The sequence below is a fragment of the Apilactobacillus waqarii genome (assembly GCF_019061205.1).
GTDB classification, from domain to species: domain Bacteria; phylum Bacillota; class Bacilli; order Lactobacillales; family Lactobacillaceae; genus Apilactobacillus; species Apilactobacillus waqarii.
On record NZ_JAHQYH010000001.1, the window covers coordinates 230,685 to 273,391 of the forward strand.

The window sequence follows — 42,707 nt, forward strand, 5'->3', positions numbered from 1 at the left end:
ACAAACACCAATACTAGTGTGTCCTTTAATCATTTCACCTAGAAACTCATGGTATCTAAATACTGGTAGTCCCATTTCTCTTGCTTTTTTGATTTCAGGTTGATCATCTGTAAATGAGTTACCTGCAATTACAGTTAAACCTTCTTTAATGTTATCTACGTTAAAAGGAAGTACTTTAATTCCTGCTTGTTCTAGACCAACTTGAGTAAATGTGTATTTATCAATGTCTGAACCTTGTACTTCGTATCCTCTATCTTTAAGGATTCTTGCCATTGCCGACATTCCTGTACCTTTAACACCGACAAAGTGATATATTTTCTTTGCATCCATAATTAAATGCTCCTTTTATCTCTCATTAATCTTATAATATCAGATTTGAGCTGATATGGCGCCCCTTTTTTAAATATTTAACTTTTTGTAATCACTTTCTGTTAAATATACATCTCTCGGTTTAGAACCATGTTGACCTGATACATAATTATGCTTCTCTAACTCATCAATCAAACTGGCAGCTCGATTGTATCCAATTGAGAAGACTCTTTGTAGTTTTGATGTCGATACTGTTTCTTCATTGGAAATATATTCCAAAACATCTGGCATCAATTCGTCTTGTTGTTCGACTTGGTTTACGCTCTTCAACAATGAATCAGGTTGGAAAGCATACTTAGGTTCACCTTGTTTTCTAACTTCATCGGTTACTCGTTCGATTTCATCGTTAGTAACAAATGTACCTTGTAAACGAGCAGATTGACTTGCCCCATTTCCTAAGTACAACATATCACCTTTTCCAAGTAATCTTTCGGCACCAGCAGTATCGATAATCGTTCTCGAATCAACTTGACTGGATACCATAAAGGCAACACGAGTTGGAATATTATTCTTGATTGTACCAGTAATAATATCAACACTAGGTCTTTGAGTGGCAACAATCAAATGAATACCTGCCGCTCTGGCCTTTTGTGTAATTCTTACGATGTAGTCTTGCACTTCGTTAGAAGCGACCATCATCAAGTCGGCCAACTCATCGATTACAATCAAAATGTAAGGCATCTTCTTGGTATATTCACCAGCTTGTTCAGCCATTTGATTGAATTGTTCGATGTTTCTTGCCCCTGCTGCAGCAAGTTTTTCATATCTTTCATCCATTTCCTTAACAGACCATTTCAAAGCTGCAGAGGCTTGTTTTGGATCTGATATAACTGGTGAAAGCAAGTGTGGCAATTTATCATAAGGAGCCATTTCCACGGCCTTTGGATCAATTAAAATCATCTTTAATTGTGCAGGAGTTGCCTTGTATAGTAGTGAAATTAATAAACTATTTAAGAACACACTCTTCCCTGAACCAGTTGCCCCGGCAATTAGACCATGAGGCATCTTACTCAAGTCTGTCATTTGAGGTTTACCTGTTAGGTCGACCCCTAAAGCAACAGTAAGTGGTTTGTCTGTCTTTTCAAACTGTGGTGTATCCAATACTTCGGATAATCTAACTGGTCTTGGCTTTGGATTTGGAATTTCAATACCTACAGTTGTCTTTCCAGGAATTGGTGCTTCGATTCTGATGTCCTTAGCAGCTAATGCTAGTTTCAAGTCATCCGTTAGGTTAGTAATCTTACTTACTTTAACCCCAAGTTGAAGCTTAATTTGGAATTGTGTAACTGTTGGTCCATTGGTCCAATCAACAACGTTTGCATCCACATTAAAAGCACGGAGTGTTTCATCCAAGATTTCAGCTTGATTTTCAATCCAATCATCCATTGAATCATCTTCAAATTCATCTGATGGTTCCAATAAATTCATAGATGGGAATTGGTAACCCTTATCATCGTAATCAGCAGAAACACTTTCATCATGATGATATTCTTCCTCAGAAGTGTCATCTTCTTCTGACTCGTTAGATTGCGCTACTGGACGATCATTAAAGATGGATAAGTCTTTTTGCACGTTTTGCTCTTGGTTCAAGATTGATGCTAAAGAATGTCCTAATCCATGATTTTCGATATTTCTCTTTTGTTCTTGTGGTTCTTCAACATGTTCATTATCATCATTACCACTTGTTTCAGTTGTCGTTTCATCAATTTCGGCACGTTCTTCTTCGTTGCTTGAAGCATCATAATCAGATGAAACATATTGAGTAGTATCTCCATCAACCGATGAATTATTTACATCATCATGTGAAGAGACGATGTCGTCACTATCCAAATTAGCGTAACTATCACTAATAGTTTCATCATCGTAATAATCATGAGTTTGAGTATCATCTTCAGCATCGTTTTCTGATTCTGACTCTAGGTTATCAGGGTGACCGTAAACATCATGATTTACCATCCCCATGAACTTATCAAACGAAGAGTGATTGGATGAACTGCTTTGTTCAGCACTTTGTGGAACTTCGTTACTTGAAGTTTCAGCTCCATCAGCAACAGTGTTGCTTACAGAAACGGATTCACTGTCAGCCACAACTGCTTCTTGAGCTTCCGCTTCACTTTCAGCAGCCTTACTTCTATCAATGTATGGTGTTGAGTATGGTTCTGCTTCTATGTCATTAAATTGTTCGATTGATTGTTTATCAACTGCATCAGCTTGACTAGTTGCGATTGATTCGTCTTCAGAAGTGTTAATTTCTTCTCGATCTAAATCAATAGCTCCAGTATCATCACTTGTCATTCCAATTAATTCTTCATTGTGACGATCAAGTTGATTCATGATTTTTCTGAATTTGCTAGAAGTTTCATTTTGGTAGAATTGAACTTTTGAGCCACTAGTTGAATTATGACTAGGTTTAAAGGCTGCTGCTCTTTTAGCAATTGGATTATCTCTGTTAAGTAGAAGATAATCTTCAGAATCATCATTTTGTCTTACAGTTGCATCTCTATTAGTTCGGGATTCACTTTTATTAGACTTATTATTATGTTTTAATTCATTGTTTTTACCTAAAACGTTATATTTACGGTAAAAAGCAGGTCCGTCATAGTGTTCCATTCAAGCGTCATCCTTAATCTAAAAATTTATGTATAGCGGGGATTTTAAATCCCCTATCACTTACTTATTTTGAAAATAATGTGTCAGCTTTATCAAAGTCAAAAGCTTCTCCAACTTCTTGGTAATCGTTAGGTAAAATCAAAGCACCTGGTCTTTGTGGTGCATTTGGAATTAATAGTTCACGACCTGAACAAATCATCCCGTTACTTTCTTCACCCTTCAATTCACCAGGCCAAATAATTAGACCATCAGGCATCATTGCACCAACTTTAGCTACAACAACCTTAATGTCTTCTTGCATGTTTGGAGAACCACTAACGATTTGTAGTGTCTTACCATCATTAATTTCAGTTTCAGTAATCTTTAGGTGGTCAGACTTAGGATGTTCTTTAACAGATTTTACATATCCCACAACAAACTTTGGATCAGTATCCATTTCAATAGTGTCCTTAATTCCATTATCTGATAATGATTTATTTAAGGCGTCTAAATCTTCTTGAGTTAAGGTAACTTCACCGTTTATGTCTTCTAGACGTGGTAGTACTTCAGAAGCGTTAGTAAAGTTAAAACCAGTAACGTGGTCATTTTCTGAATCGGAAATTCTGACAACATTACCAATTTGTTCTACCTTTTGTTCTTTAGCGTCTTCATCCAAGATGACAACTAAAATGTCACCAGTTTGTTTTGGGTTATAACTTGCAATTAACATTAAATCTTACCTTCCACATATTAATTATTATAGAGAATCGATAAATTCTTCTACTTGTTTCTTTGTTTTTCTGTCTTTGTTTACGTAACGGCCAATTTCTTCACCGTTTTCGAATGCAACAAAGCTTGGAATACCAAAGATTGCTAAGTCAGCAGCTAAATCAATGTTTTGGTCACGATCAACTGCGATAAATTTGTAATCTGGGTATTCTGCTTCAATTTCTGGCATTGCTGGCTTGATAAATGAGCAATCTGGGCACCAGTCAGCTGAGAAGAATAGCATGTACTTGCCATCGCTAACAGTCTTCTTTAATTCATCTAAGTTCATTGTTGGTAATTGTTCCATGGTTTATTCACTCCAATTATTTTTTCTTTATTATAACTTATTTCTTGCTATTTTCGATGCAGTTTGATTATAAATTTGAATGTAATATAATGTATCCTATACAAAAAGGATGTGATATATCATTAAGTCTAAAGATGCAATCGTTTCAACCCTTGCCATTGGAGTTATCGGCACTAGTGTTTTATTTGCTAAAAAGATTAAGCAAGAAAAACATATTAAAAAAATTAACCTACAAATAACTCATGCAAAAAATACTTTAAACAAAAGCAAAGTTTACGGTAGCTGGGTTATGAAAAAGAATAACAATAAAGATTACGTTGGTGCTATCAACGTTTTAGAAAACGATGAAATAATTGAACGATACTTTGAAATTAATTCTAACTATCAATTCAAATGGATTAACGAACTTCAAGAAGACTATTAATTAGTCTTCTTTTTTGTTGAAGTAAGCAACAATCTTGTAGATTGGACCTTTGCTACTAAACTTGTGTTCATATTCAGTTTCAACATTATCTTCCATGTATTCACTATTGTGTAAATCAAGTGATAATAAGTCGAAGTACATTCCGTAATTATTGAAAGTAATTACAGAGTATTCAAATAAGCCACGGTTATCAGTCTTGAAAACGACAGGAGCGTCTTCCTTTAGAATTGTCTTGTAACTATCCAAGAATGTTGGTGAAGTAAGTCTTCTTTTAGCATGACGCTTCTTTGGCCATGGATCTGAGAAGTTTAAATAAACTGTATCAATTTCATGTTTACCAAAGAATGTATCTACACCTGCACCATCGGTATGAACCAATTGTAGGTTTGGTAAATCAGCTTCAACAACCTTCTTCAAGGCAATTGCGATAACTGTCTTTTGGATTTCGATACCTAAGAAGTTAACTTCAGGATGCTTTTTGGCCATTTCAACGATGAATTGACCCTTTCCTGTTCCAATTTCAATATGAATTGGTTGTTCTTTTTCAAAACGTTGTGACCATTTGCCAATCCAGTTTTCAGGATCAGTCACAATATATTTTTGGTTATCTTTGATATAACCGTCTGCCCATGGCTTATTTCTAACTCTCACGAATTATCCTCCTCATAAAAAATAGCCAAAACCAAGGTTTTGACTAATTAAATCTGCCAAATGTTCTATTTTTATTCTGTTAACTATTTTACTGGCTTTTTAATAGCTACGTCAAGCAACATCAGTAATTTGAACTGGCTTTTTTTATTTTCTTCGGTACATATATTTTAATCAATAAAATCCACTCAATAACTAACGCCAAGAATAACATTAATGACCCTAATAAATTAAACATGAAGATTGAACCAATCATCAATACGATAATAACTAAAATCATTATCTTGCCAATCACGTTGGTAAACGACTTTACTTGTAGATCAAAGTTAATTGGATACAAGGATGTAAAGACATTATCCTCGAAGTTAGTAAAGTATGGAATCAGTTGAAACACAATCAAATACATAAATAGCATTGCAATTAAAATTGCCATCCAGTCTAGTTTAATTGCTCCAATGATGATTGCGCCAAGAATAGAAACTCGTGTCAATAAACCACTAATTTCCTTATCTCTAACTATTCCTCTTGAATATAGGACTGAATAAACGTCATTATTGAATATTTTAAACATTGAATCAAGATAGCTGCGTCTCTTAACCGCTCCTTGCATGTTTTCAACATCGGTAAACATGTTAAAGAATCGATTAAGGCTATTTTCATGACTTTCCGTCTTTTCAATCACCACTTGCCAATTAATGCTTTGTTGTTTGAGTTTAGCAACTAATAAATGAGACAAAATCAACACCACAATGCCAATTATCACACCCACATAAACATTAAAATAAGTAGCTAAAGCAACAACCACCAATGGAATAATCACACGGTAGAATATTTTATTATTCAAAAAATTGCCGTTGTGATGGTAGTTATCAGTCATTTGAAAGTTTAAAAGCATCATCTTTAAAACGACCAAGATTACTAAAAACATCAAAGTCAAAGCAATGTTAATAGTCACCATTGTCTTTTCAATAAATGGAATCATGATAAACCATGCCACAATTTGGACAATGACTGCTATGGACTTCGAGTATCTTAAGCCACTGCGTAGAAAGGCAAAGAATTCTTTTTCCTTTGGTAACCAGAACACGAAGTCGGCTCTTTTTACAAAAGTAACCAAATTATTTAATTGAATAACAACTAATAAAAGAACCACTAAGACTAGTTTTTCCCACCATTGTCCGGCTTGAAGATGTTTAATAAACATCGCGTATTGATATCCAATCCCACCAATGATAAACATTAACGCAATCACAAAGAAATCATTAAATACATATCTTAAATACTTGGACATTTGCGTGAAATGGGCTTGCAAACGCTGATTAAAAAGACTATTCATTAGCTTCTTCCTTTGCAAGTTTCAAGTAAATATCATTTAAGGAACTATCTTTGCTACCAAATTCGTCTTGTAGTTTTTCAATATTTCCTTCTGTTCTGATTTGCCCATTGTGAATCAAAACAAAACGATCACAAAATCTTTCAGCTGTATCTAGTACATGGGTAGACATTAAAATGCTGCTACCCTTTTTCTTTTGTTCTTCAATTAGGTTAAGCAAGTCATTTACTGCGACCGGGTCCAAACCTAAGAATGGTTCATCAATAACAAATAATTTGGCATTTGTGATAAACGCACAAAGAATCATCACCTTTTGACGCATTCCCTTTGAGAAATTGATTGGGAACCATTCAAGTTTATTTTCTAGTCGAAACATCTTTAGCATCTTATTAGCATCTTTCCATGCAGCTTGTTCGTCTAGGTCATAAGCCTTAATGGTAGTTTCAATATGTTCTTTTAAGGTTAGTTCTTTATATAAAACCGGAAATTCCGGGATATATGCAATTTGTTTCTTATATTCTTCGATATCATCTTGCATTGCGATTCCATTAATCTTAATTGATCCAGAAAATGGTCTTAACAATCCAATGACATGATTAATTGTGGTTGACTTCCCTGCACCATTTAAACCGATTAATCCGACTAATTCGCCGTCTTTTACGTCAAATGATACATCTTTTAGTACTGGAATTCGTGAGTATCCACCCACTAAATTATCCACTTTTAATGACACGGAATATCACCCCTATGAAATTTATTAACGTCAATTATATCACAAGTTCCTTTAAGCTTAATTTATGTTAATATGTATATAATCACAGTAATATCAAAGAAAGGAAGAATAATATGAGTGATTGTGTATTCTGCAAAATAATTGATGGTGAAATTCCTAGCTACACTATTTACGAAGATGAATATGTGAAAGCATTCTTGGACATTTCACAAGCTACACCTGGTCACACTTTAGTTGTGCCAAAAAAACATGTTGCTAATATCTACGAATATGATGAAAAGCTTGCTGAAAAAGTATTTTCAAGAATTCCTAAGATTGCTAGAGCGATTCAAAAATCAGCTCCAGACATTTTAGGAATGAACATCGTAAATAACAATGGTGAATTGGCATATCAATCTGTGTTCCATTCACATTTCCACCTTATTCCTAGATATAGTGAAAACGATGGCTTCTCTATGAGCTTTCAAGACAACTCAGATAAGTACAATGAAGAAGCTTTTGAACAAATTAAAGCAAATATTATTAGTTCATTGGAGGAATAAGCATGATTAAATCAATGCTAAAGCTACTAGGATTATCTGCAGCTGGTTTGGCCGCTTATCTAGTTGTTACTAAACGCGATCCAAAAGAATTTGCCAACAGTGTTTATTCATCTACTAAGGATAAAATCAATGGCGTTTCAAACGTTTTAGATCAAAAAAATAAGCTAACTGCTAACATCTCAAAGTTACAGGATGAAGTTAGTAAGTCAAAGCCTACTATTGCAGCTATGCAAAGAGATATTGATGAATATCAATTCAAAATCAATCCGCACGTAGATTTAATTAACCAAAGAATTAATAATATCACCAAATAAATTTAAAAATTTCTTAAGTTTTTTTGTGATAAAATTTACTATGTGTTAACGTAAAACTATCAGTTAATGATAGATAAAATAAAGAAATGGATGTGTATTACATTATGAATAAAAAAGTTCTAGTTGGACTTGCCGGTGCATTACTAAGTGTTTCATTAGTTGCCTGTGGTGATAAGACTGTTGCCGTTACTAACGGTGGTAAGATTACCCAAAGCGAATACTACAGCAGCATGAAGAACACTTCAAACGGTAAACAAGTTCTACAACAAATGATTTTAGACAAGGTATTGAACAAAGAATATGGTAGCAAAGTTTCTTCATCAGAAGTAAACGCTCAATACAACCAATACAAGAGTCAATACGGTTCAGAATTTGAAACTTTACTTGAACAACAAGGTTTAACTACTACTAGTTTCAAGAACCAACTAAAATCTAACCTACTTCTAAAGGCAGCCGTTAGAGCTAACATTTCATACTCAACTGCTGACCTAAAGAAACAATTCAAGAGCTACCAACCAAAGGTTACTGTTAACGAAATTTTAGTATCTGACAAGAAGACTGCTGAAAAAGTTATTTCAGAACTTAAGGATGGTAAGAAGTTCTCAGATCTTGCTAAGAAGTACTCAAAAGACACTTCAAACAAAAACAAGTCAGGTCGTGTAACTCCATTTGATAACACTGACTCAAGCATCGATTCAGCATTTAGAAAAGCTGCTTACAAGCTATCAAACGGTGAATACACTAAGACACCTGTTAAGACTCAATACGGATACCAAATCATCCAAATGGTTAACCACCCTAAGAAGGGATCATACAGTGACCACATCAATGATTTAAAGGATCAAATTGCTACTTCTAAGTTAAGCGACAGCACTACTCTAAAGAGCGTTGTAACTAAGGTTCTTAAGAATGGTGGAGTTGAAATTAAGGATAAGGACTTACAAAACATCCTATCATCATACTTAACTAGCTCATCAAGCAGTAAATAATAGTTAAATAAAAAAGACTCCGGAATTTCCGGAGTCTTTTTTAGTATTCATTTAAATTTAGTACTGCCTTGTCATCTACTAGTTTTAAGATATCAGAATCACAAGTAACATAAATTACCTGCATTGATTCGCTGATATTATCTAATAGCTTAATTGCATTACCTGTTCGTTGTTGATCGAACTCAGTTAGTCCATCATCAATGATTAATGGCAAACGATAGTCTCTACCGAATACCACAGAAAGTGACAGAATCAACGCAAGATATAGTTGTTCAATTGTCCCTCTGGATAGTTCTCCAGCATCAAATTGAACCTTATCATCCCTAGTCACCTTTAACTTACTCTTGTAGTAAGTAATTCCCGTGTATCTATTATCGGTCAGAATTGCAAAGAATTCCTTTGCCTTGGATTCGAATAACGGAATTCTATCAGCAGTCGCAATGTTCAATGATTCATCAATCCAGGAATTAGCCAATTTCATGCTCATCCATTGATCAACCATTTCATTAATTTCTGCTTCTAAATTACTTTGTTTTTGCACTAGTTCATTGTAGGTTCCATCAGCAATCACATGTTTCAACTGAATGTTTAAGCTTTCTAATTGTTGGGATGCATCTAGTAATGATTGTTTTTCAGTAGTCATTTCTGCATCCGCTGCATTCAATTGATTCTCCAATTCAGTTACGTCATTAAAAGTATCTAAAGCCTTTATATCATCATCGGTAATTTGATCCTTAACATTTTGTAACTGGGCTGCTTTAATTGAATGATTTCTTTGTTGTTCCACAATCTCTTTAAATTCATCACCGTTATCAACTTTTCTAGTATTTAAGAATTCAGAGTAGTCCTTCTTATACTGGATTTGTTTATCGATTAATGATGATTTTTGTTGGAGATAGTTTTGCAATTGATTATTGTTTCGTAAATTAATCGCATTTTCTTCATTCATCTTATTTAGATAAGTACGAATTTGTGAAAGCTGATTATCAAATGAATCATTAATGTTAAGGCCACTATATACTCGTTGCCATTCAGCAAAGTATGCTTTTAGACCCTCATTTAGTTGATTCATTTCTTCTTCATACTTATCCTTTTGATTATTATCTTGAGTCTTACGAACTAAGTACTTTTGTTCTGATAACCAATCATCAACGTTTTCAGCATTAAAGGAATACTTATTACCATAATCTACTAATTGACTATTTAATGCGTCAAGTTTTTGATTAGAATGACTATCTTCATTTTTCTTAAACTTAACGGATCCGGTATAAATACCACTCAAGAGTAGCACAATAATCCCAACGAGTTTTAATGCTCCCGGTAGTACAGTAAGCATTGCGATTCCAATAACTACACCAATTAAACCAATGATAGAAAAACTATTAGATGGCTTTTGCTTTCTTGTTTGAATTTCAGCAAGTTGTTGTTTAATGCTTTCAATTTCAACGATATCATCCCTGCTAGCAACAACCTGTTGACTATCTTGGCGATCAATCTCGTTAATCATTGATTGGTTAACGCTTAACTGATTGATTTGTTCATTCACCTTGGAGAATGATTGAACCAGTTTATCAATTTCAGTCTTGTAATCATTGAACTTCTTCAAATCATCATCGTTGTTCATTGAGGCATTTAATTGGTTAATGGATTTTTCGATACTATCGATTTGTTGATTGATTAAAAATAGGTGATTGGTTAATTCATTAAATTTTTTAACATCGTCATCAGCAAATCCATCTTTGAATTCAAATTTATCTTGTTTTAAAGATGAAAGTTGTTGATAGACTGGCCAAACCTGTTTGAAATGATTTAACTGAGTTAGTTTCTTTTCTAACTCACTAACCTTTTGCTTAGATTGATTCATGGATGCTTCTAAAGAATTATTTTGACTAATTAATTGGTTGTAGTCATTTAAACTATTCTTGCTTTCAGCAATCTTGTCCAATAAATCATCGTATTCTTTAAGCTTTTGATTCAAAGGTGGCTTACGACCTGTTGGCGCGTATAAGTCCTTTGCTTCTTTATCAAACTTATCTCTTAGCTCTAACCATTGGTCACTTCCAACAAACCCAACCTTTTGAATGCGACTAACTAATTCATTTTTACTCAACTTAGAAATTTGTTTAATATCTAAATCACCAAAATAAAATAGTTGTTCGAAGGTATCTCGATCAATGGGACCTAAAATCTTTTCTAAAATTTCATTTGAGGTTTGCATATCATTATCAATATCGTAAACTGATAATTCTCCACCATGAGTTCCGGCAATTCTAGTTAGAATAAAGTGACGATTGTCATCGGTGGTGATTGTTAGTTTACCACCATATGATTTAGTGTCTCGTGGAATATATTGTTCATATGCACTTCCACGTCCATCGACATAACCAAACAAAATTCCTTCAATCAGGCTAAGCAAAGTTGTTTTCCCTGCTTCATTGTTACCAAATATGATTTGTAGGTTGTCATCATTAAAATCAAAGGATACGTCGTGCCATTTTCCATAACCTAGCACTTCTAACTTATTAATCTTCATACGTATCCTCCTTTCCACCTAGCAGTTTCATTTTTGTTTGTTCCATCAAATCTTCTTTGGATTCATCCAAATGTTGAGCAATAAAATCATACTTACGTAATGATTTAGAAACGGAACTGATTTCATCTTCAGAGAACACCTTTTCCTGTGCCTCATCCCAAATGTCTTGGTCAATTGATGACATCTTTTGATCATCGCTCAATCTGACGTTAATTTCATAAATCCATGCATTTAATTGTTCATAGTCCTTACTCAACGCATTGGTAACTCGATATTCTAAGTCCTGTCTTTGACCATCAGAAATTGGGTTATTCAAGATGAGGTTCAAACTAATTAATTGCATATTTTCATACTTATGACCCATTAAAACTTGTAGGATATGATTTTTGGCACTTTCAACGTCAACAAAATCCATGCTTAAATCAAGTGTTAACCAATCGATTAATGATGTGGCGTGGAATTGTGCTTCCAACTTTCCACTTTCATCATCAACTAATAGGTATCCCTTATCGCCTGGTTCGTTTTTATGTCTTCCCTGAATGTTACCAGAATAAAATACCAGTGGGTTTTCATTTAGTTGTTGGCGTTTGTGAATATGACCTAATGCCCAATAGTCATATTTCTTGCTTATAAGGTCTTCTAACGAGAATGGAGCATAATGATCCCCTGTTTGTTCCAAACCACCGTGTAGCATCCCTATTTGCACGTCTACATCATTTTTCACTGGATATTCGTCAATTTTCTTGTCTGTAATCCATTTATTGGCATAACTAAAACCGGTAATGGCTATTTTTTTACCATCTAAAGTAAATGTTTTGGTTTCAACTTCGTTACCAAAGACATGAACGTTGTCAGGGAATGATACTGATTCTTTTTGCATATCAAAATAATCATGATTTCCATAAATCATGTATACGTCAATATTGTGTTCATTTAGCTTTTGCATTTGCGACTGAAAGAAATCATAAGTCTTAGGGGTTTGATTGTCTCGATCAAACAAGTCACCGGCCAACAATACGAAATCAACATCGTATTCAATGGCATCATTTACAATTCTTTCAAATGATTTAAAGGTAGAATCATATATTTGTTTCCATAATCCATTTGGAGTTTCATCATTCTTCAAACCCTTAAACGGACTCTCCAAATGTAAATCAGCGGCATGAATAAATTTCAATTTAACTACTCCTTTAACTAAAAACGTCGTATCACTTAATAACAATGATACGACGTTTTATATTAATTGGTCAATTTAGTCTCCAACAAATTTCTTGGCATCATTCCACCAATTACTTGCGTTCTTCTTTAAATTGTCCCAACCTTTTCCAAGACTCTTTGATACTTGGTTGGCACCGTCAGAAACACTATCCCAGAAACTAGAATCAGAAGAGCTGTTAGCCTTCTTTTCTTGTGAATCCATATAAGCGGCATCTTTAACACTAAAGTTATTGTTACCAGTAGTTGGTAAAATTTGTTGCAACTCGGTCTTAAACAATGGTCCTACCCCAGTTCCACTTAGGTTTTCCAAGTGATGCCCGGCGTTGGTATTATCAAAACCTTCCCAGGTAGCAACAACCACTTTTGGTGTGTATCCAATAATCCATTTATCTCTTGTAGCATCTGAGTCACCGGTGTTATCGGCTTCAGTACTACCAGTTTTTCCGGCAATTGAGTATCCACTTGGTTTAGCGGATGCCCCAGTACCGTTATCGAAGACACCTAGCATCATACTAGTCATCTTATTAGCGACATCTTTTGACATTACCTTCTTAGAAGTTACTGATTCATTATTAACAATTACATTTCCTGAAGAATCAACAATCTTTCTAATGTAATGAGGTGTAGTCATGTTACCTTCATTTGCAAACGCGGTATAAGCTCCTGCCATTTGTTGTGGTGATACACCCGTAGATAGACCACCTAAGGCTAATGCAAGGTTCTTGTCCTTCTTTTGAACAGGTAGACCAAATGACTTAACCGATTCATAACCCTTGTCGACACCAATCTTATGAAGCAACCATACAGCTGGTGCATTCATACTTTGCGCTAACGCGGTGTACATAGGAACAGTTCCTGTATATACGTTGTTGTAGTTTTCTGGTGTGTACTTGTTAGAACCATATGATGTCTTCTTATTTTGAAGCATGTCATTGTAGTTATAACCGTTTTCCAAAGCCGGTGTGTAAACAGCTAGTGGTTTAATGGTTGAACCTGGTTGACGTTTAATTTGAGTCGCACGGTTGTACCCACGGAATACGTGTTGACCACGTCCACCAACCACAGCAGTAACTCCACCGGTACTTGGATTCAACGCAATGGAAGCCGCTTGGACCTTAGTACCATCAGAAGCGTTGCTTGGGAAGTTACTATCGTTATCAAAATCATCTTGCATACTGTTTTGTTGATCTTGATTTAGCGTTGTATAAATCTTGTATCCTCTGTTCATGATGTCTGATTCGGACAATCCATACTTATTAATCGCTTCGTCAATCACAGCATCGAAGTAGTATGGGTACTTATAACCATCCTTGTATTGGTAGGTATTCTTTACTTGGATTGGTGTCTTCTTTAGCTTGTTTGCTTCTGATTGACTAATCTTATTGTTATCAGCCATCAATTGTAAAACAACGTTTCTTCTATCCAATGCTAACTTGGGGTGATCAACAGGATTGTATGCACTTGGATTAGTTAGCATTCCTGCAATCACAGCAGCATCTTGGACGGGTAAATCCTTAGCATCCATTCCAAAATAACGTCTTGATGCATCTTCAACACCATAGACACCATTTCCGAAGTATGAGTTATTCATGTACATAGTTAAAATTTGATTCTTGCTGTATACATTTTCAACTTGAATGGATAAGAATAGTTCTTTTAACTTTCTGCTGAAAGTTTGTTGTTGGGTTAAGTATGCATTCTTTACCAATTGTTGAGTAAGAGTACTTCCACCACCACTAATGTAGTCACGACGCATAATCTTGTTCTTGACCATTAATAGCATCGCACGGCCAAATCCCTTAACAGAAAAACCGTGTTCATTGTAGAAGTTTCTATCTTCAGTTGATAGGATTGCGTTTGGAATATTCGGTGAAATATCCTTAAATCCAACGTATGTTCCTTTTTGTGAATAGATTTTACCGGCTTTTTTATTATTACCATCGTAAATTACGGTAGATTGTTCCAAAGATGATTGCAGGTCTTGAACATGCGTGGTCTTTGCAACAAATGTGCAATAAGCACTCATTACAAAAAATAGTAATAAAAACATGACGATAATCCAACGAGTTAGTTGGTATCGGTGCCAAATCTTTTTAAAAGCACTTTTTGGTTTTTTATCATTTTTCATCTAGTATGATTACTCCTTCACTGATGATGATATTAATACTATTTTAACCCAAATCAACTCTAATTGGTAAAATAAAAAACAGATTTAACTAATTGTTAAACCTGTTTTCTTTAATTACATTTCGTCTGGAGCCTTAACACCAAGTAATCTTAGTGATTCTTTAAGAACGATTGATACTGATTTAACTAATGCTAAACGAGCATCTCTTTGTTCATCATCATCCAAAATCTTAGTGTGAGCGTAGTACTTGTTAAATGACTTAGCAAGTCTTAATGAGTACTTAGCGATAACTGAAGGTTCAAATTCATCACAAGCCATCTTAACTCTTGCTGGGAAGTCATTTAGTAACTTAATAACGTTCCATGATTCTGCATCGTTAAGCTTCTTGTCAACGTTTGAGAAGTCAATGTCACCGGCTTTACGTAAAATACTTTCGGCACGTGCACGAGCGTATTGTACGTATGGTCCAGTTTCACCTTCAAAACGTAGTTGATCTTCTAAGTTAAAGTCAATGTTGTTAATCTTTTCATTCTTCAAATCACCAAATACAATGGCACCAACACCAACTTCTTTAGCAACTTCTTCCTTGTTAGGAAGATCTGGGTTCTTTTCAGCAATTTGCTTCTTAGCAATTGCGATTGATTCGTTCAATACTTCGTCCAATAGGATGATACGACCTGAACGAGTTGATAGTTTCTTACCATTTACAGTAATTAGACCAAATGGGATGTGGTGTAAGTTCTTAGCTGAAGGAACACCCATTTCCATTAATACAGCCTTCAATTGCTTGAAGTAGTATGTTTGTTCTGAACCAACAACGTATAGGTTCATAGCTGGATGATAAGTTTGGTCACGGTAAATTGCAGTCGCAATATCTCTGGTGATGTATAGTGAAGCACCATCACTCTTCAAGATTAATGCAGGGTTTAAATCATATTTTTGTAAATCAACGATTGTAGCACCTTGTGACTTACTTAATAGACCCTTTTCTTGTAGTGAATCAACAACATCTTGTAGCTTGTCATTGTAGAAAGCTTCACCATTGTAAGTATCAAAAGTAATACCTAACTTGTCGTAGATTTCACCAAAGGCTTCAAGTGATACTTCTCTAAACCATTTCCATAGTTTAGTTGCTTGTTCATCACCATTTTCAAGTTTTCTGAACCAATCTCTAGCAACATCGTCTAGTTCAGGTTGTTCCTTATCAATTTTGTGGAACTTAACGTAGTATTTAACTAAGTTATTGATAGGATCTTTTTTAACGTCTTCTTCGTTACCCCACATTAGGTATGCAGTGATTAACTTACCAAATTGAGTTCCCCAGTCACCCAAGTGGTTATCCTTAATTGGGTTGTAACCATTTTTACGTAGGATTTCGGCAACAGAATTACCAATAACAGTAGATCTTAAGTGACCCATTGAAATAGGCTTTGCAATATTTGGTGAAGACATATCAATGGTTACGTTACCACCCTTACCATCTTCGTTTTGACCATAGTTTTCCTTTTGGTCTAATACAGCTGATAGTACGTCTTCACTAAAGTTAGATTTGTCTAGGAAAAAGTTAACGTATGGTCCAGCAGCTTCAACATGGTCAAATGAACTTTGATCAATCTTTTCTACTACATCAGCAGCGATTTGTTGAGGTGCCTTTCTAAACTTTTTAGCTAAAATAAATGTAGGGAAAGCTAAATCACCCATTTTTGAATCTTTAGGTCTTTCAATTTTTGGTAGAATGTCTTCTACAGATAGTTCGTTGTCCAATGCTTGAGAAAGAGCATTAGCAACTAATTCTTTGTTTTCCATTATCCAAAACCTCCATAAATATATAAAAAGTCTCTTACAATATTAATAATTGTAAGAGACGGAATAACCCGCGGTACCACTCTATTTGATATAAAATATCCGCTTTATTATTTAATTAATCATAATTCTAAAAAGTGCGAATTCAACATACCCTAATCATCGGCTCTCACCAAATCCGATGTCGCTTGTTAATGGAATATGTCTACTAGTCTTTTATTATCGAACAGTATCTGTCGGTTTACGCGACAAAGCGGGTAACGGGAATCGGACCCGCGACCTGAGCTTGGGAAGCTCATATTTTACCACTAAACTATACCCGCAGATACAAAAATTATTATATCACACGTTACAATTTTTGGTAAGTTTGTTAAGCTGTTTTTTTCTTTGATGGTTTAGCAACTTTCTTGCTAACAACCGCACGCTTATTATATTCATTAACGACGATGCCATCTTCTTCATGGTGTTCATCGATAAAGACCATTACTGAATTTTCATATACTTTTTCAATTGTTCCAGCAAAGTCATGTTTTAAATAACCGAATCTAGGTGCAGAAACGTGGTCGCCAATTTGTAATTCTTTTGGTTCAGCCATCTTTTTGCCTCCTTAATAAAAAATAACGCGATATTGATAATATCAAAACGCGTTATTAATATCAAGGTATTTTTTAGAAAATATTAATATCTCCTAATTGCTGATTAATCAGTAATTTCACGAGTTTTTTGATTAATATAATCTGCTGAAGCTTGAAGTTGTTTTTGTTCCTTTTCAGGAAGATCTAAATCGATTTGTTTTTCAATTCCATTTCGTCCAACAATTGCTGGATAAGATAGGTATGTACCGTATTCTTCGCGGTAATTTGATACAGCTAATTCTGTTTTAGCATCTTGTAAAACAATTTCAGCTAATTTAACAGCCGATGCTGAAATAGCAAAGTTAGTGTATCCCTTACCACTATGAACCGTAAATCCACCCATACGAGCATCATTATCGATCTCATCTAAATCAATATTATATTTTTCTGCGTAGTCGAAAATACTCTTATCAAATACTTGAACTGTTGACCATGCAGTAAATTGAGAATTACCGTGTTCACCCAGGTTGTAACCAATTACTGAACGAGGATCAATGTTAAGTTTTGCTGCGACTGCCCTCTTCATTCGAGCAGAATCTAGAAGTGTCCCTGTTCCAATAACACGTTCTTTGGCAAAACCAGTCTCGCGTTGATATAAGGAGGTAATGACATCGTTTGGATTAGTAATTACAATAATAATCCCATGGAAACCTGACTCTTTAATTTGTTTTGCAACATCTTTAACTTCTTCAACGTTAGCTGTTAGCTCTGCAAAACGGTCATGTTTATCCTTATTAGCATTAATTAATTCCATGTGGCCAACCGCTGAAATAATAACGTCCGCATCAGCTAAACTTGCGTAGTTATTAACTTCAATGTTTGTATGGAACTTAAGATTAGACATTGCATCTCTAAAGTCTAATGCATCTGAATTCACCTTTGCATCGTTGTGATCAATCATGACCAAATCATCTGCAATTCCTGAAACGACAATATGATGAGCAACTGCTGCACCAACGTTACCGTCTCCAATAATACCAATTTTTCTTGTCATAAAGCATACCTCCTTTAATGTTGTAGTTATTCTATCACTCTAATATTTTAATTCAAGTTTTATTATGATTATTTATGATAAAATAACTATCAGGAGGAGATATTATGTGGGCTAGCTTAACACTAATAATGTTATTTATTTATATAGCAGTAACCATAATTGGTATCACCAGGGTCTCTGTTAAGAGAGTTATCCAATGGTTAATTGCTAGTCGAGTAATATATATATTAATACTGATTACGCAAATCGTTATCACCATTCGAGTTTCGGATCATCGTTTCTACACCGCAATATTTGCTGATGTACTAGCCGTCCTACTTGGTGGTCTAACAGAATTAAACTATACAAACAAACAGCAAAATCATCTTATTAATTTCAATGTGATTGGCCTAATCATTGTCATCATCGCTTTGATTAGCATCACCATCTATAATGTAATATAAAAAAGACATCGAATTATTCGATGTCTTTTTCTCTGTTTTTTAAAGCTAATTCAATTGAACGGTCAACTAAGACTGATTGAGCATCAATCACTGGGTAATTATGATCTGAAGCACGTTCTTCAGCCACAGATAATTCTGTGCAACCCAAGATAATTACGTCACAATCCATCTCGTTTTTCATTTCATCTAAGATGTGATGATATAGTTCTTTGTTAACTTTATTTTGTTCTTTGACATATTTATATATCAAATCCATTGTTTCTTCTTGAATATGCTCAGTCGGTTTTACAATTTTATAACCAGCGTTTTGCACTTCTGTATCGTAAATACCGTCAAAAATGGTTCCCTTGGTAGCAATCAAACCAATTCGTTTGGCATTAGGATACACATTACTGATTTCAGCAACGGCTTCTTTTGGCATATGCAAAATTGGCACGTTAGTTGCTGACTGTAATTCATCAAAGAAGAAATGAGCAGTATTACAAGGAATCACAAAGAAATCAGGATTTAATTGTGATTGTTGTTTAATATCTTCCTTTAATGGAATCAATGGGTTTGGTTTAGTATTGTCTAAAATATAATTGGTTCTGTCTGGGACAGTCGCATGATTTACAAGGATATAATTTAAATATTCCTGATCATTACTAGCTGGTGTTCGTTGATTCAATAAATGAATGTAACTTTCGGTAGCTTCTGTTCCCATTCCACCAATAATTGAAAAGAAATGTCTCATTTTATCATCCCTATTTTTCGCTAAAGTAACGTTTGAAATTCTTAGCATAGTTATGCTTAATCCAAACGTCTAATAACCAACGCTTAAAACTCTTGTCACGGTTATACCAGAAAGTAGTACCGTATTGGCCCTTCTTGATTAATTGAAGAGCGAATTCCTTGTCTGCGTTGTCCTTAGCATATTTCTTGAAGACTTGTTCGCCAACACCTAACCAAAGGTAACGATTGTCTTTGTTTTCGTTAGCGTATACAGTTTCCTTATCTGATAAGTCATCAAATGCGTAATCTCTAACAACCCAATCAGCTAAGTTGTAACCATTTAAACTAACGAAGAAACTACTTCTACCTTGTCTCAAGTTAATTTCAAATAATTTGAAAGTATTGTCTCGAGTATCATATTTCATATCAAAGTTAGCGTAACCAACATAGTTAATCTTTTCTAGGAATCCTTGAACCATTGAATATAGCTTTTCGTTATATTCTGGCAGGATAGCTACATAATTACCAATCGCTGCTGGTGATGGATCTTCCAATAATGGATGACCTAAACACATCATCTTAACTTTGTGATTCTTATCAACGTAAGCATTTAAAGTACGCATGTTACTGTCATCACCAGGGATAAAGTCTTGAAGAATCAAATCAGAAGTATATCCATTGGTATAAATCTTTTCAATTATATCTTCAAATTCATCTTGTGATTCAATAATGAATGCTTTTTTTCTTCCTTCAAAGTGAACATCTAACCATTCAACACTGTTGGTAGGTTTTAATGCGACCGGGTAACCAAATGGTTGTTCAATCTTTTCATCACTTTCAAAGTCTTTCTTAGAAATAATCTTTGTCTTTGGATATGGCAAATCATATTCTTCACATAACTTATAGAAGTTTTCTTTACTGTTTAATTTCTTGATTAAGTCATAATCAACGTATGGGCAAACGAAGACATCTTCTAGTTCGTCCTTATGTTTTGAAATTAATTCAGCATAACCATCACCACAACCGATTAAGATAACTGGTTCTTCATGTGATGCGTATTCCTTCTTAAGTTCTTTCATTGATTCAATCCATTTTGGATCTTCACTAAAGCCATCAATCAAAGTTAAATCAACAATTTTTGTAAAACGTGTAGGTGCAAGTGCTTGTTCAGCGTATGCCTTCACGGGTTTTCTGTATTTTTCGTATAATGAACGAGCCATTCCATAAGCATTGAAATCACTACCTAATAGAACAACTGTAAAATTAGATTCTAAATTACTCATTATCTATCCCTCTCAAAACATTTTGTACCACGACGGGATCTGTTTCGTATGGAGTATCTACGCCGTTGATTTTTTGGTAAGGATCTCTTCCTTTACCAGCAACTACTATCATAGCATTATTATCACCGGCATGAATAGCCTTTTTAATAGCCATTTTTCTGTCTAGTTCAATATGAACGTCAACTTTATCATGATTAATGTAAGAATCAATTTCGTTAATGATGTCCTTTGGATCTTCAAAGGCTGGATCATCAGAAGTTAAAAATGCGATATCTGCACTTTCGGTTAAAGCTTTTCCAAAGCCTTCTCTACGATCTAACCCCTTATTACCAGGACTTCCTACTACCACGATTACCTTGCCATCAGGATTATTACTCTTCAAGAATCCTAATAGTGCATGCATGCTGGCGTAGTTATGGGCATAATCAACGTAAATTGTACCGTTGTGCTTAGATTTGTATGATTCCATTCTTCCTGGAACAAATACATCCCTCAATCCCTTTTTGGCGTCGTCTGCACTAGCATTATCCAATGCAGAAGCGATAATTGCAGACATTGCATTAGCCTCGTTATAGTCTCCCACAACACCAATCTTGTAGTCATCTTCAACATCCATCTTCTTAGCTTTTTGGCTATTAGCAACTACTCTAATTTCATTGCTGTCGATTGTGTCTGAGATGCTTGAGAAATTGAAATCAATTTGTACGTCTTTAAATTCTTTTTTATCTCTACTGAATAGGTAAATTTTATCTGGATCAGTAGTTGCTTTAGCTGCTTCATAGACATCTAACATGTAATCTGTGTCCGCATCGATAATACAATGTGTGGAATTAACCATTAATTGTTCCTTGCAATGTAGATAGTCAGCAAATGTTGGATGTTCGTTTGGACCAATATGATCTGGTGAAATATTTAAGAAAATACCTACATCAAAATGAAGTCCATAGACTCTTAACTTTTTGTATGCTTGTGATGAAACTTCCATCACCAAACTAGTCATTCCATTATCGACTGCTTGTCTCATATAGTTAAAAACATCTAATGATTCTGGAGTGGTTAAATGTGACTTAAAACGTTGTGATGGTTCATTTCCAACAACAGTATCAATTGTAGAAATCAATGCTGTCTTGTTTTTATTGGCGTTATCTAAAATACTTTTAGCAAAGTAAGAAGATGTTGTCTTCCCCTTAGTCCCGGTATAAGCAATAACAAACAAATCATTTTGAGGGTAGCAGTAAAAGGCAGCGCCTACTAGAGACATTGCCTTTTGCACGTTATTCACAATGATTTGAGTTAAGCCATTACCTTCATCATACTTTTGTTCGGCAACATAACCAGTCGCACCCATTTTCTTAGCCATCGCTAGGTATTCGGGTTTGAAGTTACCTTTACAAAAGAACAATGTATTTGGTTTAACATTTCTGGAATCGTAAGTTACTTCATCAAATGAAACATCCTCACCTGATACAATTTCTTGTATTAGTCCATGTTCAGTTAATATTGTCTTTATTTCATCAATTCCAAGAGCCATTGTTTTTACTTCCTTATATCAAGATTTAAAAATTATGCTTGTAGTTGTACCTTGTTAATAGTATCAGCATTTGTATCTTCTGGGAAGTATACTTCATACCATAGAATAAATAGGTAAGGTGTCATAATCTTTTGCATGCTTGATTTACCTTCATCGTGTTCCTTTAGAATTCTTAACAATTCATCAGTGTTAAAGAACTTTTCAGCAACGTCAGAAGTAAATGCTCTAACAATTCTTTCATGGAACTTAGGTTCTCTGATCCATGATGCAATTGGTGATGGGAAACCAAGTTTTTCCTTCATAGCAACTTTGTCAGGTAATGCACGTTCAGCTGCCTTACGAAGTGAAATCTTAGTACCTTCTTTGTTGATACGAGTCTTAATTGGCATAGTTGCAGCAAATTCAGCAACCTTCTTATCAACCAATGGAGTTCTAACTTCAAGAGAGTTAGCCATACTCATACGGTCAGCCTTTTGTAGAATATCAAATGGTAACCATGCATTGATATCAAAGTATTGCATTTGAGTCATTTCGTCTTTGTCAGCTACTTCATCAAAAATGTATTTTGAGTATGCACCTGAATCAACGTTCAATGATGGATCCTTTAATAACTTGTTTCTGTCATCGTAGTTGTATACGTAGTTAACACGGTAGTATCTTTCACTCAATGGTTGAGCACCACGAATTAAGAAACGACGACCGTGGAAACGAGGCATCTTAGTAGCAATCTTAGCTAATGCACTACGGATAAATCCAGGAACGTATTTTTGGTATCTTTCAAAAGGAATTGCTTCTAGGTAAGTATTGTAACCACCGAAGAATTCATCGGCACCTTCACCAGATAGAGCAACCTTAACTTCTTTACTAGTACCTTGAGCTAAGTAGAACAATTGGATAGCTGATGGATTTGAAAGTGGTTCATCCATGTAGTACATCATAGTTGGTAGGAAGTCAAAGTAGTCATCACCAGTAATCTTGATTGGTGTGTTCTTTTGACCAATTTGTTGAGCAAAGTCAGTTGACCATGATAATTCACTAAACTTAGAATCGTTGAATCCAAGTGAGAATGACTTAATTGGTTTTAATTTTGAAGCTTCATTTAAAACATAACTTGAGTCAACACCACTTGATAGGAAACTACCAACTTCAACGTCGGCAATCATGTGAGCCTTTACAGAGTCCTTAACGATTGCTTCAATCTTCTTGGCATCTTCTTCAACTGTTTGTGATTCATCAATGTGATCGTAGTTAAACTTGTAATATCTGTGTGTTTCAGTCTTCTTTTCATCAATGTGGTGAATGAAGTAAGTACCAGGCATTACTTTGTAAACGTTCTTGAACATTGTTTCTGCTGATGGAATAAATTCAAAACTTAAGTGAATTGGTAGAAGTTTTAGGTTTAATTCCTTCTTGAATGCAGGGTTTGATAAGAATGCTTTTAATTCAGAACCGTACATAAATGCGTCGCCATCGTCGTAGTAGTATAGTGGCTTGATTCCGAAATGATCACGAGCACCGAAGATTTCATTGTTAGCACTGTCATAAATAACAAATGCGTACATACCACGAAGTTTGTCCAATAGTTTTGGACCCCATGCTTCGTAACCACGAATTAGAACTTCTGAATCAACATCAGTTTCAAATTCCCAACCTTCAGAAATTAATTCATCTCTAATTTCTTGATAGTTGTAAATTTCACCGTTAAAGGTTAATACTTTCTTCTTATCTTTACTGTATAGTGGTTGGCCACCATGAGCTAAGTCAATAATTGATAGACGACGGAATCCCATTGATACCTTATCGTCTTGGAAATACTTTTCATCATCAGGGCCACGATGCTTAATTCGATTAGCCATCTTTTCAATGGTGTCGTTAGGCACATCTTTATGATTTACATATCCACAAAATCCACACATAAGTTTTATTCCCCTTTGTTTTTTTAATGTATTAATAATTTTTAGTTACTTTTTAATCGTACTTATTTTATTGTAACAAAATATTTAGATTTTAGGCCATAAAAATAGCAATTTAATCAATGATACAAATTTATATAGTACACAAACTAATATTATTAAGTATAATCATATCTACTCTTCTGTCCAGTGAAATCGTCTAAAAAGCGCCATAAATTTGTACAAAACAAAAAGACGCTGCTAAGCGTCTTTTATTTACGAGCATTATTGTACTCTTTCATCGCGTTTCCTGTGACTGATTTAGCGTCATTTAAAGCGTCTTTTGGTGTTCCTGAATATAGGATTTCACCACCGTAACGACCTGCCTTAGGACCTACGTCAATCATCCAATCTGACTTACTAATTACAGATAAATTATGTTCAACAATGATTAGGGTATTACCCTTTTCTACTAATTCATCGAATAAATTAGTCATAATTGATACATCTTTCATATGCAATCCGGCAGTTGGTTCATCCAACAAGTAGACAGTACCGGTCTTGTTTAGTTGTAATGCTAGTTTTAATCTTTGAACTTCCCCACCTGATAATGTATCAAGTGATTGACCAAGTGAAAGGTAATCCAAACCAACCTTTTGCATATTAACTAACTTGTCGTGAATTTCGGCAACGTCACTGAAGAACTTAATTGCTTCTTTAATTGATAAGTTTAATACTTCGGCAATGTCTAAACCATTTAGTTTGTATTGTAGTGCTTCGTCACTGTAACGTTTTCCATGACATTTTTCACAAGTTTGAACAACTGGATCCATGAATGCCATGTTAGTAATTTGAACTCCACGACCCTTACATAACGGACATTTACCTTTTCCATTGTAGCTAAATAGTTGTCGTGAAACATTGTTATCATCCCCAAATAACTTTCTAATATCGTCTAAGATATTTAGATAAGTAGCTGGTGTTGATCGAATGTTTACCCCAACAGCATCTTGGGTTAAATCAATGTAGCCGGTCTTTAACTTGTCCTTAACTGCTTGGATTAATGAACTTTTACCGGATCCGGCAACCCCTGAAATAACGGTTTGCGCGTTTAATGGAATTGATACATTGGCATGCTTTAGATTATGAATGTTAACATCCTTTAAATCCAAGGTGTCATTGAAATCCTTGGCTTTCTTAAATACCAATGGTTCTTGTAATAACTTACCGGTGATGGTGTCACTCTTAAGTAAGTCGGAATACTTACCATCGAACATAATCTTTCCACCATCTTTACCTGGTTTAGGCCCAATTTCAACAACGTAGTCGGCAATTGGAATCAATTCTGGGTTATGTTCAACGACTAGGACCGTGTTGCCCTTATCCTTTAATTTTCTCAACGCATGACTGATTAGTTTAATATCCGCTGGATGCAATCCAACACTTGGTTCATCTAAGATGTAAACCATGTCAGACAATGAACTATTCATGTACTTTGCAATCTTAATTCTTTGAGTTTCCCCACCAGATAATGTGTCAGTACTTCTGTCCAATGTTAAATAACCTAGACCCAAGTCAATTAATGATTGAATCTTGGTAGTTAATTCTCTCAACAAATCGACTGTTAGTTTTTCATCAATTGAATCTAGAAATTCGATAACGTGGTTTAAGTCCATTTGTAAAACATCGGCAATGTTATAGCCATTAATCTTACAAGTAAGAACTTCTGGTCTTAACTTAGTACCATGACACTTATCACAGGCCGTTCTAGTAACGATTTCTTGAATGGCTTCCTTGTGATGTTCTCCCTCTTTACTTTCAATGATTGAACGTTTAATTCTTGGAATGACACCTTCATACAAAATGGACTTTTTCCATTCCTTAGGCGCATCAGTTAAATGATGTTGTGGTGCGTATAATAAATCATTTAATTCTTTTTCAGAATAGTCTTTAATCTTCTTATCGTTATCGAATAAGCCAGTGTAAGCATAACGTTTCCAACGCCATGTTCCAGGGCCAAAACTAACGAATGTAATAGCCCCTTCATTTAATGACTTATCGTAATCAATCACCTTATCTGGATTGATGTGATCAATGTAACCTAGCCCCTGACACTTATCACACATCCCTTGAGGCAAGTTAAATGAAAATGTATCTGAGTATCCAACCCAAGGTTTACCAATTCTAGAGAATAGTAATCTCAATAATGAATAGATTCCAGTGTAAGTAGCAAGTGTTGAACGTGGATTTTTTCCGACCTTCTTTTGTTGAATGACAATCGCAACAGGTAGATTATCGATTCTTCCTACATGTGGAGCTCCATACTTTGGTAGGTATTGTTGTGTGAAACTAGGAAATGTTTCGTTTAACTCTCTTCTAGAGTTTGCTGCAATAGTATCAAAAACGAGTGATGATTTCCCGGCACCAGATAGTCCCGTGAAAACCGTAATCGCATGTTTCTTGATGCTGATATCCAAGTGCTTTAAGTTGTTTTGAAAAGCATTATGAACCTCGATATAATCTTGATTTGGCATTTCAATCCTCCTGAATTCACTTTGTAGTGACAATTATAGTAGTTATAAGAATCAATTTCATTTATCTTGTTTAATAATTAAGAATTTATAAAGATAATCTGTTTTCTTGAGAAAAATAAATTTTTAATACTATAATGAAACCATAGACACGATATCTAATCGAAAGAAGATGAAATTATGGCAGAACAAAAAAGAGATAAAATGATTGGTTTAGTAATGTTCATTTGTAACAAGTACAGTCGTAAGGATTTTCGTTTCGCAAAGTCTTTAATCTCTCACAGCTATGATGAAACTGTTGAAAGATTACAAAATGCATACCAAGAATCCTGTGATGCTTTCAAAAAGCGTATCTTAGAACCAATTAAGATTCCAGCTGATACTGTCGCTATTGATTACAGTGCTGCATTTGAAAAAATGACTGCTACTAGAATCACTACCCATCAATTAAAGAAATATTCAAAACATGCCTTAATTGCTAAGGAAATGTTAGAAAGAATCAACGAACCACTAGATTAATAAATAACTAAAAAAGCCATCCTTAATTAGGATGGCTTTTTTCTATTTCATTAATTGATATAACTTACCGTAGTTAACGGTTCCCAAACCTGTAGCTTGGTTGTACTTCTTTCCAGGTTGACCAGTGTAGTACAAGTTACTATTGTCTTTATCAGAATCTAAAGTGTTAAATGGTGAGTTGCCGTTGTTAGCAAGTGCATATAACTGTGGATTCCATAGTCCAAAACGATGCTTTGCTCTAGTAGCGAACAAAGCATTTACCGCAGCAACTTGAGGGGCTACGATACTTGTTCCACCATCGGTAAACCATTGGTTGTTGTATAACACAGTGTATCCAGTTTGAGGATCACCATTTGCAACAATGTCCGGTAAGTTTCTACCAGATGCAGTTGACGATGTTTGGATTGGCTTTGCGTATTGCTTGGCGTAACCACTATCCATGTTCCAGTATTGAACAGCGTTGTAACTATTTACACCGCTAACATTGCTTTGGTATGCAGGTGTTTGGTTGAACTTACTGAAACCACCACCGGTTCCAGCAAAGTAAGTGCTCAAGAAACTATTTTGATCACTATTATATAGTTTCAAATGGTTAAAGTATGGATATAAGAAATCATTTGACCATGCACGTTCCTTATCAATCTTAACCTTGTGACCATTAACAGTATAACTGATTGGAACACTGGTTGCTCCAACCGCTGTAATGAATGGAGAAGAAGCAGGAGATTCAACTGTTAATCCAGTTACCCCACCTTCAATACCATCATAGGCACCGTTGTCACCGGTTGAATTAAAAATACTAATTCCTTGTGCAGCACCTTGTAGTAACAAACTATTCATAATTGAATTGTAGTTTTTAGAAATAAATCCTTCATTCATCATTTGTTGTAGTTCAGCTTCACTGATTCCCCAACTTAATGATAAACTGTCGGACTTGTTGGAACTGATTGCTTTAGCGAAGCTTTCTACCATTCCAGAGATGGTTGGTTGAGAAACATAAACGTTGATATTGGACTTAGGAGCAATCGCACCAGCTTGTTGAATGTCCATTGTGGTTTCATCACTTTGTGACTTGATTGAGGCATAGGCATCCTTATAAACGTGAACTCGTTTAATGCTTGAAGGAACCCCTACCTTCTTCCAAAAGCTTGTTATGTCAGAATTCTTGAAGCCACCAAATGAGATAATCCCAATACCGTGTTTAGCACCAAGTTTGGCTTGTTTTAGTGAGGTTACACCATAACGACTGATGAAGTCCTTTGGGCTACGCTTCATTGAACTGCTCTTAGTTTTCTTAGCAGCATTGCTATTGACGTGATCATAGTTGCTTAATCCCATGAATCCATTAACATGCTTTTGAAGCTTCCCTCTTATTTTTGGTTCGTGGTTTGGACGGTAGACAAACTTACCGTTGACCTTCACTCTCACTTGCTTATACTTAAGCGCTTTTTGAATGTTAGACTTGCTACCATAACCTCTTAAAACTAGGTTACCTGCGTACTTGGTAGTCTTAATATGATACTTTTTGAAATACTTTTGAATTGCAGCAACAGTTCTATTAGTTTGTCCATAACGGTTGGCAAACTGTTTGGTAGATAAGAACTTCTTATGCTTGGTTAAAACATAATTTTCTAGTTTACTATTACTCCTAGTTTTTAGAATAATCGCGAAGTTGGAAGTCGCTGAACTAGATTTTGCTTTTGACTTCTTCTGAATTTTGACCTTATGTACTGTTTTCTTAGCTTGAGCATCAACGTTGTAGTTAAATGCTGTTCCCAATAAAACAGAGGCACTTAGTGTCGCAATAATTGTTTTTCTATAATTCACTCGTATCACCCCTTATGTAGTTTCATAATATTCCTAAAAATATCTTAAGTATACATATTTAAGCAATTCTTTATAATTTTTTATGTTAGTATTGAATATAGTTACATAGTGAAAGGAGGTTTGCAATTTGTTTAAAGAATTCAAAGCATTCATCTCTAAAGGTAATGTCTTAGACTTAGCCGTTGGTGTAATTATTGGTTCAGCATTCACAACCATCGTTAAGTCATTTACTTCCAACTTGATTAATCCTTTAATTGGAATTTTCATGGGTCAAATGAACTTATCATCAATCGTCTTCTCAGTGGGTTCAGCTCACTTCAGAGTCGGTAGTTTCATTAACGATGTTATTAACTTCTTGATTGTTGCCTTCGTTGTATTCTTGATTGTAAGAACTTACAACAAAGTTTCAAAACGCGATACTACTCCTAAGGATACCAAGACTGACATCCTATTAGGTGAAATCCGTGATTTACTTTCAGAACAAAAAAATAACAAATAACAACAAACTCAGGTATTTTTATACCTGGGTTTTTCTTTTTGATATTAAGTTCGGTTTTAAAATATGATAAAATATTATTACTATTTCAAAAAATGAGGAGTTAATATGGTGATAATTACAGCAGGGATGATTGGTGTTGGTAAGACAACTTTGACCGGTAAAATAGCAAAACATTTAGGCACTAAGGCCTTCTATGAACCAGTTGGTGAAAATCCTGTTTTGCCTTTGTACTATAACAATCCTGAACAATATGGATTCTTATTACAAATTTACTTTTTAAACAAACGTTTTTCAATGATTAAAAAAGCGCTATCAGATGATAATAACATCTTAGATAGATCAATCTACGAAGATGCCCTTTTCACAAAGCAAAATAATGCTGAAGGTAACATTTCAGACATGGAATTGAAAATTTACCTAGAATTATTGGACAAAATGATGGGCGAATTAGATCAACTTCCTAAAAAAGCTCCAGACCTAATGGTATACGCTGAAACCGATTTTGAAACCATTCTACACAGAATTAAAATGCGCGGCCGTGACTACGAACAATTCGATAACGATCCTAAGTTAAAAGAATATTACTATCACATGTGGTCAGCATACAAACAATGGTATGAAGAATATGATAAGAGTCCTAAAATGAAGATTGACCTTCAAAAATACGACCTATCAGAAGATGCTAACGTCGACATTGTTTTAGACATGATTGATGAAGAACTTAAAAAAATCAGATAATAAAAAAATCCCAAATCATATTGATTTGGGATTTTTTGTATTTAGTTATCCTCTAATGTAGCTAATTCAAAGATTGATTGACCATAAATTGCCATTGCTAACATCAAGTCATCTACAACTTGGTATTCGTTAGCTTGGTGCATTGTGTTTACAGTCCAAGGGAATTCAGCACCGAATGCTACCCCTCTCTTCATCATACGACCGTAAGTACCACCACCAACTACTTGTGGTTGAGCTTCAGTCTTACCAGTACGTTCACGGTAAACATTGATTAGTTTGTTTACGATTGGGTCTTTTGGATCAACATAGTGAGGAACCATGTCGTCTGTATTCTTAACAGTACCATCCATTACCTTAGCAGCTTGGCTTAGGTGTTCACCAATGGTTTCAACACTAATACCCTTAGGATATCTAAAGTTAGTGTTAACGAAACCACCATCAGTTGGGTTGAACTTTAAGATACCAACGTTCATTGTTAAGTCACCCATGATTTCATCAGTGTAGTTAGCACCGATTCTGTTTGCTCGAGAATCACCATGTAGGAATTCTGCGACAAACTTAATGAAGTTTTTAGCATCACCAGAGAAATCATAGCCACGTAAGAAGTTAGCTAGGAATGTTCCACCATTAACACCGTTTCTTGGTTCCATTCCGTGTGCTGACTTACCAATTAAATGTAACTTGATTCCATCTTCAGTGATTTCAGAACCACCGTCTAGTTTACGATCTTGCATAAATGTTGAGAATTCTTCTGCCATTTGATCCTTAAATACAGTCTTAACATCAGCAAAAGCGTCCCTTGGAACCATGTTTTCTCTTAAACCGGCATCGAAGTTAGCTAAGTAGTAATCAGCTGAATCTTCTTGGTCAGTACCGAAAGTAGTTTCAAATGTTGTATTACCCTTTTCACCATTAATGACTGGGAATTGAGCATCTGGAGAGAATCCAAAATCAGGTTCTGGTTCTAACTTGAAGTAATGCTTCATTCCAGTCCAGTTACTTTCTTCATCAGTACCAATAATGAATCGAATCTTGCAGTTAGGTTCAATCCCTTGGTCCTTCATCATCTTTAGACCATAGTATGCAGCCAAACCAGGTCCCTTATCGTCGGAGGCACCACGACCAAATACTTTACCGTCTTTGATCATCATTTCAAATGGATTGCTGTCCCATCCTTCACCGGCTGGCATAACATCAGCATGGGCTAAAATAGCAAATGTCTTATTGCCACTACCGTATTCTATGTAACCAACTAGGTTATCTAAGTTTTTGACAGTGAAACCGTCGCGTTTACCAATTTCTAAGTACTTTACTAATGCTTTAGCTGGACCAGGTCCTAAAGGAAATTCATCAGTAGCCTCGTTATCATTTCTTTCACTATCAATAGAAATTAAGTCAGCTAAATCCTTTAGGTAATCTTCTTTGTAGTCTTGAGCTAATTTATCCCAATTAATCATTTTGAAATCCTCCTTTACCTTTCCATATATTTTAGCATAATCTTATAAAAACACATCAATGAAGTACCAAATTTTTAGTGATATACTGAATATAAAGCGTTAGGAGGAATTAATATGACAGAAATTTCAACTGACATCGTTAATAACACCATTATTAAACGTCCAAATAATAGCCATAAAGGTACCTTTGGACGAGTTGGTATTATTGGTGGAACAAATAACTTTGGCGGTGCTATTATCATGGCTTCTAAATCCTGTGTATATTCTGGTGCAGGATTAACAACTACTTTTACTGATCAAGTCAATCTTTCTAGTCTTCACACTCACATTCCTGAAGCAATGTTTGTAGACTTTAACGATTTAGATAGTATCAAATCAATGATTAATGGATTCGATGTTGTATTAATCGGACCAGGACTAGGAACTGATGAAAACAGTCTGACAATCTTAAAAACTGTTTTCAATAACATTCAACCAACACAAAAATTAATCATTGATGGTTCAGCCATTACACTTATTGCCAACCATAATCTTAGCCTTCCAGATGCAAAACTTATTTTCACGCCACACCAAATGGAATGGCAAAGATTATCCGGTATTAAAATCGATAACCAAACCGATGAAAATAATCAAAAAGCGGTCAAACAATTAAACGCTACGGTTGTTGTTAAATCACACCATACCAAGGTATATCATAATGATAATATCTGGACTAATCCTGGTGGTACCCCTGCTCAGGCAACAGGTGGTATGGGTGATACCTTAGCCGGTATGGTTGCCGGGTTCGTGGCACAATTCTCAGATACAACTAATGCAGTTTTATCTGCAGTATATGCTCACAGCGCAATCGCAGATAAATTAGCTGAGAACCAATATGTCGTTCTTCCCACCCAAATCATTGAACACATCCCTGAATTCATGAAAGCAAACGAAAAAAAGACAGAATCATAATCGATTCCGTCTTTTTTTATTTGCGATTTATAAAGTTAAAAATTATTACCAATGATAATGGAATAATTAATACTAATACTGAATAAGCATTTAAATAATGATCGACAATTCCCATGATGAAAGTTCCTAAAATGAAACTTGTTATTACCATGATGGTATCAACCAATAGTGATTTGGCCTTTTTATCATGATCAACCAATGCCAAATATGCATTATTAGCAATTTTGCTAATGTTTCCGGTCATCATTAATGGATTAAAAGGATTGCCCTTTAGCAGTTTGAACTCTTGCAACTGGGCAGCTGATACTAACGATAAAAGTCCAACGATTAAAACCGATGAAGTATCTTTGACTAGTAGACCAACAATCATAATAACCACAATTTCATAAAACATAATTATCACTTTTCGTGTATTGATGGAGTCCAGTTTTCTTTGCATTACTTTGATAATCACAATTCCTAGTGCGAAGAAAATAATTGAGAAAATGTACTTCAAAGATTGAGCAAAATCATGATTGGCCAAACTAATCCCAAATAAAATTGAGTTTCCTGTTTGTAATCCAGCAAATACCCCACCCTGTTCAATAAAGGTATAGGCGTCAATTCCACCACTGGTTATTGCCAAAAGGATTGCGATTAATGGATGCGTAAATATATCTTTATTTTTCACCTTCATTACCCATGCTTTCAGTCTTATTTATTATTTAATGTTCAATTTGTTACGGATTGATGTTGCCTTACCACCAATAACTGTATCGGCGATTCTACTCTTAAGTGCAAGGTAAACGTATACCACTCCACCTAATAGAGTTGAAATTGAAACAACGATGAAACTACCAACACGAGTGAATGGATTCATCAATAAACCAACAATCATGTTACCAGCATATACTGATGCTAAAGCAACAAGATATGTTACAAGTGAGAATAATACAATCCAGTTAATTTGGTTTAGCATCTTATCACTTCTAATCTTGAATTGACGATCCAATGAATTAATAATCAATCCATTTACAACCATAAATCCAATTGCAGAAGAAATTAGAGGACCAAATTCTTTGAAGAAGAATACCATTGGGAATTGTGATACTACCTTAGCAATGATTCCGTAAATAAAGTATCTTACGGCAACCTTATTTTGAGAAATTCCTTGCATCATTGCAGTCACTACAGTGAACAATCCAAAGAAGATTGAAATAATGGATGAGAACGCTAATACGTTAGCTGATAGTGCACCATTACCAGTTCCGTAGAATAAACGGTTCAAAGGACCAGCAACAGCGGTCATCCCTAACGCTGCTGGAATCATTACGAATGAGAATAATACAAAACCACTTGAAATTTGGTGGCTGATTTCCTTTTTATCACCCTTTGTATATGCTTCGGATAATAAAGGAACAACTGTGATTGCCATTGCAGAAGCAAGTGAGATGGTAATCATAATTAGCTTGTTAGCGTTACCAGCAAAAATTGCATATAACTGGTTAAGCACTTGATCAGATGCGTTTGTCGCAACATGCATAATCTTAAAGAATGTAAATTGATCAATTAGTTGGAAGATTGAAATTCCAGCACCTAAAATAACAAATGGTACGGCTTGTTGGATAATTTCAACGTATAACTTATTGGCATTTACATGAATTTCATTATTACTATTCTTAACCAATGAACGGTAGTAACGACGGCGTTTTAAATAATACCAACCTAAAACTAACAATCCTGCAACTGAACCAATGAAGGCAGCAAAGGTTGATTGAGAAACGGCAGTTACCCAATTACCGTGTAACATCTTAATGATGAAGAACACAGCTACCAACATGTAAATAACACGGAATAGTTGTTCAGCGAATTGTGAGATAGCTGAAGGTGCCATATCTTGGAAACCTTGGAAGTAACCACGGGTTAAACTCATGGTTGGAATGATTAATACGGCCCATGATAATGATCTCATAACCGGAATCAAATCAGGATTACCGTTATCAAATGCAGGAGCTCCGATATATAAGATTAATGCACAAACAATACCTGTGATTAATGATAATAACAATCCTCGCTTGTATAACCTGACACTGACACCATACTCATTTAAGGCATTATAATGAGCAACCTGTTTGGCAATTGCGGATGGGATTCCGGCAATTGAAATAATTAAAATCAAACTATAAACGTTATATCCTTGAACGTATAAAGCATTTGCCTGTAGATACAAAGTTCCAAGCATCATACTCCAAGGAATTATGTATACTGCTCCTAATATTCTTGATAAGATGCTTCCCGCAGTCATCCATGCGGATCCCTCAATCATCTTATCCTGAGCTAAATTATCTTTCATATTTTTATCTTGTTCATGCATATCGCATTCCCACTTTCAAATTTCTCTAACTTGTTCATTTTAATCAATATTTTACTCGTAATCAACATCATACCACTATTAGACACAAAAAAAGAGTGATAATCGTTAAATTATCACTCTTTTTCTTTAGTTAGCAACGATATTTACAATCTTACCAGGAACAACAATTACCTTTCTAACTGTCTTTCCTTCAATATCCGCCTTAATTTTATCATCACTCATAGCTGCTTCTTGAGTGTCATCCTTAGATGCATCAGCGGCAACCTTAATATGAGCTCTAACCTTACCGTTAACTTGAACTACGATTTGTACTTCATCATCAACTAGTTTGCTTTCATCATATTCTGGCCATTTAGCATAAGTAATGCTGTCGTCATGACCAAACTTGCTCCATAGTTCTTCAGCCATGTGTGGAATGATTGGTGAAACTAACTTCACGAAGCCTTCCATGTAGTCTAGGAATAAACTATCTTGCTTGTAGCATTCGTTTACAAATACCATCATGCTCGAAATTGCAACATTGAAACGAAGGTTTTCGTAATCATCAGTTACCTTCTTAACAGTTTGGTTGTAAATCTTATCTAATTTATGGTCATTTACAGTAGTGATACGATCACGAAGTCTGTCTTCGTCATCAATCATTAATCTCCAAACACGGTTAACCCATCTGTTTGCACCATTAATACCTTCAGTACTCCATGGTTTTGATTCAGTTAATGGGCCCATGAACATTTCGTATAATCTCAATGTATCTGCACCGTATTCTTCAACGATATCGTCAGGGTTAACAACGTTACCCTTTGATTTAGACATCTTTTCGTGGTTAGTGCCTAAAATCATTCCTTGGTTAACTAACTTGTGGAATGGTTCCTTGGTAGGAACAACACCTAAATCGTAAAGAACTTTGTGCCAGAAACGGGCATATAGTAAGTGAAGAACGGCATGTTCTGCACCACCAATGTATAGGTCAACTGGTAACCATTTCTTTAATAATTCAGGGTCAGCAATCATCTTATCATTGTGTGGATCAATGTATCTTAAGTAATACCATGAACTACCAGCCCATTGTGGCATGGTGTTAGTTTCACGTTTACCCTTACGACCATTTTCATCAACAACATTTACCCATTCATCAATGTTAGCTAATGGAGATTCACCAGTACCTGATGGTTCAATATTATCAGTTTCTGGTAATACCAATGGAAGTTCATCTTCTGGTACTAAACCAGTTTCACCGTCTTCCCAATGAATAACTGGGATTGGTTCACCCCAGTATCTTTGACGTGAGAAGATCCAGTCTCTTAAACGGTAGTTAGTCTTTGCATGACCTGATTTATTATCTTCCAACCATTTTATGATAGCGTCAATGGCATCTTTTTTGTTCATACCATCTAAGAAGTCTGAGTTAATGTGAACACCGTCACCAGTGTAAGCTTCTTTTTCAATGTCGCCACCTTCGATAACTGGTTTGATAGGAAGGTCAAATTTCTTGGCAAATTCATAATCACGGTCATCATGTGCTGGAACAGCCATAATTGCACCAGTTCCGTATGATGAAAGAACGTAGTCACCAATCCAAATTGGAATTTGTTCACCATTAACTGGGTTAATTCCGTAAGCTCCGGTAAATACACCAGACTTGTCTTTGTTTAAATCAGTACGTTCTAAATCAGACTTAGTAGCAACTTCCTTACGGTAAGCTTCAATTGCTTCTTTCTTGTCGTCAGTAGCAATCTTGTCTACTAAATCATGATCAGGTGCTAACACAATGTATCCAGCACCGAATAATGTATCTGGTCTAGTTGTGAAAACTTCAATCTTTTCATCATGATCTTTAACACCAAAAAATACGCTAGCACCCTTTGAACGACCGATCCAGTTTCTTTGCATTTCTTTAATGCTTTCTGGCCAGTCTAAGTCGTCTAAGTCATCGATTAAACGATCAGCGTAAGCGGTAATCTTTAATACCCATTGTTTCATTGGGACACGGTATACTGGGTATCCACCACGTTCAGTCTTACCATCGATAACTTCTTCGTTAGCAACAACGGTTCCACCCATAAAGTCTGGAGCCCAGTTAACTTCGATTTCGTCTTCGTAAGCTAAACCTTTTTTGTATAATTGTTCGAAAATCCATTGAGTCCACTTGTAGTACTTAGGATCAGTAGTATCAACTTCTCTGTCCCAGTCGTATGAGAAACCTAATGACTTAATTTGTTCTCTAAAGTGTTCGATGTTCTTTTGAGTAAATGAACCAGGATGGTTACCTGTCTTCAATGCGTATTGTTCTGCAGGTAAACCGAATGCATCAAATCCAATTGGATGTAATACGTTCTTTCCTTGCATTCTCTTAAATCTAGCCATGATATCAGTCGCAGTGTATCCTTCAGGATGTCCTACGTGAAGTCCTTGACCAGAAGGATATGGGAACATATCTAGAGCATAGTAATTTTCTTTGTTTTCATCATTTGTTGTTTTAAAAGTTTCATTGGTTTCCCAATATTTTTGCCATTTCTTTTCAACATCTTTGTGATTATAAGCCATAAAAAATTCCTCCTTTAATCAGTTATCGAATAAAAAAGTCCTATAAGCTATAAAGCCTATAGGACGAAAATTCCGCGGTACCACCTAAGTTTATCTATAAAGTACAGATACATCTCAAGTCCTTAACGCGGAAAACGTCTTAACCTACTGAGATTCAGTCAAGATCTCTACGACTAGTTCAATTAGCATTGGTCTAAATTCACAGCAGCCATTTAGTTTCTGAAAAGCAACGCCAATTTACTACCTCGTATCAACAATTTCTATTCGGTAATTTAATTATTTTAAATATACCAGTCTACAGAATTAAAATCAAGGACAATTATCAAATGTGTTAGAATTATTGATAGTTATTAATCAAGGAGTAATTAAATAATGAAAATTCAACCATCAGTTAGATACAGTCATACCCTTTTATCTCAATTGGTGCAAAACGGCGACACTGTCGTTGATGCAACCGTTGGAAAAGGAAATGATACTGAGTTTCTGTCACAGTTAGTCGGTGAAAATGGTAAAGTTTATGGTTTCGATGTGCAAACTGAAGCAATTAACTACACCAAACAAAGATTAGATGACAAAAATTTAAGTAGTAACGTCACACTTTTTAATACCGGTCATGAAAATATTGAAAAACTAGTCGATGGATCAATTAATGCCGCCATCTTTAACCTTGGATATCTACCGGGAAGCAATAAGGATATCATCACAAAACCGGACACTACCCTGACAGCAATTAAGGCATGTCTGGACAAACTAGAAGTAAATGGCATTGTCGTCTTAGTTCTATACTATGGACACGATGGTGGTCCACAAGAAAAGGATGCCGTAATTCAATATGCTCAAAGTTTAGACCAAAAAACATTTTCAGTCATGCAATATCAATTCATTAATCAGGTTCATTGCCCACCTATCCTATTGGCAATACAAAAAAATTCCAACTAATTAAAGTTGGAATTTTTTTCTTTACTTTTTAGCTAAAATACGATCATATAAGTTTACAATTACCGCAAAGATAACGATAAACAAACATACCCAAAATACTTTGTGTAATGAATCGTAAATCACGTTTCTTAATGGTTCCATTAACTTAGCTGGAACTAAATGAGCAGTTTTAACGTTAACAATTTTATTAATCATATCCATTTTGGCACCATCAGTATGAAGAATTCCAATGGTTAATTGTCTATTCATCACGATACCTAAAACAGCCACAATCAATGTTTGACCAAAGATTCTACATAATGTATTGAATGATGTTGCAACACCAACGTCTGATTTTTCAACACTATTTTGTGAAATCACTGTTCCATTGGTAATGGTGATTCCAAAACCAATTCCACAAATTGCAGCGATTGCGAAGAACCAAGCAAATGAAACGGTAAATGGAAGTAATACCACCCAAATGGCAGCAACTAAAATAAAGAACAAACCAAACATTGTTGCGTAGAATGCCTTCATTCTCGATAATAACCATCCTGATACAAATGCACCAAAGATCCAAAGGATTGAAGTTGGTGTGATAGCTAGTCCAGAAAGTGTTGCTGGATAACCGAAAATCCCTTGTGTCCAAACTGGAAGATAAACTTCTAGTCCCATCAAGAAACCACTGATTAGAAAGGCAATGATGTTTTGAATAACAAATGTTCTGTTTTTCAATAACTTCATTGGAATGATTGGATTTTCAGCACAATGTTCTTTTCTTACGAATAAGATTAACAATAATATTGAGAAGAAAATACAATATGAGATTGGTTGCCAGTTATTTTCTAAATCACTAATCAATTGGATGATGTACATCAATGATAGTAATAACAGTGATAGATAAACCATTCCTAGATAATCAATTGATTGTTTAACCACGATGTGTTTTTCATGAAAACTCATGATAAAAATAATTAAAGCAATGATTCCTAGTGGTAAGTTTAAAAAGAAAACCCAGTGCCAACTAAGGCTATCAACTAAAAATCCACCGATTAAAGGCGCCATAATGGATGCAATTCCCCAAATAGCACCATTTAATCCTAAGATTTTCCCCCTATTCTCATCTGAATAAATGTCAGCAACAATCGTGTAGGATAATGGCATAATTACACCAGCACCGACCCCTTGAATAGCTCGCCAAATTATCAATGTTGTCATTGAATTAGACATTCCAGAGAAAATTGATCCGATTAAGAAGATAACAATCCCAAAGATAAATATCTTCTTTCTACCAAATTGATCTGATAATTTTCCATAGATTGGTGTCGATATCGCATTGGTAAGTAGGTAAACTGAGAACACCCAGTTCATAATTGAAACACCATGTAAATCCCCTACAATTGTGGGCATCGCAGTTGATACAATCGTTCCCTCAACAGCACTCATAAATGTAGCGATAAACAATGATATGGTAACTAATAAAACATTGTTCTTTTGCGTATTAATACTCATTGTTCCTCCATCAAAATAAAAACGATTTATAAGTAATTTTCTACAAATAAATCGTCTTTATCTTTTTAAGATATATTATTTAAAGAAATTTTGTAGTTCTTCAACCTTGTCAGTGTGTTCCCAAGGTAAATCAACATCAGTTCTACCAAAGTGGCCGTAAGCGGCTGTTTTCTTGTAAATAGGACGCTTTAGGTCCAACATCTTAATAATACCAGCTGGTCTCAAGTCAAAAATTTCTCTAATTGCTTTAATTAGGTCATTTTCTGAAACAGTAGCAGTACCAAAAGTATTTACAGAAATTGAAACAGGTTTTGCAACACCAATAGCATAAGCAACTTGTACTTCAATACGAGTAGCTAACTTAGCAGCAACGATGTTCTTAGCAATGTATCTAGCAGCATAACTTGCTGATCTATCAACTTTAGTAGCATCCTTACCAGAGAATGCACCACCACCGTGGTGAGCAGCTCCACCGTAAGTATCAACAATAATCTTTCTACCAGTTAAACCAGCGTCACCTTGAGGTCCACCAATTACGAAACGTCCAGTAGGATTAATGAAGAATTTAGTGTTGTCATTTAGTAATTCAGCTGGAATAACAGCCTTGATTACTTGTTCGATAACATCTTTTCTAATTTGTTCTAAAGTAACATCTGAATCATGTTGAGTACTTAAAACAACAGTTTCAACAGCAACTGGCTTGTTGTTGTCATCGTATTCAACAGTTACTTCGGCCTTTGCATCAGGTCTTAAATATGGAATTGTACCATCTTTTCTTAAGTCAGCAATTTTTCTCATTAATTTGTGACTTAGAGAAATTGGAAGTGGCATTAGTTCAGGTGTTTCATCAACAGCGTAACCAAACATTAAACCTTGGTCACCTGCCCCAATCTTATCTAGAGCATCTTCACTACTGTCACGAGTTTCTAGAGAATCATCAACACCTTGAGCAATATCAGGTGATTGTTCATCAATGGCAACTAATACTGCACAAGTATTACCATCGAAACCATATTGGTCATTGTCGTAACCAATTTCTTTGATAGTTTCTCTAACAATTTTTTGAATGTTAACGTATGCTTTGGTAGTAATTTCACCAAAAACTAATACTAAACCAGTAGTTACTGAACATTCACAAGCAACTCTGGAATCAGGATCTTGTTTTAACATTTCATCTAGAATAGCATCACTGATTTGATCAGCAATTTTATCTGGATGTCCTTCTGAAACAGATTCTGATGTAAATAAATGTCTTTCTTGCATTTTAATGATTCCCCCTATTAATTTGGTTACAAGGCATCTTCACTATCAAGGTGAATCCTATCGGGAATACGCTTATAACTCTTAAAATAATATCATAACTTTAATATTTTTTAAAGTAATCACAAATACAAAAAAGACTACCCTCTCGGATAGTCTTTTTTTAATTAGTACCGGAGGTGGGGTTCGAACCCACACGATCTTGCGATCACTGGATTTTGAGTCCAGCGCGTCTGCCAATTCCGCCACTCCGGCATAATATTAAAATGAAGCCAAAGGCGGTAATCGGATTTGAACCGATGATAAAGGTTTTGCAGACCTCTGCCTTACCACTTGGCTATACCGCCATTTTAGTTCGAATTCAACTGGGCTAGCTGGATTCGAACCAGCGCATAATGGAGTCAAAGTCCAGTGCCTTACCACTTGGCTATAGCCCAATTAAAAAGGGCGGTAGGTGGGAATCGAACCCACGCGTGTCGGAACCACAATCCGATGTGTTAACCACTTCACCACTACCGCCATAGCAACATTAACAGGGATAGCAGGAGTTGAACCCGCACCAACGGTTTTGGAGACCGTTGTACTACCATTATACTATATCCCTATGGTGGAGGGGAGTGGATTCGAACCACCGAACCCGAAGGAGCGGATTTACAGTCCGCCGCGTTTAGCCAGACTTCGCTACCCCTCCATAAATGGCGCGGGACAGAATCGAACTGCCGACACACGGAGCTTCAATCCGTTGCTCTACCAACTGAGCTACCGAGCCATACCATTTATGTTTTGCTATAGATAAATATTCAATTATGTTGTCAATGACAACAACGGTTCGTACGAGACTCGAACTCGTGACCTCCTGCGTGACAGGCAGGCGTCCTAAACCAACTAGACCAACGAACCAGTCCAATATATTTGGAATGGAGGATACAGGGCTCGAACCTGTGACCTCCTGCTTGTAAGGCAGATGCTCTCCCAACTGAGCTAATCCTCCAAATATAAATGACCCGTACGGGATTCGAACCCATGTTACTGCCGTGAAAGGGCAGTGTCTTAAACCACTTGACCAACGGGTCATAACTATAAGGTATACGGAGAGTAAGGGATTCGAACCCTTGAAACAGGCATTCACCCGTTTACATCATTTCCAATGATGCTCCTTCGGCCAACTCGGACAACTCTCCAAGACCAGTTATAACTCCGAATGTCAGACTCGAACTGACGACAACCTGATTAACAGTCAGGTGCTCTACCAACTGAGCTAATTCGGAATAACGCGCGGCAACGTCCTACCCTTGCAGAGGGCGATCCCTCAACTACTATCGGCGTTTAGAAGCTTAACTTCTGTGTTCGGCATGGGAACAGGTGTATCCTTCTAGCTATCGCCACCACACTATTTATCTGAAAGAACTTC

The 42,707-nt window shown here is 35.5% G+C and carries 35 protein-coding genes, 13 tRNA genes, 1 rRNA gene, 1 riboswitch and 1 other annotated feature (1 of these 51 only partly in view); of the genes, 10 read left to right on the forward strand and 39 right to left on the reverse strand.

Going from position 1 to position 42,707, the window contains the following annotated elements:
* The 4 genes from murC to KTJ72_RS01145 form a co-directional block, all read right to left on the reverse strand.
* A protein-coding gene (gene murC / locus KTJ72_RS01130) for a UDP-N-acetylmuramate--L-alanine ligase (protein WP_034531212.1) crosses the window boundary here: on the reverse strand, nucleotides 1–330 show its 5' end (the start). 1,002 nt of this gene lie to the left of the window's left edge; only the first 330 of its 1,332 coding nucleotides appear in the window; it begins with the start codon at nucleotides 328–330; the stop codon falls past the left edge of the window.
* 69 nt (nucleotides 331–399) lie between these two features.
* A complete protein-coding gene (locus KTJ72_RS01135) occupies nucleotides 400–2,979 on the reverse strand; it encodes a DNA translocase FtsK (RefSeq protein ID WP_217303926.1) in 2,580 nt (859 codons plus the stop codon).
* 64 nt (nucleotides 2,980–3,043) lie between these two features.
* Nucleotides 3,044–3,688, reverse strand: coding sequence for a YtpR family tRNA-binding protein (gene ytpR, locus KTJ72_RS01140; protein ID WP_041152222.1), 645 nt, complete (start codon nucleotides 3,686–3,688; stop codon nucleotides 3,044–3,046).
* Between the two features lie 27 nt (nucleotides 3,689–3,715).
* Entirely contained in the window at nucleotides 3,716–4,033 is a 318-nt protein-coding gene (locus KTJ72_RS01145; RefSeq protein ID WP_034531217.1) for a thioredoxin family protein, read from the reverse strand.
* 289 nt (nucleotides 4,034–4,322) lie between these two features.
* On the opposite strand from KTJ72_RS01145, the gene KTJ72_RS07145 reads away from it, so the two are divergent.
* Entirely contained in the window at nucleotides 4,323–4,457 is a 135-nt protein-coding gene (locus KTJ72_RS07145; RefSeq protein ID WP_257719911.1) for a hypothetical protein, read from the forward strand.
* Here the strand turns inward: KTJ72_RS07145 and trmB are convergent, their stop codons facing one another.
* The 3 genes from trmB to KTJ72_RS01160 form a co-directional block, all read right to left on the reverse strand.
* Nucleotides 4,458–5,108, reverse strand: a complete 651-nt coding sequence (gene trmB / locus KTJ72_RS01150) for a tRNA (guanosine(46)-N7)-methyltransferase TrmB (RefSeq protein ID WP_034531218.1) — start codon at nucleotides 5,106–5,108, stop codon at nucleotides 4,458–4,460.
* A 121-nt stretch (nucleotides 5,109–5,229) separates the two neighbouring features.
* Complete coding sequence (locus KTJ72_RS01155; protein ID WP_248600891.1) at nucleotides 5,230–6,441, reverse strand: ABC transporter permease; 1,212 nt, start codon at nucleotides 6,439–6,441, stop codon at nucleotides 5,230–5,232.
* Nucleotides 6,434–7,171 carry an ABC transporter ATP-binding protein gene (locus tag KTJ72_RS01160; protein ID WP_057197748.1) on the reverse strand — a complete coding sequence of 246 codons (738 nt, stop codon included), beginning with the start codon at nucleotides 7,169–7,171 and terminating at the stop codon, nucleotides 6,434–6,436. Before KTJ72_RS01160 ends, KTJ72_RS01155 begins: the two co-directional genes overlap by 8 nt.
* A 113-nt stretch (nucleotides 7,172–7,284) precedes the next feature.
* Here KTJ72_RS01160 and KTJ72_RS01165 point away from each other — a divergent pair, with 113 nt between their 5' ends.
* From KTJ72_RS01165 to KTJ72_RS01175, 3 genes are all read left to right on the forward strand, one after another.
* Nucleotides 7,285–7,713 (forward strand): HIT family protein, encoded by a 429-nt coding sequence (locus tag KTJ72_RS01165; RefSeq protein WP_041152218.1) that lies wholly within the window; start codon nucleotides 7,285–7,287, stop codon nucleotides 7,711–7,713.
* Between the two features lie 2 nt (nucleotides 7,714–7,715).
* Nucleotides 7,716–8,027 carry a hypothetical protein gene (locus KTJ72_RS01170; protein WP_057197744.1) on the forward strand — a complete coding sequence of 104 codons (312 nt, stop codon included), beginning with the start codon at nucleotides 7,716–7,718 and terminating at the stop codon, nucleotides 8,025–8,027.
* A gap of 104 nt (nucleotides 8,028–8,131) precedes the next feature.
* Nucleotides 8,132–9,016: a peptidylprolyl isomerase gene (locus tag KTJ72_RS01175; protein ID WP_041152216.1), complete on the forward strand. Its 885-nt coding sequence runs from the start codon at nucleotides 8,132–8,134 to the stop codon at nucleotides 9,014–9,016.
* A 40-nt stretch (nucleotides 9,017–9,056) separates the two neighbouring features.
* On the opposite strand, the gene KTJ72_RS01180 is transcribed toward KTJ72_RS01175, so the two are convergent.
* The 7 genes from KTJ72_RS01180 to KTJ72_RS01210 form a co-directional block, all read right to left on the reverse strand.
* The gene (locus KTJ72_RS01180; RefSeq protein WP_217303928.1) at nucleotides 9,057–11,549 is read right to left on the reverse strand and encodes an ATP-binding protein; all 2,493 of its coding nucleotides are present in this window, start codon (nucleotides 11,547–11,549) and stop codon (nucleotides 9,057–9,059) included.
* Nucleotides 11,539–12,726, reverse strand: coding sequence for a metallophosphoesterase family protein (locus KTJ72_RS01185; protein WP_217303929.1), 1,188 nt, complete (start codon nucleotides 12,724–12,726; stop codon nucleotides 11,539–11,541). The genes KTJ72_RS01180 and KTJ72_RS01185 overlap by 11 nt, the downstream gene beginning before the upstream one ends.
* A gap of 75 nt (nucleotides 12,727–12,801) precedes the next feature.
* A complete protein-coding gene (locus tag KTJ72_RS01190; protein ID WP_057197737.1) occupies nucleotides 12,802–14,895 on the reverse strand; it encodes a transglycosylase domain-containing protein in 2,094 nt (697 codons plus the stop codon).
* A gap of 114 nt (nucleotides 14,896–15,009) precedes the next feature.
* Nucleotides 15,010–16,701 (reverse strand): arginine--tRNA ligase, encoded by a 1,692-nt coding sequence (argS, locus tag KTJ72_RS01195; RefSeq protein WP_041152212.1) that lies wholly within the window; start codon nucleotides 16,699–16,701, stop codon nucleotides 15,010–15,012.
* 249 nt (nucleotides 16,702–16,950) lie between these two features.
* Nucleotides 16,951–17,021: transfer RNA gene (locus KTJ72_RS01200), tRNA-Gly, on the reverse strand.
* Nucleotides 17,022–17,068: 47 nt separating this feature from the next.
* Nucleotides 17,069–17,293, reverse strand: coding sequence for a hypothetical protein (locus tag KTJ72_RS01205; RefSeq protein ID WP_034531232.1), 225 nt, complete (start codon nucleotides 17,291–17,293; stop codon nucleotides 17,069–17,071).
* Between the two features lie 104 nt (nucleotides 17,294–17,397).
* On the reverse strand, nucleotides 17,398–18,327 hold the full coding sequence (locus KTJ72_RS01210) for an L-lactate dehydrogenase (RefSeq protein ID WP_057197735.1): 930 nt from the start codon (nucleotides 18,325–18,327) through the stop codon (nucleotides 17,398–17,400).
* Nucleotides 18,328–18,431: 104 nt separating this feature from the next.
* On the opposite strand from KTJ72_RS01210, the gene KTJ72_RS01215 reads away from it, so the two are divergent.
* On the forward strand, nucleotides 18,432–18,770 hold the full coding sequence (locus tag KTJ72_RS01215; RefSeq protein WP_057197732.1) for a DUF1516 family protein: 339 nt from the start codon (nucleotides 18,432–18,434) through the stop codon (nucleotides 18,768–18,770).
* Nucleotides 18,771–18,783: 13 nt separating this feature from the next.
* On the opposite strand, the gene KTJ72_RS01220 is transcribed toward KTJ72_RS01215, so the two are convergent.
* The 5 genes from KTJ72_RS01220 to KTJ72_RS01240 all read right to left on the reverse strand — a co-directional run bounded on the left by KTJ72_RS01220 (nucleotide 18,784) and on the right by KTJ72_RS01240 (nucleotide 26,721).
* The gene (locus tag KTJ72_RS01220) at nucleotides 18,784–19,503 is read right to left on the reverse strand and encodes an aspartate/glutamate racemase family protein (RefSeq protein ID WP_217303945.1); all 720 of its coding nucleotides are present in this window, start codon (nucleotides 19,501–19,503) and stop codon (nucleotides 18,784–18,786) included.
* Nucleotides 19,504–19,513: 10 nt separating this feature from the next.
* Complete coding sequence (locus KTJ72_RS01225; RefSeq protein WP_034531239.1) at nucleotides 19,514–20,764, reverse strand: carboxylate--amine ligase; 1,251 nt, start codon at nucleotides 20,762–20,764, stop codon at nucleotides 19,514–19,516.
* Nucleotides 20,757–22,295, reverse strand: a complete 1,539-nt coding sequence (locus tag KTJ72_RS01230) for a UDP-N-acetylmuramoyl-L-alanyl-D-glutamate--2,6-diaminopimelate ligase (protein WP_217303930.1) — start codon at nucleotides 22,293–22,295, stop codon at nucleotides 20,757–20,759. Before KTJ72_RS01230 ends, KTJ72_RS01225 begins: the two co-directional genes overlap by 8 nt.
* Before the next feature lie 32 nt (nucleotides 22,296–22,327).
* Nucleotides 22,328–24,211 (reverse strand): asparagine synthase (glutamine-hydrolyzing), encoded by a 1,884-nt coding sequence (gene asnB, locus KTJ72_RS01235; protein WP_217303931.1) that lies wholly within the window; start codon nucleotides 24,209–24,211, stop codon nucleotides 22,328–22,330.
* 248 nt (nucleotides 24,212–24,459) lie between these two features.
* The gene (locus KTJ72_RS01240; protein WP_041152205.1) at nucleotides 24,460–26,721 is read right to left on the reverse strand and encodes an ATP-binding cassette domain-containing protein; all 2,262 of its coding nucleotides are present in this window, start codon (nucleotides 26,719–26,721) and stop codon (nucleotides 24,460–24,462) included.
* Between the two features lie 177 nt (nucleotides 26,722–26,898).
* Here KTJ72_RS01240 and KTJ72_RS01245 point away from each other — a divergent pair, with 177 nt between their 5' ends.
* Nucleotides 26,899–27,237: a hypothetical protein gene (locus KTJ72_RS01245; protein WP_217303932.1), complete on the forward strand. Its 339-nt coding sequence runs from the start codon at nucleotides 26,899–26,901 to the stop codon at nucleotides 27,235–27,237.
* 42 nt (nucleotides 27,238–27,279) lie between these two features.
* Here KTJ72_RS01245 and KTJ72_RS01250 read toward each other — a convergent pair whose 3' ends face one another.
* Nucleotides 27,280–29,064, reverse strand: a complete 1,785-nt coding sequence (locus KTJ72_RS01250; protein WP_217303933.1) for a S53 family peptidase — start codon at nucleotides 29,062–29,064, stop codon at nucleotides 27,280–27,282.
* Between the two features lie 127 nt (nucleotides 29,065–29,191).
* Here KTJ72_RS01250 and mscL point away from each other — a divergent pair, with 127 nt between their 5' ends.
* Nucleotides 29,192–29,563, forward strand: a complete 372-nt coding sequence (gene mscL, locus KTJ72_RS01255) for a large-conductance mechanosensitive channel protein MscL (RefSeq protein WP_034531247.1) — start codon at nucleotides 29,192–29,194, stop codon at nucleotides 29,561–29,563.
* A gap of 105 nt (nucleotides 29,564–29,668) precedes the next feature.
* Nucleotides 29,669–30,301 (forward strand): deoxynucleoside kinase, encoded by a 633-nt coding sequence (locus tag KTJ72_RS01260; RefSeq protein ID WP_034531249.1) that lies wholly within the window; start codon nucleotides 29,669–29,671, stop codon nucleotides 30,299–30,301.
* Nucleotides 30,302–30,342: 41 nt separating this feature from the next.
* Here KTJ72_RS01260 and pepV read toward each other — a convergent pair whose 3' ends face one another.
* Nucleotides 30,343–31,758 (reverse strand): dipeptidase PepV, encoded by a 1,416-nt coding sequence (gene pepV, locus KTJ72_RS01265; RefSeq protein ID WP_217303934.1) that lies wholly within the window; start codon nucleotides 31,756–31,758, stop codon nucleotides 30,343–30,345.
* Between the two features lie 114 nt (nucleotides 31,759–31,872).
* Between pepV and KTJ72_RS01270 the strand changes: the two genes are divergently transcribed.
* On the forward strand, nucleotides 31,873–32,709 hold the full coding sequence (locus KTJ72_RS01270; protein WP_217303935.1) for an NAD(P)H-hydrate dehydratase: 837 nt from the start codon (nucleotides 31,873–31,875) through the stop codon (nucleotides 32,707–32,709).
* Nucleotides 32,710–32,725: 16 nt separating this feature from the next.
* On the opposite strand, the gene KTJ72_RS01275 is transcribed toward KTJ72_RS01270, so the two are convergent.
* From KTJ72_RS01275 to leuS, 3 genes are all read right to left on the reverse strand, one after another.
* Entirely contained in the window at nucleotides 32,726–33,379 is a 654-nt protein-coding gene (locus KTJ72_RS01275) for a YoaK family protein (RefSeq protein ID WP_217303936.1), read from the reverse strand.
* Between the two features lie 30 nt (nucleotides 33,380–33,409).
* Nucleotides 33,410–35,062, reverse strand: a complete 1,653-nt coding sequence (locus tag KTJ72_RS01280) for a putative polysaccharide biosynthesis protein (protein ID WP_041152200.1) — start codon at nucleotides 35,060–35,062, stop codon at nucleotides 33,410–33,412.
* 126 nt (nucleotides 35,063–35,188) lie between these two features.
* Nucleotides 35,189–37,606: a leucine--tRNA ligase gene (gene leuS / locus KTJ72_RS01285; protein ID WP_057197718.1), complete on the reverse strand. Its 2,418-nt coding sequence runs from the start codon at nucleotides 37,604–37,606 to the stop codon at nucleotides 35,189–35,191.
* Between the two features lie 56 nt (nucleotides 37,607–37,662).
* Nucleotides 37,663–37,869 (reverse strand) — a binding site (T-box leader).
* Between the two features lie 109 nt (nucleotides 37,870–37,978).
* On the opposite strand from leuS, the gene mnmM reads away from it, so the two are divergent.
* A complete protein-coding gene (gene mnmM / locus KTJ72_RS01290) occupies nucleotides 37,979–38,545 on the forward strand; it encodes a tRNA 5-(aminomethyl)-2-thiouridylate-methyltransferase MnmM (protein WP_034531257.1) in 567 nt (188 codons plus the stop codon).
* Nucleotides 38,546–38,566: 21 nt separating this feature from the next.
* On the opposite strand, the gene KTJ72_RS01295 is transcribed toward mnmM, so the two are convergent.
* From KTJ72_RS01295 to rrf, 15 genes are all read right to left on the reverse strand, one after another.
* Nucleotides 38,567–40,036, reverse strand: a complete 1,470-nt coding sequence (locus KTJ72_RS01295) for an MDR family MFS transporter (RefSeq protein WP_057197715.1) — start codon at nucleotides 40,034–40,036, stop codon at nucleotides 38,567–38,569.
* Nucleotides 40,037–40,111: 75 nt separating this feature from the next.
* Nucleotides 40,112–41,299: a methionine adenosyltransferase gene (gene metK, locus KTJ72_RS01300; RefSeq protein WP_041152197.1), complete on the reverse strand. Its 1,188-nt coding sequence runs from the start codon at nucleotides 41,297–41,299 to the stop codon at nucleotides 40,112–40,114.
* A riboswitch (SMK box riboswitch) is annotated at nucleotides 41,297–41,382 on the reverse strand. Its footprint overlaps the gene before it by 3 nt.
* An 85-nt stretch (nucleotides 41,383–41,467) precedes the next feature.
* A tRNA-Leu gene (locus KTJ72_RS01305) sits at nucleotides 41,468–41,551 on the reverse strand.
* Between the two features lie 21 nt (nucleotides 41,552–41,572).
* Nucleotides 41,573–41,643, reverse strand: a tRNA-Cys gene (locus tag KTJ72_RS01310).
* An 18-nt stretch (nucleotides 41,644–41,661) separates the two neighbouring features.
* Nucleotides 41,662–41,733, reverse strand: a tRNA-Gln gene (locus KTJ72_RS01315).
* A 9-nt stretch (nucleotides 41,734–41,742) separates the two neighbouring features.
* Nucleotides 41,743–41,815 (reverse strand) — tRNA-His (locus KTJ72_RS01320).
* A gap of 14 nt (nucleotides 41,816–41,829) precedes the next feature.
* A tRNA-Trp gene (locus KTJ72_RS01325) sits at nucleotides 41,830–41,900 on the reverse strand.
* Between the two features lies 1 nt (nucleotide 41,901).
* A tRNA-Tyr gene (locus tag KTJ72_RS01330) sits at nucleotides 41,902–41,987 on the reverse strand.
* Between the two features lie 5 nt (nucleotides 41,988–41,992).
* Nucleotides 41,993–42,065: transfer RNA gene (locus tag KTJ72_RS01335), tRNA-Phe, on the reverse strand.
* A 56-nt stretch (nucleotides 42,066–42,121) separates the two neighbouring features.
* A tRNA-Asp gene (locus KTJ72_RS01340) sits at nucleotides 42,122–42,196 on the reverse strand.
* A gap of 18 nt (nucleotides 42,197–42,214) precedes the next feature.
* Nucleotides 42,215–42,287: transfer RNA gene (locus KTJ72_RS01345), tRNA-Val, on the reverse strand.
* Between the two features lie 9 nt (nucleotides 42,288–42,296).
* Nucleotides 42,297–42,369 (reverse strand) — tRNA-Glu (locus tag KTJ72_RS01350).
* A gap of 16 nt (nucleotides 42,370–42,385) precedes the next feature.
* Nucleotides 42,386–42,477 (reverse strand) — tRNA-Ser (locus tag KTJ72_RS01355).
* A 14-nt stretch (nucleotides 42,478–42,491) separates the two neighbouring features.
* Nucleotides 42,492–42,564, reverse strand: a tRNA-Asn gene (locus KTJ72_RS01360).
* A 5-nt stretch (nucleotides 42,565–42,569) separates the two neighbouring features.
* Nucleotides 42,570–42,686, reverse strand: a 5S ribosomal RNA gene (gene rrf, locus KTJ72_RS01365).
* Between the last annotated feature and the right edge of the window lie 21 nt (nucleotides 42,687–42,707).

What these genes read in the sequence shown, in the direction of transcription:
- KTJ72_RS01135 (WP_217303926.1), bottom strand. Translation starts at nt 2,979, where the DNA reads ATGGAACACTATGACGGACCTGCTTTTTACCGTAAATATAACGTTTTA.
- ytpR (WP_041152222.1), bottom strand. Translation starts at nt 3,688, where the DNA reads ATGTTAATTGCAAGTTATAACCCAAAACAAACTGGTGACATTTTAGTT.
- KTJ72_RS01145 (WP_034531217.1), bottom strand. Translation starts at nt 4,033, where the DNA reads ATGGAACAATTACCAACAATGAACTTAGATGAATTAAAGAAGACTGTT.
- KTJ72_RS07145 (WP_257719911.1), top strand. Translation starts at nt 4,323, where the DNA reads ATGAAAAAGAATAACAATAAAGATTACGTTGGTGCTATCAACGTTTTA.
- KTJ72_RS01155 (WP_248600891.1), bottom strand. Translation starts at nt 6,441, where the DNA reads ATGAATAGTCTTTTTAATCAGCGTTTGCAAGCCCATTTCACGCAAATG.
- KTJ72_RS01165 (WP_041152218.1), top strand. Translation starts at nt 7,285, where the DNA reads ATGAGTGATTGTGTATTCTGCAAAATAATTGATGGTGAAATTCCTAGC.
- KTJ72_RS01170 (WP_057197744.1), top strand. Translation starts at nt 7,716, where the DNA reads ATGATTAAATCAATGCTAAAGCTACTAGGATTATCTGCAGCTGGTTTG.
- KTJ72_RS01175 (WP_041152216.1), top strand. Translation starts at nt 8,132, where the DNA reads ATGAATAAAAAAGTTCTAGTTGGACTTGCCGGTGCATTACTAAGTGTT.
- KTJ72_RS01180 (WP_217303928.1), bottom strand. Translation starts at nt 11,549, where the DNA reads ATGAAGATTAATAAGTTAGAAGTGCTAGGTTATGGAAAATGGCACGAC.
- KTJ72_RS01190 (WP_057197737.1), bottom strand. Translation starts at nt 14,895, where the DNA reads ATGAAAAATGATAAAAAACCAAAAAGTGCTTTTAAAAAGATTTGGCAC.
- argS (WP_041152212.1), bottom strand. Translation starts at nt 16,701, where the DNA reads ATGGAAAACAAAGAATTAGTTGCTAATGCTCTTTCTCAAGCATTGGAC.
- KTJ72_RS01205 (WP_034531232.1), bottom strand. Translation starts at nt 17,293, where the DNA reads ATGGCTGAACCAAAAGAATTACAAATTGGCGACCACGTTTCTGCACCT.
- KTJ72_RS01210 (WP_057197735.1), bottom strand. Translation starts at nt 18,327, where the DNA reads ATGACAAGAAAAATTGGTATTATTGGAGACGGTAACGTTGGTGCAGCA.
- KTJ72_RS01215 (WP_057197732.1), top strand. Translation starts at nt 18,432, where the DNA reads ATGTGGGCTAGCTTAACACTAATAATGTTATTTATTTATATAGCAGTA.
- KTJ72_RS01220 (WP_217303945.1), bottom strand. Translation starts at nt 19,503, where the DNA reads ATGAGACATTTCTTTTCAATTATTGGTGGAATGGGAACAGAAGCTACC.
- KTJ72_RS01225 (WP_034531239.1), bottom strand. Translation starts at nt 20,764, where the DNA reads ATGAGTAATTTAGAATCTAATTTTACAGTTGTTCTATTAGGTAGTGAT.
- KTJ72_RS01230 (WP_217303930.1), bottom strand. Translation starts at nt 22,295, where the DNA reads ATGGCTCTTGGAATTGATGAAATAAAGACAATATTAACTGAACATGGA.
- asnB (WP_217303931.1), bottom strand. Translation starts at nt 24,211, where the DNA reads ATGTGTGGATTTTGTGGATATGTAAATCATAAAGATGTGCCTAACGAC.
- KTJ72_RS01240 (WP_041152205.1), bottom strand. Translation starts at nt 26,721, where the DNA reads ATGCCAAATCAAGATTATATCGAGGTTCATAATGCTTTTCAAAACAAC.
- KTJ72_RS01245 (WP_217303932.1), top strand. Translation starts at nt 26,899, where the DNA reads ATGGCAGAACAAAAAAGAGATAAAATGATTGGTTTAGTAATGTTCATT.
- KTJ72_RS01260 (WP_034531249.1), top strand. Translation starts at nt 29,669, where the DNA reads ATGGTGATAATTACAGCAGGGATGATTGGTGTTGGTAAGACAACTTTG.
- pepV (WP_217303934.1), bottom strand. Translation starts at nt 31,758, where the DNA reads ATGATTAATTGGGATAAATTAGCTCAAGACTACAAAGAAGATTACCTA.
- KTJ72_RS01270 (WP_217303935.1), top strand. Translation starts at nt 31,873, where the DNA reads ATGACAGAAATTTCAACTGACATCGTTAATAACACCATTATTAAACGT.
- KTJ72_RS01280 (WP_041152200.1), bottom strand. Translation starts at nt 35,062, where the DNA reads ATGCATGAACAAGATAAAAATATGAAAGATAATTTAGCTCAGGATAAG.
- leuS (WP_057197718.1), bottom strand. Translation starts at nt 37,606, where the DNA reads ATGGCTTATAATCACAAAGATGTTGAAAAGAAATGGCAAAAATATTGG.
- mnmM (WP_034531257.1), top strand. Translation starts at nt 37,979, where the DNA reads ATGAAAATTCAACCATCAGTTAGATACAGTCATACCCTTTTATCTCAA.
- KTJ72_RS01295 (WP_057197715.1), bottom strand. Translation starts at nt 40,036, where the DNA reads ATGAGTATTAATACGCAAAAGAACAATGTTTTATTAGTTACCATATCA.
- metK (WP_041152197.1), bottom strand. Translation starts at nt 41,299, where the DNA reads ATGCAAGAAAGACATTTATTTACATCAGAATCTGTTTCAGAAGGACAT.